This window comes from Paractinoplanes durhamensis (assembly GCF_016862175.1).
Lineage (GTDB): Bacteria > Actinomycetota > Actinomycetes > Mycobacteriales > Micromonosporaceae > Actinoplanes > Actinoplanes durhamensis.
Map to the genome: position 1 here is coordinate 56751 of NZ_BOML01000058.1, position 57671 is coordinate 114421.

The window sequence follows — 57671 nt, forward strand, 5'->3', positions numbered from 1 at the left end:
TCGTCACAGACCTTGTAGGCGGCGGCGGCTCCGGCCGACCCTTCTGCGGGCGGCGATTCGGCATCGGCGGCGGGCGATTCATAGGTGCCGACATAAACGGTCTCGGTCCGGTGCCGAAGCGTGCAGTCGATCTCGTCATAGGTGGCCCGGGCCCCGACGACGGCGAAATTCGCGCCGTGACAGGTGCCGGTCGACGGTTCGAATGCGGTGGCCGGCGCCATCGCACCCCACCCATTCGTGAGATCGCCGTCAACACCACCCGGCGTAGCGCACCCGGCAATCGCCATCACCAGGGCAGCCGTTATCCCCAGCCGGAGGCCCACCCGGTGTCGCATAGCCGCCAGTCCCCCATCTCATTCGGAATTCCGATGATATGGGGGATTTAAATAATGAAGGACCAAAACCCCTTTTTCCGTACGCGGCAGTGCTCCCCGCCCCATCTGGCCGCCCCCGCCTGCTCAGCGCCACCACCTGCCACGAAAGGCCGCAGCGCGGCCTTCGCGTGTGGCGGGGGTCAGCGTGGGGGCGGTTCCAGCCGGAGCGCGACGTTGTCGATCAGCCGGGTAGTGCCGACCTTCGCGGCGACCAGCATCCGGGCCGGGCCCTCGGCCGGGACCGCACCCAGGTCGGGAGCCGTCAGCGCCAGATAGTCGACCCGGACGTCCGGCTCCTCCTCGAGGATCTTGGTGGCGGCCGCGAGCGCCGCGTCGGCGTCGGTCTGCTCGGCGCCCAGGCGCAGCGCGCGGGACAGGGCCAGCGCGGCCCGTCGCTGGTCCGCCGACAGGTAGCGGTTGCGGCTCGACATGGCCAGGCCGTCCGGCTCGCGCACGGTCGGCACGCCGACGATGTCCACGTCCAGCTCCAGGTCGCGGACCATCCGGCGGATCAGGGTCAGCTGCTGGTAGTCCTTCTCGCCGAAGAACGCCACGTCCGCCCGGGTCAGCATCAGCAGCTTCTGGACCACGGTCAGCATCCCGGCGAAGTGCCCCGGCCGGCTCGCGCCCTCGAGGAGGTCACCGATCGGGCCGGCCTGCATGGTGACCTGCGGCGCGCCGCCCGGGTACACCTCGTCGCGGCTCGGCGCGAAGACCACCGACACGCCCTCGGCCCGGCAGGCCTCGACGTCCGCGTCCAGCGTGCGCGGGTACTTCTCGAAGTCCTCGTTCGGCCCGAACTGCAGCGGGTTCACGAAGATCGTCACCAGCACGAACGCCGACCGCTCGCGGGCCACCCGCATCAGCGTGCGGTGCCCCTCGTGCAGCGCCCCCATGGTCATCACCACGGCGACCTCGCCCGGCACCGCGGCCAAGGCGGCCGCCAGCTCGGCCCGAGTGTGGATCACATCGGTCACGGCACGCTCCCGGATCAGCCGGGCCGGCCGGCCGGCGTGGCCGCGGTCGCCCGGGACAGCACGTCCATCAGCTGCGCCGCGTCCTGCGGGCGCAGCCGCCCGGAGGCGACCGCGCGGCCGGCGGTGCGGCGGGCCAGCGCCAGGTAGGTGCCGACCGCGTCGGCCGGCATCCGGTCCAGGTGCTTGGCCACGGTGCCGGCGTCGCCGCGGGAGACCGGGCCGGTCAGGGCCGCGTCGCCGAGCCGCAGCGCGTTGTCCAGCGCGGCCCGCAGCAGCGGCCCGAGCACCCGCTCGGCGTCCTCGACGCCGGCCGCACGGAGCAGGTCGGCGGCCTCGTTGACCAGCGTGACCAGGTGGTTCGCGCCGTGCGCGAGGGCCGCGTGGTAGAGCGGGCGGTTGTCCTCGGCGATCCACTCCGGGATCCCGCCCAGGTCGGCGACGAGCCGGGTGGCGAACGCCCGGTCGGCGGTGGTGACGCCCCAGGCGATGCCGGGCAGCCGGTCGAGGTCCGCGTCGGCGCCGGTGAAGGTCATCGCCGGATGCAGGGCCATACCCTGCACATCGCCCAGAACGGCCACGCCGTGAGCGCCGGAGGTGTGCGCCACGATCTGACCCGGGCGCAGCGCGCCGGTGGCGGCCAGGCCGGCCACCACGCCGCCCAGGGCGTCGTCCGGCACGGCCAGCAGCAGGAGATCATCGGCGGCGCGGGCCACCTCGTCGGCCGGGAGGATCGCGGCCGCCGGAAGCAACCGGGCCGCGCGGTCGCGGGAGGCGGCGGAAACGGCCGCCGCGGCCACGACCCGATGGCCGGCCGCGTTCAGGGCGGCGCCGACCACGGCGCCTACTCGCCCGGCGCCGACGACGCCGACGGTCAGGGTGCGCTTCATATCCGGATCCAGTCCTCGTGTGGGGTACCGGTCGAGGGAAAGTATGCCTACCCGTAACACGCACGTGACAACCACGTGTGAACAACTGCACCGCCGGTGGGGGCCTATGGTGTGCGTGTGACGGGATGGCGCGCGGCGATGGCCGCCGGGCTGTACGGGCCGGCCGGATTCTTCAAGCGCGCGAGCACCGGCCCGGCCGAACATTTCCGGACCAGCGTGCACGCGTCGCCGCTGTTCGCCGGGGCGCTGCTGCGGCTCGTCGAGCGGGTCGACACCGCCCTCGGCCACCCCAAGGTCTTCGACCTCGTCGACGTCGGTGCCGGTCGCGGCGAGCTGCTCAGCACGCTGCGGGACCTGCTGCCGGCCGGGCTCGCCGAGCGTGCCCGGCTCACCGCCGTCGAGGTCGTGCCCCGGCCGGCCGGGCTCGACCCGGCGATCGGCTGGCACCCCGACATCCCCGGCAATATCGTCGGGCTTCTCATCGCCACCGAGTGGCTGGACAACGTGCCGCTCGACGTCGCCGACGTCGACGATCACGGCCGGCTCCGCAAGGTGCTGGTCGACCCGGTCACCGGCACCGAGACGCTCGGCGGGCCGATCGACGCGGCCGACCTGTTCTGGTTGAGCCGCTGGTGGCCGCAGCCCGGCCGGGCCGAGATCGGCTGGCCCCGGGACGCCGCCTGGGCCGACGCGGTCGGGCAGATCCGCCGCGGGTGCGCGCTCGCCGTCGACTACGGGCATCGGCGCGATCGGCGGCCGGCGCTGGGCACGCTCACCGGCTACCGCGGCGGGCGGCAGGTGGTGCCGATGCCGGACGGCAGTTGCGACGTCACGGCGCACGTCGCGATGGACGCGGTGGCGGCCGCGGCCGGAACCCCGTACGCCATAAGCACCCAGCGGGAAGCGCTGAAAGCGCTCGGTGTCGACGGCGCCCGACCGTCTCTTGATCTTGCCCATAGTGATCCGGGTGGATATGTTCGGGCGCTGGCCGCGGCCGGTGCCGCCGCCGAGCTGATCGAGCCGGCTGGCCTCGGCGGACACTGGTGGCTGCTGCACTCGGTCGGCCTCGAGGCGCGTGGGAGCATGCTTCCGTGACCGATTCGCTGCGGGAGATGACGGTCGGGACCGGTGCCGGCCTCGACACCGCCGACATGGTGCTGAACATCGGGCCGCAGCATCCGTCCACACACGGCGTGCTGCGACTCAAGCTCACCCTCGACGGCGAGCGGGTGATGGCCTGCGAGCCGATCGTCGGTTACATGCACCGCGGCGCCGAGAAGCTGTTCGAGGTGCGCGACTACCGGCAGATCATCATGCTGGCCAACCGGCACGACTGGCTGTCCGCGTTCGCCAACGAGCTGGGCGTCGCGCTCGCCGTCGAACGGCTCATGGGCATCGAGGTGCCGGAGCGCGCGATCTGGCTGCGGACCGCGATGGCCGAGCTCAACCGGGTGCTCAACCACCTGATGTTCCTCGGCTCGTACCCGCTGGAGATCGGCGCGATCACGCCGATGTTCTACGCGTTCCGGGAGCGGGAGACGCTGCAGGCCGTGCTCGAAGAGGCCACCGGCGGGCGGATGCACTACATGTTCAATCGGGTCGGCGGCCTCAAGGAAGAGGTGCCGGCCGGGTGGACCACGCGGGCCCGGCAGGCCATCAAGACGGTCCGTAAGCGGCTGCCCGACCTCGACAACCTGATCCGGAACAACGACATCTTCCTGGCCCGTACGGTCGGGGTCGGGGTGCTGACCGCCGCCCAGGCCGCCGCCTACGGTGCGTCCGGGCCGGTGGCGCGGGCGTCCGGGCTCGACTTCGACCTGCGGCGGGACGAGCCCTACCTGGCCTACGACCAGTTGGACGTCCGGGTGGTCACCAAGAAGTCCGGCGACTGCCACGCCCGCTTCGAGATGCTGCTCGACCAGGCGTACGTGTCTCTCGACCTGGCCGAGGAATGCCTTGATCGAGTCGACAAGATCTCCGGCCCGGTCAACGTGCGACTGCCCAAGGTGGTCAAGGCCCCCGAGGGCCACACGTACGCGTGGACCGAGAACCCACTGGGCGTCAACGGCTATTACCTGGTCTCGCGCGGCGAGAAGACCCCGTGGCGCCTGAAACTACGAACCGCGTCCTACGCGAACGTGCAGGCCCTGGCCACCCTGATCCCCGGCTGCCTGGTCCCCGACCTGATCGCCATCCTGGGCTCGATGTTCTTCGTGGTCGGCGACATCGACAAGTAGCGCCCACCGCGACCGACCTGCTCCAGCGATGGCCGGGCCGGGTCAGCGGCGGCCAAGCCGCGCTGTTTCAGCGGTGGCCGTAACCCTGGACGTAGCGCTCGTCCGGCTGCGCGTAACGCTCGTCCGGCTGGGCATATCGCTCATCCGGCTGCGCGTAGCGCTCGTCCTGCCAGCCGCCGTATTCGGCGAAATCGGCCATCGTGCCGATGTTGGTGTCGTTGGCCGAGGGACGGTGCCGGCGCGCGCGGTAGTTGGGGTCTCCGCCGACCTGCGGGCCGTCGTAACCGCCGTCCAAGCCGTAGCCGTCCGCGTCGAGATCACCGTGATCCGGGCCGCCGTGATCCGGGCCGCCGTAGAAGCCGCCATCCGGCCCGAAGCCGTTCGCCGCCGGGCCGTATCCACCGGGGCCTCCGCCCGGCGGGTTGGCGCCCTGGATCTGCCCGTTGGGCCGCGGGCTCTGCCCGTTGGGCCGTTGGGCCTGCGCGCCGGGGGCCTGGATCTGCCCGCTGCGCGCCTGGCCCTGCCCGCTGGGAACCTGACCCCGCCCGCTGGGAGCCTGGGCGAAGCCGTGGGGAACCTGGGCACTCCCGTTGGGAGCCTGGGCATTGCCGTTGGCGGCCTGGGCGAAGCCGTTGCCGGCCGGGCCGTAGGCGTAGTCCTCGCCGGCCGGGCCGTAGCCGTTCGCTCCGCCGTAGCCGTAGTCGGCGCCGTAGGCATCGCCGGCACCGTAGGTGGTCCCCTGGCCATAACCGTCGTCGTGCGCGACATAGCCGCCGTCGTGACCGTCATATCCACCGGCCGCGTCGTCATAACCGGCGTCGGCGCCCGGATAGGCGGAACCGTCCGGGCCCGCGTACGAAGAATCGTTGTAGCCGGGGCCGCCGCCGTAGCCGTTGGCTTGCGGCGCGCCGTAGGTGCCGCCGGGCTGGGCCGGATACCCGCCGGAGTCGGCGACGACGTCGGCATAGCCGTTGCTGGCGCCGAAGTCCCCGTCGAGGCTCTCCGGGCGGCCGTACTGCGTGCTGCCGGGGCGGACCGAAGCCGAAGCGCGCGCCGGTTGCGCCACCGGCACGACCGGCGGCACCGGCACCGAAGCGGCACCGCGCTGGCGCGGGATGGCGGCCGAAGCCGCGGCCGCGACCGGGCGACTGCCGCTGGTCATGCCGGGCTCGCGCCGATCACCGGTGGACATACCCGGCTCGGGCCGATCGCTCGTGGACATTCCGGGCTCGCGGCGCCCGTTGGGCCCGAAGCCCGGACCACCGGGCCCGAACCCGCCCGAACTCCCATCGCCGGGGCCGAAGCCGCCGGGGCCGGGGCTGACGGCGGCGGAGGATGCGGGGCGGACCGTGGCGACCGCGGCCGCGGCGGGGGCCGGGACGCTTGCGCGGCCGCCGCCGGCGAAGGCCTGGTCGGGGCGGCGTGGTGGTGGGCCGGCCGGGAACGGGTCGTCCTCGGCGGACATCGGGGCGTCCTGGAAGAAGCTGGAATGCTCGGCGGCGGAGGGTGCCGCGAAGGCGGGGCGCTCGGCGCCGGGAGCCGCGGGGAAGCCCGCACGCTCGGCGGCGGGGGCCGCGGCGGGCCGACCGAACTCGGCGCGCAGCTGCGCGCGCAAGGACCTGACCTCTTCGGCCACCCGGTCCTCGACGTCGCCTCGCTGCAGGACCGGGTCGCTGCGGATCAGCACCGAGGAACCGATCAGGACGACGCTCACGGCGATCAATAGCACGGCGAAGCGCACCGAGTTGGAGCTTTGGCCGAGCAGCACGACGATCGCGGCCAGCGGAGCGAGCAGAACGCCCGCCCAGATCAGGCCGCGGAGCAGTCGTGAGCTATGTCCCGCCCCAGGGTCCCTCTCCGGCATGGGCGCCCATGCTACCGAGAGTGGGCCTGGGACGAAATGGGCGAACGCCGGGCTTCAGGTGAATGAAACCCGGCGTTGTCCCGTCAGATTGTCAACGGACCGGATGGTCAGCCGGCTGATCGAGCCGAGCCGCGGCCAGAACCTGATCGACGGCGAGAACATCCTCAAGCGGGACGCGGTCGAGCTGCGCCGGCACATCGGTACGTGATCCAGGACGTCGGGCTGTTCCCGCACCAGAACATCCGCACCAACATCGGCACCGTGCCGCGCCTGCTCGGCTGGGACCGGGCCCGGACCAACGCGCGCGCCGACGAGCTGCTCAGCCGGCCCGACTCGACCGCGGTGGCCGACGGCCGGCCGTGGACGCCGGCGGCACGCTCTACGACGCACTCGCGGCGATGCTCGCGGCCGACGCGGCCGAGGTGGTGGCGGTCGAAGACGGGAAGCCGGTGGGTCTGGTGACGCGGGCCGCCGTTTTCGACGTACCCAAGAAGGAAGCGGAAGCGAAAGTCTGAACGCGGGGGCCGAGGGTTGTCCCCTCGGCCCGCGCGTCACCTGGTGCCGCGATAACCGCCGAGCGTGGCCAGGCCGACGATCCAGCCGACGAACAGGCCGTAGGCGGCGCCGCTGCCGGCCGAGTTGAAGGCGCCGAGGAGCGACGGGTTCGCCAGGAAGAGCGTGGTGAACAGCGCGGCGAAGCCGCCCGCGAAGATGTACGACGCCCAGCCGGCGAAGAACTGGCTGATCGTTCCGCGCGCCCGGGCCAGCTGTGAGCCGGGCAGCAGGTACAGGAAGAGTGCGGTCAGGATGACCAGCAGGATCGCCTTGAGGTCGCCGACGATGATCTCGCGCAGCGAGTCGTTGGAGTTGAACGTCCAGTGCGGCCAGGCGAGCAGGCGCAGCCACCAGCCGCCGGCCGTGTTCGCGTTGGTGTTCTCGGTCACCCAGTCCAAATACCACGGACTGCCGAACACGAGAACCAGGATGAAGGCGGCCAGGGTGCCCGCACCCGGCGCTGACTTGTACTTGTTACCGAGAGCCATGCGCCGCTATTTCCCAGCGCAGGCTCCCTTTCAAACGACCGCCGTAAATACCCTTGATCAGTGCTTTTGCACGTAATCCAGGAAAGCTGCCCGGAGCAGGGCCTCCTGCTCGCCGTAGCCGTGCTCCTCGTAACCGCCCTTGCCGGTCAATTCCCGCCAGAGCGCGACGTACTCGTCGATGGTCGGCCCGATCGAGTTGGGCGCGCCGTCGAGCTCGGCGGCGTCGTCCGCGTCCGGCAGGTGCTTGATGACCGACCAGATGAACTTGACGTCGTGGTTCTTACGGGCCAGGGCGAAGGCGCGCTCACGCAGCTCCTCGGTGGTCAACGCGTCCAGCTCGGCGAAGCTCGGAGAGGTCATGTCGGCAAGCATAGGGCGACCGCTTCGGTCACCTGGCGGATCCCCATGGTCCTTCGTCCCAGCGGTCGGTGCGGCTGGCCGTGGTGGCCGGGGTCCAGCTCTCCAGGTCGGGCGTCCAGTTCTGCGCGGCGGTGGTCGGCGCGGCGTTCCACTCGTCGCCGTTGGCCGGCAGCAACGGCCGACCGAACGACTCGACCAGCCGGGTCACGATCAGGCCGCCGCCGAGCACCGCGGCCGCGGTGGCGAACAGCGCGATCTCCAGGTTCTTCCGGTTGGACCAGTCGAGGTAGAGCGTGAACGCGATGACCGCGAAGAGCGTGCCGAACATGCCGCCGCGCCGGCCGTAGGCGCTGGTGCCGGCGAGCAGGGCGAGGCCGACGGCGATGCCGGTCCACTCCAGGCCGGTGCCGGGCACGATCGGGCCCTTCGACTGGGCGGCGATGAGGATGCCGGCGCCGACCGCGAAGACCGACGAGAGCAGCAGCGAGCCGATCACCGGCACGGCCACCCCGACGCCGCGCCGGCGGGCCGGGTCACCGCCCGGGCGGAGGCTGCCCAGCCAGCGGCGCACCGGCGACACCGTGCCCAGCGCACCACCCAGCACGGCCAGCAGCGCGAACCCGCCGAACAGGAAGAACGCCTGATCGGTCGGGTCGTAACCGCCCTGGACCGCGACCGGAGCCACCCGCAGCTGGTCGTAGACGATCACGCCGAGCGCGGCGGCCAGGGTGGCGACCCAGCCGGGCACGTGCAGCACGACGACGAGCGTGCCGACCGCGAGCGCGCCCGCCGTCGCGATGATCAGCGCCGGGATCACCGCCTTGAGCAGGCCGAGGTCACCCTGCTCGGCGTAGTGCAGGGAGGCGGCGAGCGCGATCGGGCCGATCGCGAGGTTGGGCACGCCGGCCCGCAGGGTCAGCCCGGCCCCGAGGGTGAGCAGGCCGATCGCGGCGCCGGTGATGAGCAGGCCGTCCAGCGCGGGACGCTGGAACGCGTTCGCGTCGAGCCGCCAGAGCAGGAAGCCGAAGGCGCCCGCCGCGAGCAGCAGCACCACTTCCCAGCCGAGGTGGATGCCGAGCCGGTCCCGGCCGTCGTCGTCCCGGACGTCGACGGTGGCCTCCGCGCTCTCCATCTCCTCGGCGCGGCGGCGCTGATCCGCCGCGGCCAGGGTGTTCGCCCGGTACGCGGCCGGGTCGGTCGGCTGCTCCTCGGGGCGACGGTACGTCGTCTCGTCGTACGCCATCGCGCGCCTCCTCGTGTGCGTCTCCCGTGCGGCCCAGACGCACGCCGATACCCGCCGGGCACTCGGCCCCGCGCCCAGAGCATACGGATACGAGTTGGTCTCAGTTCAAGGCCGAAATGGTGCCTTTATCGACGCGGCTCGGCCTCGTCCTCATCCTTGCTGTCCGGCTTCTCCGGGATCCGGCACGAACGCTCCAGCCAGAGCGCCATGCCGATCAGCGCGGCCGCCCCGACCAGACCGGTGCCGGTCGGCAGCAGGTCGTTGTGCGCGGCCTCGGTGGGCTCCATCGCGAGCCAGGCCAGCAGGCCCGCCGAGAAGCCCGCGGAGAGCGCGCCGACCAGCGACGACGCCTTGGCCAGCGCGGCGTAGCGGGCCACCGCGAGCGGGTCGACCGGCAGGGTGCCGGGCTTGCGCTGGATGCGGGCGCCGGTGTTCTGCGCGAGCAGGCCCTCGGCGATGGCCAGCACGAACAGCACGACCACCGGCGACCAGGGCAGCTCGGGCAGCGACTGATAGGTGAAGCTCAGCAGCAGCCAGCCCAGCGCGGCGGCACCGAGGCCGGCCACGATCAGCACCGAGGTGCTCGTCGGCCGTAGGGAGGGGTCCGACTTGGGCGCGCTCACAGTGTCACCTTCGTTCGCGACTGCGGGGCTCGCAAACCCGGCTCACTCCTCACGCTCACAGAGTCGACTCTAGTGGCAGATCCCGCCGCGGGGTCATCCCGGCAAGGTCGTCGGCGAGGGCCGGGTCGTTCAGCAGGTCGGTCAGCCACCCGTGCCCGGGCAGCTGCCCGTACGGCTGGATGTCGATCCACGGGCGCAGCACGAACGCCCGCTGGTGGGCGCGCGGGTGCGGCAGGGTCAGCTCCGGGTCGTCGCTGAGCACCGGCTGGTCGTCGGCGTCCCAGACGGCGATCACGTCGACGTCGAGGGTGCGCGGGCCGAACCGGCGTTCCGGATCGCGGACCCGGCCCGCCGCGGCCTCGCACGCACGTGCGCGGTCCAGCCAGTCGCGCGGCGTCGCCGCCCGGTCGACGGCGAGGAGTACGGCGTTCAGGTACGAGGGCTGATCGGTGTCGCCCCACGGCGGGGTCTCGTAGATCCCGGAGACCACCGCGACGCTGTCGCCGAGCGCCCGGACCGCTTCCTCCAGGTGCCGGTGGCGGTTGCCGAGGTTGCTGCCGAGCGACAGCACGGCCCGGCTCACAACCGGCTCCGGCGCAGGGTGACCGCCACGTCGGCGAAGTCGTGCGGGATGGGCGCCTGCGGCTTGTGGACCGTCACCTCGGCCGTCTCGACCCGCTCGTCGGCCAGGCAGACGGTGAGCAGCCGGTCGGCCAGCGTCTCGATCAGGTTGACCGGCTCGCCGGTGAGCACCCCGACCAGCGCGGTGGCCAGCTCGCCGTAGTGGACGGTGTCGGCCACGTCGTCGCTGACTGCCGCCCGGCTGAGGTCCAACTCGAGCACCACGTCGACGACGAAGTCCTGGCCGTCGGCGCGCTCGAAGTCGTACACGCCGTGGTGCCCCTTGGCCCGCAGGCCGCGGAGCGATATTCGACCGTTCACCTTCACTTCTCCAGTCTCGGGCGGCCGGACGCCCGCCAGACGGCCAGCGCGTCCGCCGTGTCGCGGACATCGTGGACGCGGACCCCCCAGGCGCCCGCCGCGACCGCGAGCACCGAGGTGGCCAGCGTGGCCGCCTCGCGCCGGTCCACCGCGCGCGGGGTGCCGTCGGCGGCCGCCAGCAGGCGGCCCAGGTAGGTCTTGCGGCTGGCCGCGAAGAGGACCGGGAAGCCCAGCTCGACGATCGCGTCCAGGTGGCGGGTGAGCAGCCAGTTGTGCTCGGCGTTCTTGGCGAAGCCCAGACCCGGGTCGAGGATGATCTGGCCGGGGTCGACGCCGGCCGCGACCGCCGCGTCCACCCGCTCCAGCAGCTCGGCCCGCACCTCGGCGACCACGTCCTGGTAGACCGCCAGCTGGGCCATCTCGCGGGAGTGGCCACGCCAGTGCATCAGGATCCAGGCGCAGCCGGCGTCCCGGGCCACCGCCGCCATGCCGGGATCGGCCAGACCACCGGAGACGTCGTTGATGACGGTCGCCCCGGCCTCCAGAGCGGCCGCGGCGACCGCGGCCCGGGTGGTGTCGATACTCATCGGCACGCCGGCCGTGGCCAGCCCTGTGATTACCGGAACTACGCGCTTGATTTCGGTGGCGGCATCCACTCGCTCGGCGCCCGGACGGGTCGACTCGCCCCCGATGTCCACGATGTCCGCCCCATCGACGACCAAGGTCGTGCCATGTTCCACAGCGGCGGCCACATCGGCGTACCGGCCTCCGTCCGAGAAGGAATCCGGGGTGACGTTCAGGATTCCCATCACGACCGGGTGATCTTGGCGGATTCGCTCGACGCCCGTGAGCTGCGCATCCCTCGGTTCAGTCGACACAGCGAAAGCGTAGGCCGGGCGGGTTGTAGCACGTGTGTACGATGCCTGGTGACTCATTTTCATGCACGCGTTTACCTTGAGTAACGTTTCAGGCGCTTGTAGCCAAGAAGTACGAGCCGTACTCTTCGGGTCTGGGCATCATGAAGGAACCGTAAGAGAGCAGACGAGCATGGCAGTGCCCGAACGGCTCACTCGACGCGGTGGGCTGGAAGTAGCACGATATGGGCATCGACGTGCGGCTTCACAACTGCAGCGTGTCCGGATCCCCCTAACCGGACACGGGGAGGTTTATCTATGATCGCCACAGAGCTCGCCACGCAGGTGGTGACGGCCTTCCAGCAAACCACGCTGGCCGCCGACCCCAAGGGCATCGACACCCAAGGCATCGTCAAGTTCTTCGCCAGCAACATCGCGCCGATCCTGCTCGCGGTGCTTGGCGTGATCTTCATCGGACGAGCCAGCCGCGGTGAGATCTCCAAGGTGCTGACGAGTTCGGCCATCGCGATCGTGGGCCTGGCCTTCATCGCGGGAGCAGCGACGCTCTTCTTCGTCGGCGACTACATCATCAACCTGATCTTCAACTGAGATGCGGCTTCGTACCGACGACGACATTTACCGGGCGCGCTTGGTCTATCTGGGTCCGCCCGGATACACGCTGCCCATCCACCTGCCGTACGCGCAGTACGGCATGTTCGTCGCGCTCGTGCCGCTCTACATGCTGCTGCACTACCTGATCACGTTCGACTTCGACGCGTTCCCGGCGTGGGAGATCGCCCTCGCCATGGTCAGCACGTCCTACGTGTTCCGGCATGTCGACCCGGACCGACCGGCCCGGCTCGTCATCAAGACCGCGCTCACCGACTGGCGCCGCACCCGCGAGCCTGCCGTCGAGCAACGCGATCCGAGACTTGTCGCCACTCGCATCCGGGTTCGGGAGGAGTTGGTATGACCAGTTTTGCCGTACGCTCCCTCGGGGTTGGCGCATGACCGGATCCTCACCGCACGGGCATCCCCGCGCGGACGCCACCACGCCGGGCAGGCAGAGTAACGGTATGCGTTCGGACCACTACTCTTCGCCGGATTCGCCGGAGGCGACCCCGGAAGAGTTCGTCGCCACGCCGGGTCATGGCGCGGTCGGCGTGTTCCAGGCACCTCAGCCGGTGCGACCGCGCGGCGGCGCCGTCGACACCACTCTGGACATCGACTCGCCCTTCCTCGACCTCTTCGGCGGGGCGGCGCCGCCGGTGTCGGCGCCGGTCTCCGCCGCCCCGGCCGCCGAGCCCGACCCGGACTTCGATTTCGACTTCGACGCCCCGACGCCGCCGGCCCTACCGACCGTCTCGGCACCGCCCGCGCCGGCCCCCGCCATCCCGCCGCCACCACCGGTGGACAACGGGCCGTACAACCGGGCCCCGGCCGGCCCACGGGCCGATTTCTATCCGGAGAGCAACGGCGACTGGCCCGACCTCGAGGAATGGCCGGCCGGCCCGCAGGCTCCCGCACCACGGCCCGCCCCCGCACCACGGCCGGTCTCCGGGCCGCCGGTGCCGGCACCCCCGTTGTGGCAGACCGTCGGCACTCAGGGCGCGGCCGTTCAGCCGTACGCTCCAGCGCCGCAGGCCGAGCCGGAGACCGCCCTGCCCGTACCGGCCGAACCGGCGCAGCCGCCCGCCAAGCGCAAGGAGAAGTCGCCGGCCCGGAAGAAGGAAAATCTTCCGGCGCAGCCGAAAAGGCCGAAAGAAGTCAAGGCCGCGCCGCTGCGGCCTAACAAGATCAAGTTCGGCGACCGCGATCCCGCGATGGAGCTCGCGATCAGCGAGATCGCCGGGCACCTGACCTTCACCCAGAGCACGGTGACGGCCTGGTATTCCCTGCCCGAGGTGCGGTGGGCCTTCCGGCCCGATGCCGAGCGCGAGGCGCTGCTGTCGGCCATCTCCGAGCAGTACGCGGGCCTCGCCGGTTTCCGCCTGCACCTGCGCCGCACCAACCGGCCCTTCCCGGCCGACGAATGGGCCCGCACGGTCGACTCCTTCACCGCAAAACCCCTGCCTGACGTACGCGGTGGGACCTCCTGGTCGGATCACCTCGTCGCCGCCCAGCGGCACCTGCTGTCGGTCAACCACGCCGAAGGCCAGACCTACCTGGGCGTGACGTTCGCCCGGCGCTCGCTCGGCGACACCTTCGCCGAGCGGGTCATGCGGGTCTTCGGGCGCGGCACCACCGACGGCGAACGGCGCAAGCTCGGCCGCACCGTCGAACAGTTCGACGAGGTGCTCAACGCGTTCGGCATGCGTGGCCGCCGGGTCACCCCGGCCGAGCTGGAGTGGCTGCTCTACCGCTCGGTCGCGCTCGGCATGGCACCGCCCACCATGCTCTCGCCGATCACCAACGGCCAGTGGGAGACCGGCGACCTGCTGGCCCTCACCGAACAGGTCGAGCGCTACCGCACGCCGTACGGCTCCACGGTCAAGCTCGTCAACCGGATGACCGGCGAGGAACGGCACGTCGCCGTCCTCTCCGTCGGGCGGATGGAACCGCTCGAGATCCCCGAGAAGCACGAGCCCTGGCTGCACTTCCACGAGCGGCTGCCATGGCCGATGGAGATCTCCTCACGGATCGACATCCTCGGCTCCAACAGCTCGTTCAAGAACCTCGAGCACCGGCTCCGGATGATCCGCTCGCAGCAGCTCGACTACGCCGAGCACGGCATCGACGCGCCGCCCGAGCTGGAACGCCTCGCCAAGCGCGCCCTGGTAATCGGCGACGAGATGACCACCGGCCTGCCGGTCGAGTCGGCCCGCGCGCACGGTTGGCACCGGATAGCGGTCAGCGGCGCCACCCGCGAGGAATGCCTCGAACGCGCCCGCCGGCTCATTCAGCTCTACTCCCGCGAGCTGCGGATCTCCCTGCAGCACCCGAAGAACCAGGACCAGCTGGCCCGCGAGTTCATCCCCGGCGAGCCGATCGCCAACACCGGCTACGTCCGGCGGATGCCGGTCAAGCTGCTGGCCGCGGCGGTCCCGCAGGCGGCCTCCACCGTCGGCGACCGGCGGGGAGACCTCATCGGGCGGACATCCGGGACCTGCCGCCGGCCCGTCTTCCTCGACCTGCACTTCCCGATGGAGGTCCGGGAGCGTTCCGGCCTCGGCGTCTTCGTGGCCGAGCCCGGCGGTGGCAAGTCGACCCTGATGGGTGCGCTCGGCTACCTGAACGCCCGCCGCGGCGTCCAGGTCACCCTCCTCGACCCGTCCGGCCCGCTCGCCCGGCTGTGCTCGATGCCCGAGCTCAAACCGTACTCGCGGGTGCTCAACCTGACCGGTTCCGAACAGGGCACCCTCGCGCCGTACGCGCTGATCCCCACCCCCGTCCGCTCCGAGTTCCCGACCGGCCCCGGCGGCGACCGCGAGTTCGAGATCGCCATCTCCAACGCCCGCGCCGAACGCCGCATGCTCGTCCAGGACATCTGCTCGATGCTGGTGCCGCCGCAGGTCGCCAAGGAGGCCTCCACCGCGACCCTGCTCCGGCACGCCGTCCGGCAGGTGCCCGCCGAGGAGACCTCCACCCTCGACGACGTGGTCCGCACCCTCCAAGGCCTGAACGACGAAGAGGGCAAGGAACTCGCCAACCTGCTCCTCGACACCGCCGAGATGCCGCTGGCGCTGCTGTTCTTCGGCTCGCCGCCGCAACACCTCCTCGGCGCCGACGCGGCCCTCACCGTCATCACGATGGCCGGCCTCCGACTCCCCGACCTCAAGATCGAGCGCGAGTACTGGTCGGCCGAGGAATCACTGGCCCTGCCCATGCTCCACACGGCTCACCGCCTGGCGGTCCGGCGCTGCTACGGCGGCTCGATGTCGTCCCGCAAGATGGTCGGCCTGGACGAGGCACACTTCATGGAGGGCTGGCGCTCCGGGCGGTCCTTCCTGGTCCGGTTGGCCCGCGACTCCCGGAAGTGGAACCTGGCGGCCCTGGTCGCCTCGCAGAACCCACGCGACATCCTCGGCCTGGACGTGCAAAACCTGGTCTCGACAGTCTTCGTCGGCCGCATCGCCGAAGACCAGGAGATCGCCTCCGAAGCACTACGCCTCCTGCGGGTCCCGGTCCACGACGGATACGAGGCGACGCTGGCCTCGCTCTCCCAGGTGGACACGTCGTCGTCGAGCCGGCTCGGCTTCCGAGAGTTCGTGATGCGCGACGTCGACGGCCGCGTCCAGAAGGTACGTGTGGACGTGTCGTACGTTGAAGGTCTGTTGGAGCACCTGGATACGACGCCCTCGGCGGCCAAGGCGGCGCCTACGGCGATTCCGATGTCTGCGTCCGACCTGGAGGCTTGAGATGGTGCGGCGGGCGTTGGCGCTGGCCATGACGATGTTCGTCACGGTGGTGGCGTCGATCGTTTGGGCCGTGGCGGCGCCCGCGCCGGCCGGGGCCGCAGTGGGTGGCGGGGTACTGCGAGCGCCAGGCGGCGCATGCAGCACCGAGGAGTGGCAACAGGACTTCAAGGCCTGCGTAAGCCGCCTGGCAGACGTAAGCGCAAGCCGCGCCCAGTGCCTATTGCCACCCACCCCTAGCGCCCCTGACTCGGGACTTGCCGGCTGGTTTGCTGAGCGGCCTGCGTCCTCTACCCCCAAGGATAGTTTTCCCGGCCTCTATAGTGATTACGGATACGCGGGATACGCCTACACAACATACGACCTCGATAGCGGCTGCGCGTCGACCCTCATAGACCCCGATTACAAGTTTGAAACAACGGTAGCGAACGGCGAACTAATGATCGCCACCGCCGTAATCGGAGCCTCGAACGCTCTTCGCGAGCGGGCTTGGGACCCACAAACACTGTGGGGTTGGGCAGACCCACTGGTCGATCAAGCAACCAAGGCCGTGTACGAAAAAGTATTCAGCGTCTTCGGCGTCCTCACCTTGGCCATTGTTGGCCTTTACCTGCTTTGGCGATCCAGGCAGGCCGACATGGGTGCGGCGACGACAACCGCCGGATGGGCAATCCTCGTCATGGTCGCGGTAACGGCGATCGCCGCATGGCCGGTACGCTCGGCCAATCTCGCTGACCAGACACTGATCACCACTTTGGGCGTTGTCCACGACGCTGTTGGCCCTCGCGCAGAGAACCCACCTCAGGGATGCGCACTCGGCGGCAACGCGTGCGAGGACAATCGTCCTCCCGCTGTTCGCGCGAGCGATACTGCAACCGAGACCATGCTCTACCGCAACTGGTTGCGTGGGCTTTTGGGATCAGCTGACAGCGAGACTGCCAAAAAATACGGCATGGCCCTCTATGACGCACGCTCCCTAAGTTGGGACGAAGCCCAGCGAATTCGCGAGAATCCCGCCACTCGCGACGGCGTCCTCGACGGCAAGAAAGAGCAATGGGAGAAGGTCGCCGAGCAGATAAAGCAGGAGGATCCGGAGGCGTACGAATACCTGCAAGGCATTAATGGGATGGACCGAATCGGATCAGGCTTCATTGCCATGCTGGCTGCGGTCATGTTTGCAATGTTCGACCTCACGGCCTCGATTCTGGTTCTACTCGGCTTTTTGATCTTCCGATGGGCAGTTATCGCAGCTCCAATCCTTGGCACGGTCGGCCTCTTGCGACCGGCAAGCGCTGGAATTCGGCGCCTCGGTAACGCCGTAGTCGCAGCGATCTTCAACATCGCGATCTTCGGTACTGGTGCTGCGATCTACCTCTTCGCAGTCGATTTGATCATGAATACTGCCAGCCTCCCAGGCTGGCTACAGGTCGTACTCGTGTGGCTCTGCGGCGTCGTCGGCTGGCTCCTGCTTCGTCCATACCGGCGCATCACTCAATTGGGCGGCAAGGACGGCACGCGGGCCATCGTCTCGGCCGGCTCCTGGCATCGGCGGTTCTTCCGGGACATGCGGGAGGCAGCAAAGCTCGACATCGCCGACAGCGGAGGCACCCGCGAACCGACCATGGGTAGGAACGGCCGGACAGTTTTCGCGGATCAAACCAACCTCCGCCCGGAGGCACGCCTCGAGGATCCGGCGCATTCTGCCAATCGCAGGGAACTCGAACCGTCGCGGACCGGTGGCCGGGAAATCGTCCCTGCGCAGAGCCGGCCGGACGGCAGCGAGTCGGCATACGACGTGCCGGCGACGACCGGCGACGCGCGCCGGAATCCCACAAGGCCTGCCCGTCCGCGGCGCGGCACCGGCTGGACCGAACCTGACGTGGCCGAACAACCGGCGTCATATGCGATCTACCGGCCGGAAACTGGGAGCACCACCCGGGAGCCGGCTACGCCTCGGGTGCGTACCGAGGCTAAGTGATCGGCATGCCCCGAATAGTCGAGCTCGGCCTCAACCGAATTTTCCGCTCCCGCTGGGGCGTGGCTTTGATCATCCTCGCGATCATCGCGGCCGTGATCGGCATCGGCCGGCTTTTCGCGGACGGCGAGTCGAACGTGCCGTCGCTAGGCGCCGGCTCGCCGGCCCCGGCAATCAGCGTCGATCCGAGCGAGGACGACAGCGTGATCGACTCGGATCCGCCGCCGAGCCCCTCGACAAGCCCAGGTCGGGCGCAGCCCGAGACAGTGGCCTACGCATTCGCCTCGGCATGGTCCAATCACAAGGGCGTCACACCCAAGGCCTGGCGTGATCGGCTGCTGCCCAACGCGACCAAAAATCTCGCGAACGAGTTGGACGGTGTCGACCCGGCCGGCGTGCCCGCCGACCGGGTGGTCGGCAAACCCAGCCTTGTGCCGGTGGGCGCGACCGTGGTCAACGCGGTCGTCACCATGGACTCCGGCAAGCTCAATCTGCGCTTGGTCGCGCCCGACGGACATTGGCTCGTCGACGGCATCGACTGGGACGGGTCATGAGTCTTCCGCGGCCGCGACGAGTAGTAGTTCTCGTCGCGCTGGTCGCGACGCTGGCCTTACTTTGCTGCGGTGGCGGCGTCACCGCCGTCCTGCTCGGTGGACTCACGGATGACGGATCCAACAAGGTCAACGCCTCCCTCGGCTGCGGTAAAGGCGGCCCGGTGGATCCCGATTCCAAACTGCCCCGGGTTCGCTCCTACGGCGCCGCCCAGATCCGCAATGCAGCGATCATCATCAACACTGGCGCCGATCTGAAGATGCCGCCGCGAGCCTGGGTAATCGCGGTGGCGACAGCGATGCAGGAGTCTCGGCTCACCAACCTCGGCAACCTGGGTTCGCGCAACGATCATGACTCACTCGGCCTATTCCAGCAGCGGCCCAGCGCCGGCTGGGGTACGCCTGCTCAGGTCATGGATCCGGTCTACGCGAGCACGAAGTTCTACGACAAGCTCAAAACGGTCGAGGGGTGGGAGACCCTGTCACTGACCGAGGCCGCGCAACGCGTACAGATCAGCGCATATCCTGATGCCTACGCCAAGCATGAGCCGGTGGCCACCCAGATCGTGAACATGCTCGCGGATGGCGCGGCTGCTGCGGTGGGAAGTTCGATCAGCATGGTCTGCGCGGCATCTGGAGAGATCGCCGCCTCCGGATGGACTTTGCCGGTAGAGGCGGGAGTCGGCTCCGGTTTCCGCACCGCCAGCCGACCCACCCATCAGGGTGTCGACCTGATCGCCAGTCGCTACACGCCAATCCGCGCCGCCGCGAGCGGCATCGTCTCCAAGGTGAAGTGCGATGAGGACCACAGCGGGCGACAGACCTGCAATGTCGATGGCTACCCCGGTAAAGGCGGCTGCGGATGGATGGTGGAGATCCAGCACGCCGGTAACATCATGACGCGGTATTGCCACATGGTGCAGCGGCCGTTCGTCAAGGAGGGCCAAGAGGTTACCGCGGGCGAGGTTCTCGGCCGGGTCGGGACGAGTGGCAACTCCTCCGGTCCACACCTGCACTTCGAGGTACATCTGAACAACGATCGTTCCAGCGCAGGCGCCATTGACCCGGTGCCATTCATGCGGGAACAAGGCGCACCGTTGGGAGGCGACGGATGACGGGCGAATCGATACCTGATCCCTTCGCCGGGCACCCGGACTGGGCGTTGGATCCGCCGCGACCGATCGTTCCCACGCCGGCCACCATGGTCGGCCAACTACGCGGTAAGCGTGCCATCGTCGGCCTTCCCGGTCTCGGCTGGCGCTCGGATCTACGAACCGATGAGAAGGTCGTTCAGGGCAGCCGAACCTACATACCTGTCATGTCTGAGGGTGAGTGGTACCGAGCTGAGGCCGAACAGACCGAAGTCTTCGCCCCACTAGTGCCGGTTGAGCGAGTATGGATCGAGGAGCTTGGAGTCACGGGAGCGTCCACACCCTCGAACGACCTGACGTCACGCCTCGTTTCGCTTGACGAACCGCCTCGCCGCACTCCTGTTGCGGCACTCGACGCCGATGCGCTTACCGGGCGAAGGGTGATCCGACTACTTGACGATGGCGGAGAGCAACGCGATCTTCGCGCCGTGACCGAGCTTCACACAAACAGCGAAGGCGACATCTGCGCGCGAGTTTCTGAAGAGCTGGAATGGTATCGATGGGGATGGAGTGGACGGACGCCCAAAACGCTCGAGGTCGCAGTTCATCTGCTTTGGGTTGAATGATCTCAAGACAGTGGCGAACCGCCACACACCCGCCAGCCATCGTCGTCAACGACATTGAACTGCCATGAGTTGCTCAGTCGGCCCGACTGATCGGAGGCAGTCTTGATCAAGTCCGTGGTGACGACACCGGTCTTCCCGTTCGTATTGACGGTAAAGGTCGACCAAGTGACCCGAATTCCGACGGAATACTGACGCTCGCGGCTCACTATGTCGTTTCGGTAGTCCAAGATTTGGGCGAAGTCACCGCCAGACTTGCACTGGTATAGCGATGCTCTCTGGTCATCGCGGTTGACCAGATAGGCACGTAAGAAGTTGTCCACGACTGCATCCGGCTCGCTGCGTTTGATCTCGGTTGCCTCGTCGTAAAGGGAGACGAACACGCCCACCCCGCCGAGGCAAAGCAGTCCGATGACGCCTGCTGCCATTGCCAGGATCAGGCGGCCCCGTCGGCTGCGTGGCTTTCCTAGCCCGCCGCCCCCCGCCGGCGGCACCCCCGGGGGGCCGCCCGGGACCGGCAGCGGGCCGCGCGCCTGCGGCGGCTGCGGTACGGGTCCGGTTACGGGCTCCTGCGGCTGCACACATACGACAGTAGTGCCTCCCGTCGCCCTAACCCTCCCACACCACCCAAGACCGTGAATGAACGCGGCGCGCAAGCTGCTGGCCCCCGGGAACGCGATCCCAGGGCCGGTCTGGGATAGGTTTTATCCGCACACAGGAGGTGAGGGCGGTGGCGGATTCGGGTTTGCGGGTCCAGCAGGCTGCTGCCCTGCACCGGCAGGCGGTCGCCACGGTCGAGGCGGCGGGCGCCGCGCTGGAAGGTGAGGCGGCTCCGGCTGCTGACCCGCTGGAGCAGCATTCGCTGGCCGAGCAGTTGCGGGCGGCCGCGTCGGAGCTGGCGCCGGGCTGGCTGGGCTCGCCGTTGGATGCCCAGTCGGCCAACACTCCGCTGGGTGGTGTCTATCCGCCGCAGTTCGTGCGGCTGGGTGTCGCGCAGCCGTTGGACGATGCGCGTTTCCCGGCGATCATCCCGTTGCTGGGCACGGGGCATCTGACCATCGATGCGAGCGCCACCGATTCGCGGGTGTTCGGTCTGTTGCGTTGCCTGTTGTTGCGGCTGCTGGCGGCCGCGCCGCCCGGGTCGCTGCTGGTCCGGGCCGTGGACGGCGTGGGTGGTGGGGCGGTGTTCGCGCCGTTCGCCGATCTCGCCGATGCGGGGTTGATGTCGCCGCCGGCCACCGACCGGCAAGGGCTGCGGGATGTGCTGGCCGAGGCGGACAAGTGGCTGCGCCCGGGCCGTGGGGCGCCGCCGCGGCGTAGTCGGCGGGACCGGATGATGCTGGTCGTCATCGCGAGTTTGCCGGAGCTGACCGAGGGCGAGGAGTTGCGCCGGATCGCGGCGCTCGCGCAGCAGGGGCCGGATTCGGGTCTGCACCTGATTGTCGCGGGCTGGCCACCGCCGCCGTTGACGGCGGAGACCACGCAGCCACCGCTGCCGCGCACGACGAGAGTGTCGGTCCGTAATCCGTATGCGGTGATCGGCGACCCGCCGGGGGCGACGTTCGGTTCGCAGCCGGAGGCGCAGTGGCTGAATGCTCGAGTGTTCCTCGACGACGATCCGCCACCGCATCTGGTCGACGCGGTGTGCCGCGAGCTGGCCGCGCATTCGTCGGCGGCCTCGCAGGTGAGCCTGTCCGATTTGTTGCCGGAGCCGGATGAGATCAACCGGGGGGACGCGGCCGAGGGCCTGGGCACGATCGTGGGCCATGACGGGGACACCCCGCTGGTGCTGCGGTTCAACGACCTGACGCCGCACTGGCTGGTGGGTGGCCGGTCGGGTGCGGGCAAGACGGCGTTCCTGATCAATGTGCTGTATGGGTTGGGCGCTCGGTACAGTCCGGCCGAGATGGCGCTCTACCTCCTGGATTTCAAGGAGGGCGTCTCGTTCGCCGAGTTCGTGCCGACGCGACGAGACCGTACGTGGTTGCCGCATGCGCGCGCGGTGGGTGTCGAGTCCGACCGGGAGTACGGTCTGGCGGTCCTGCGCGAGCTGGATGCGGAGATGACCCGCCGCTCGGTGGCGTACAAGAGGGCGGGCGTGACCCGGTTCGCCGACCTGCGGCAGGTGGCGGCGGAGGAGGGGCAGCGCAAGCCGATGCCGCGGATCCTCTGTGTCATCGACGAGTTCCAGGTGCTGCTGGCCGGCAACGACCCGATCGCCACCGAGGCGGTGGGCCTGCTGGAGTCGCTGGCGCGCAAGGGCCGGTCGTACGGCATTCATCTGATCCTGGCCAGCCAGACGGTGCTGGGCGTCGAGGCTCTTTACGCGAAACGTGACTCGATCTTCGGCCAGTTCCCGGTTCGGATCGCCCTGCCGGGCGGCGGCGACGTGCTGGAGCCGACGAACGACGCGGCCGCCGGACTGCCGCTGGGCACCGCGGTGGTGAACACGGCGGGTGGCCTGGGCGGTCCGCGCGGTGCGACCCGCGGCCACGAACGGGTGGTGCGGTTCCCCGATCCGCATGCCGACCGTGAGGTGCTCAGCGCCCTGCGGCACAAGTTGTGGGGTCTGCGCGATCCGGAGGCGGTGCCGCCGCGCATCTTCGCGGGTTACGCGCACCAGCATCTGTCCGACGACCCGACCTACCGGGCCGCGCTGGCCGGCCGGTCGGCCCGCCCGGCCGCGCTGGTGGGCCGGGTGATCGACGTGAACCTGTCGACGGCCGCGTTCCCGCTGGATTCGTCGCCCGGCCGCCATTTGGCGATCTTCGGGTCGCAGGCGTCGGGGTCGGAGGTGCTGGACGCGGCGGCCCGCAGTGTGGCCGCGTTCCATCCGCCGCGTACGACCCGGTTCGTGATCTCGTCGCTGGTGGCCGAGGGCGACCATCTGGCCGAGCGGCTGGCCGCCGAGATCGCGCCCCGGCAGGATGTGGTGCTGGTCGACGCGGCCGGGCTGGCCGCCGAGCTCGACCTGGAGCGTCCGGGCTACCGGGTGGTGTTCGGGATGGACGCGGCGAGTCCGGGCAGTCTGCCGGGCCTGCGTCAGCTGCTGCGGGAGGGCCCGGGCCGCGGGGTGCATCTGCTGTCCTGGTGGCGGGGTCTGCGCCGGTTCAGCGAGGAGACGGGCGGCAGCGCCGGCCGGGAGGATGTGGCCGGTCTGCTCTTCCTGAACGTGCCGCAGTCCGATGTGGCGTTGATGCTGGGCCGCCCGATCGACTGGCATCCGCGGCCGAACCGCGCGCTGCTGCACGACCGCCACGCCGATCGCACGGTCACCGTCGTGCCGTTCTTGCAACCGGAGAGCGACGAGCTATGACCGATCAGCAGCAGGAGCAGGAGACCACCGGCGGCATTCCGGTGCAGACGACGCCGGCCGCGCCGGGCCCCTGGTCGGATTATCTGGCGGCGACTCAGCGCCTGGATGCGGTGCGCCGGGCCGCGAGCGCGGCGGCGGGCGAGCAGCAGGCGGCGGTCACGGCCGCACGGCAGGAGCTTTCGGCGGTACGCGCCCGGCTGGCGCCCCAAGCCGCGCGGATGGTGCGCGACTTCGGCGTACCGGAAACGGAACTCACGCCGCGCCCCGCTGAGCTGGAGGCGGCGATGCGGGCCGTGACCGGCGGACCGGCCGCGGTGCTGGCGGCGCTGCAGCAGGCGCGACAGACCGCGGACGCCGCGGATGCCACCATCATCGGTCCGGCGCTGGCCGGTCCGCTGCGGCCGTGGGTTCGCAACCTGCTGGTCTATGGCCCGTTCGCGGCCGCGGTGCTGATCGTGCAGATCGTTCTCTACCTGGTGGCGCCGTCGGGTTCGGTGCCGACCTACGCGCTGTTGTGCGGGCTGAGCATGCCGGTGCTGGCGTTCGGCCTGGGCTGGGTGACGATCGGTTTCGTCTACGGCGGGGGCCCGGCCCCGGTCGACCGCACGCCGATCCTGGGCGCCGTCACGTGCCTCACGCCGGTGCTGCTGACCTGCATGGGTGTGGGTCTGCTGGCGTTCTTCCGATAGAAAGGATCATCGGAATGGCGAATGTCGAAGAGGTCAAGGCGCACGTGGCCGCCTCGGTGGACGGTGCGGGCCGGGCGGCGAACAGCATTCAGCAGGTGAACGACCAGCTGGAGGATGCGCTGGCGCTGTTGCGGATGACCGCGGTGGGTTCGTTCCACCCGTCGGTGGCGTCGGCGATCGTGCAGCTCGAGCAGGCCCGGATGCGACTGGACGAGGCGGCTCAGCTGACCCGGGCGGCGATGCACGACGCCGACATGTTCCGCACGATCATCTAGTCCGCCAACACCGCGGTCAGGTCGATCTCGACCAGCTGGCCGCCATAGCCGAGCGCGGTCACCCCGAGCAGGGTGCTGGCGGTGGTGAAGGCGGCGGCGAGCGGCGACGCGTTGAGCCGGTCCCAGACCGCGGCGAGCACCGCACTGTCCGCACTGACCACGTAGATGATCGAGCGGACCACCGCGTCGGGCTTGGCGCCGGCCGCCGCGAGCACGGCCAGGCAGTTGGCGATGACCTGGTCGGTCTGCGCGTCGTAATCACCCGGCTCGCCGACGACGCTGCCGCCGAGGTCGAGCGGGCACTGCCCGGCGAGGTGCGCGAGCCGCCCCGCGGTCGTGATGGTCACATGGCTGTAGCCGGCGGGATCGTGCACGCCGGGCGGGTTGAACTTCTGCAGCACGGCGCCCAATTTATCCGAACCAGCCGGGGACATCGACCGGATATCCCACGGCCGGGATTACCGTACGCAACGACGACTCGACCAACCGCACTCGGTCGGCCCCCAGCTGCTCGACCCACCCGGCCCGCAGCCGCTCGAAGATCTCCGCCGACAGGCGCAGCGATTCGAGGCCGCGCGGCGTGAGCCGGATCAGTTTGCTGCGGGCGTCGCGCGGATCGTCGACCCGTTCCACGTACCCCATCGCGGTGAGCCGGTCGACGGTCTTACCGGCGGCCTGCTTGGAGACGCCGAGCCGCCGTCCGATCTCACTGGCGCTGGCTCCGTGGATCCCGACCGCCTGCATCGCGAAGCCATGCACCGGCCGCACGTCCGGATGCCCGCGAACGGCCAGCTCGGCGTGCAGTTGATCGATGAGGGTACGGAAGCCGGCGAACAGCAGCAGCGGCAGTTCCCAGCCGGGCGGGTCGGCGTCAGGCATTGGCAAACTCGACAACCTGGTTTACGGTTTGGACAACCACGTTGTCGATCCTAGAGGAGAAGATCGTGTTCATCCAGCACACCGCCGACACCGCGCCGGCCGGGTCCCGGCCGTTCCTGACCGGCCCGACGCACAAGGCCGTCGCCCTGCTCGCCGAGTCACCGGAGATGCTCGGCGGGTTCCTGCAGGCCAGCAAGCTCTTCGAGGCCAGCACGCTGGACCCGCTGAGCCGCGAGGTGGTGGTCATGACGATCGCCGTCCGCAACGGCTGCCAGGTCTGCGTCGCCATGCACACCGGAAAACTCAACAAGATCGACGGAGGTAAGGCGCTGATCCCCGCTCTGCGCGCTGGCGATCCCCTCCCCGACCCGCAGCGGGAAGCGCTCCGGCAGTTCGTGCAGAGGGTCCTCGCGACGGCCGGCGAAGTGCCAGAGGAGGAGATCGAGGAGTTCACGAGCGCGGGCTACACGAAGCGCAACGCACTGGAAGTGGTGCTCGGCATCGGCACCTACACGATGTCCACCCTGGCCAACCGCCTGGTGCGGGCTTAGGGCCTGTCCTGCCGATCGCGCGAGAGCGAGGCGAGGTCCAGGTGGTGGCTGGCGTCGGCCGCGAAGCGGTCGCATACCGGTGTTGTATTCGGCCGCTTCGCGGACGCCGTCAGGCGCCGCCTGGGCCACGCCGCAGCCACGCGTGATCGGCAGGACAGGCCCTAACGGGCGTTTATCAACGCCATCGCCTCGGCGCGGACCTTGCCGTCGGTCTGGAAGGCGCCGCGGACCGCGCTGGTCACCGTGCGGGCACCGACCTTGCGGATACCGCGCATCTCCATGCATAGGTGCTCGCACTCCAGCACCGCGATCACCCCGCGGGCGTCGAGCTTCGCCAGCAGCAGATCGGCTATCTGCGAGGTGAGCCGCTCCTGCACCTGCGGGCGGCGGGCGTAGACCTCGACGAGCCGGGCCAGCTTGGAGAGCCCGGTGATCCGGCCGTGCGTCCCCGGGATGTAACCGACGTGCGCGACACCCTTGAACGGCAGCAGGTGATGCTCGCACATGCTCATCACCTCGATGTCGCGGACCAGCACGAACTCCTCGTGGTCCGCCTCGAACGTAGTGGTGAGCACCTTTGCCGGGTCGACCCGCAGGCCGGCGAAGAGCTCCGCATAGGCGCGGGCGACGCGGGCCGGGGTGCGCTGCAGACCGTCGCGGTCCGGGTCCTCACCGATCGCGATGAGGATCTCCCGGACCGCTTTCTCGATCCGAGCCAGGTCGACGGCCTGCTCCACCGGAGAACCGGTGAGCTTGCCGTCGACCAGGCGGGCGGCGAGATAGTCGAGCTCGTCGTCGTCGGAGATCAGTTGCTGCCTTCCACCGAGCCGTTCGCGTTGGGGCCGACCGCGATCTGCCCGTCCGCCTCGGCCTGAGCCTTCAGCTTCTCCCGCTCGGCGGGGGTGACGACCGGCGGTGCCTCGGAGGGCAGCCGCTTGCCGAACCCGTTGAACGGCGACATCGGCGGGCGCTTGGCCACACGCCCGCAGATCCGGTCCATGTCCTCGCGGGTGATGGTTTCCTTCTCCATCAGCTCGAGGACCATGGTGTCGAGCACGTCGCGGTACTCGACAAGGATCTCCCACGCCTCGTCGTGCGCCAGCTCGATGAGCGCGCGCACCTCGGCGTCGATGTCGGCGGCCACCGAGTCGGAGTAGTCCCGCTCGTGACCCATGTTGCGACCCAGGAACGGCTCGTCACCGCTGGTCCCGTACTTGACGGCGCCGAGCTTGGAGCTCATGCCGTACTGCGTGACCATGGCGCGGGCCAGGCCGGACGCCTTCTCGATGTCGTTGCCGGCGCCGGTGGTGGGCTCGTGGAAGACGAGTTCCTCGGCGGCCCGGCCACCCAGCGCGTACGCCAAGGTGTCGATCATCTCGGCCCGGGTCTGGGTGTACTTGTCCTCGGTCGGCAGGACCAGCGTGTGGCCGAGCGAGCGACCGCGCGGAAGGATCGTCACCTTGTGCACCGGCGCCGAGTGCGGCAATGCGTACGCCACCAGGGCGTGGCCGCCCTCGTGGTAGGCGGTGATCTTCTTCTCGTTGTCGCTCATCGCCCGGGTCTTGCGCTCCGGACCGGCGATGACCCGGTCGATCGACTCCTCGAGGAACTCGTTGGAGATCGCCCGCTTCTCGTTACGCGCGGTCAGCAGCGCGGACTCGTTGATCACGTTGGCCAGGTCGGCGCCCGAGAAACCGGGCGTCCGGCGAGCCACCGAGTCGAGGTCGACGTCCGGCGTGAACGGCTTGCCCTTGGCGTGCACCCGCAGGATGGCCTTGCGACCCTCCATGTCCGGGTTGTCCACCGGGATCTGCCGGTCGAAGCGGCCCGGGCGCAGCAGCGCCGGGTCGAGGATGTCGGGCCGGTTGGTGGCCGCGATCAGGATCACGCCGCCCTTGGTGTCGAAGCCGTCCATCTCGACGAGCAGCTGGTTGAGCGTCTGCTCGCGCTCGTCGTGGCCGCCACCCATGCCGGCCCCACGGTGCCGGCCGACCGCGTCGATCTCATCGACGAAGACGATCGCCGGAGCGTTCGACTTGGCCTGCTCGAACAGGTCGCGGACCCGGCTCGCACCGACACCGACGAACATCTCGACGAAGTCGGAACCGGAGATCGAGTAGAACGGCACCCCGGCCTCACCGGCGACCGCCCGGGCCAGCAGCGTCTTACCGGTTCCGGGCGGGCCGAACAGCAGCACGCCCTTCGGGATCTTGGCGCCGAGAGCCTGGTATTTCGCCGGGTTCTGCAGGAAGTCCTTGATCTCGTGGAGTTCCTCGACCGCCTCGTCGGCACCGGCCACGTCGGAGAACGTCGTCTTCGGCGTGTCCTTGGTGATCATCTTCGCCTTGGACTTGCCGAAGTTGAGCACCCGCGAGCCGCCACCCTGCATCTGCGACATGAACAGCAGCAGCAGGATCACCAGAATGGCGATCGGCAGCAGGTTGATCAGCAGGCTGAAGAGGATGTTGTCGCCGGAGACCGTGGTGTCGTAGTTCCCGGTGATCCGGCCGGCGGCCTTGGCATCCTTGACGTCGTCCAGGATGTCGGTCGTCGACCCGTACGGGTACTGAGTCTCGATCTTGTCGGTGGTCTTGCCCTCGAACTTCTCCGGGCTCACCAAGTCGAGCTGGAGTACCTGCTCCTTGTCCTTGATGACTGCCTTTTTGATGCCGGGCTGATTGAGGCGCTCGAGCGCCTGCGAAGTATCAACGCGCTGGTAGCTCGGACCACTGGTGAAGAACGAGCTCAGCGCGATAACGCCGATGATCACCAGAATGATCCATACCACCGGGCGGCGGAAGAAACGCGTACGCTCCATGCTGTTGTCGGGCGGCGAGCGCCCCGACCCTCCTGATCGGCGTCCTGGTCACCTCAACGTCGCCGCCCATCGGCGGCCCCTCCAGCGCTAGTGACACTGCGCCCTTGGTGATTCGACCGTACACCGTGGGTGCTGCCTACGAACCCGTGAGCCCGGTGGCCGGACACCCCGGGTCGCCCGTCCGTTCAGCGTGCTTTCATGCCAAATCCACCCATAAAGACGAATTCTGTGAAGACGCTGAGAAAGCGGTTCAGCTACGGGCGTAGACCTCGGGCTTGAGGACCCCCACGTACGGCAGCTCCCGGTAGCGCTCGGCGAAGTCCAGGCCGTACCCGACCACGAACTCGTTCGGGATGTCGAAGCCGACGTACTTCACCGGAACCTGCACCTTGACCGCGTCCGGCTTACGGAACAGCGCGACCACCTCGACGCTGGCCGGCTGCCGCGACTGCAGGTATTTCATCAGCCAGGAGAGCGTCAGGCCGGAGTCGACGATGTCCTCGATGATGACCACGTGCCGGCCGGTGATGTCCCGGTCCAGGTCCTTGAGGATGCGCACCACCCCGGACGAGCTGGTCCCCTGCCCGTAGGAGGAGACCGCCATGAACTCCATCTCGGTCGACGGGCCGTGGTGGCCCAGCGCCCGGGCGAAGTCGGCCATGAACATGACCGCGCCCTTCAGCACGCAGACCAGAAGGATGCCGCCGTCGGCATCGGTGTGGTCGGCCGAGACCTGCTTCGCCAGCTCGGCGGTCTTTTCCCTGATCTGCTCCTCAGAGATGATCACGTGGTCGATGTCGGCGTCGTACCAGGTGCCCTCAGCCATGGGGGTAAGACTGCCGCATGAAGGTTGCCGTCCGTCACACGGGGCCGCGCTCAACGGCCGCCCAACCCGCGGAAAACTGCCCGTTCCACCCCCGATGCCTGGCGAATCGGACACTCGTAGTGACAGTTCTCACAGGTCAGTCGGGCACCCGAACGAGTTGCCCGCGCACCCGAGCCACCCGAATCCCCCCGGGAAGGTGCACCGCCCCCTGCCCGTGCCAGTCGACGACGAGCGCATCGAGCGCCACCACATGCCGATGCGAGAGCGCCGACCCCGAGGCACCGAGGACTTTGGCCCACGCATGCAGAACCCGAGTCCGAATAGCAGCCGAAAAACCCGATAGTTCGGAAACATCCAAGGCCGCTTCCGCGGCAAGACCAGGAGCAGAACCAGAGCTTGCGGCGTACGCCTGAAGCAGCGCCCCCTCAGCCAGAGCATCCAGCGCCGCACTGTCCGCCGCGATCCGCTCCGCCGACCGCGCCAGATTGGCCACCACGGCCGGCCCGAGCGCCTCGACCAGGGCCGGAAGGGCCGCCCCCCGAACCCGGGACCGGGCAAACGCCGGATCGACGTTGTGCGGGTCCTCCCAGGGAACCAGCCCCAGCGCCGCACAGGCCTTCCGAGTGTCCGCCCGCCCGACACCAAGTAGCGGCCGCCGGAAAATCCCCTTTGTCCGAGGCATCCCGGAGAGCCCCCGCGGCCCGGCCCCCCGGGCCAGGGCGAGAAGGACGGTCTCCGCCTGATCGTCGCGGGTGTGCCCGAGCAGAATCGCGGCCGCCCCCACCCGGGTGGCGACCAGGGACAGCGCCGCATATCGAGCCGACCGAGCGGCCGCCTCCGGCCCACCCGGCAGCCCCGCAACGGACACGGTCGCGACCTCGACCGGCGCGAACCCGGCCTCCCGGGCCCACGACGCCACGTCGAGAGCCCGCCGATCCGACCCGTCCTGGAGCCCATGATCAACGGTCACGAGCCCGACGTCCGACCCGACGAACCGCGCCGCGGCCGCCAGCGCCAGCGAATCCGCACCGCCCGAGCAGGCGACAAGCACGAGGCCCGGCGGAAGATCCCGCCGGACGGCCTGCCGCACCGCCGCGACCGACGGCGGGATCCGCGCCACCTACCCGCCGATCGCCGGCTGCGGCCCGTGCACCCGCCGGACCCAGGCATCCGGGTCGCCCAGCTCGTCGAGGCGCGGCAGGGTCAGCGGCGAGTCGAAGACCTTGTTGAAGCCCTCCATGCCGACCCGCTCGACCACGCCGTGCACGAACTTGCGGCCCTCGGCGTACTGCCGCATCTTGACCTCGATGCCGAGCAGCCGCCGGATCGCCTTCTCCAGGGGGTTGCCGCTCTCGCGGCGGCGGTTGAACTTGGACCGGATCGACTCGACCGAGGGGATCACCTCGGGGCCAACCCCGTCCATCACGAACTCGGCGTGCCCTTCGAGCAGCGTCATCAGCGCGGTGAGCCGGTCGAGCACGGCCTTCTGCCCCGGGGTCTGCACGATGTCGATGACCGAGGCCCGGCTCTCCGGGTCACGCAGCACGTCGGACATGGTGGCGACACCACGGCGCAGCCGCTCGAGGATGTGCTCGCCGCTCTGCGACGCGTCGACGAAGGCCTGCACCTCGCCGAGGAAATAGCCCCGCATCCACGGCACGGCGGTGAACTGGACCCGGTGGGTGACCTCGTGCAGGCAGACCCACAGCCGGAAGTCGCGCGGGTCGGCGCCGAGCTTGCGCTCGACCTCGACGATGTTGGGCGCGTTCAGCAGCAGCTGGCCCGGGTTGCCGGAGAAGACCTCGTATTGCCCGAGGACGCGGCCGGACATGTAGGCCAGGATCGTGCCGGCCTGCACCCCGGTGACCCGGGAGCCGATCGCGTCGCCGAGGCCGCCCGACGGCTTGTCCCCGGTGAGCCGGCTGACCAGCGGGATGATCACCTGTTTGAGGCCGCTGATGTTGACGGCGGCCCAGTCCTTGCGGTCCACCACCCGCACCGGCGGCACCTCGACCTGCGGACTCAGCCCGGTGTAGTCGGTCACGTGCCCGGCTGCCTCGTCGGTGAGCGCCCGCAGCTCGGACACCACCTGCATCGCATCGTCGTAGGACACCGCGGGGCCGGATTTCGACAGCGCGCCCGCGGTGGCGGCGGCCAGATCCCAATCAACGAACTGCGCCATGCACCCACCGTACCCGCGGAAATCCAGCCCGAACTCCGGAGAAACCCTGACTCAGCAACCGCACAGAACCAGCCGCGCGGGGACCCGGTCGAGCGCCGCCTTGGCGGTATAAGCGCTGGCCGATCCGCTCGCCATGATCGCGAAGACGAGCAGCCGCCCGTCCTTGGTGACCAGCTGCCCGGCCATCGTGTTGACCCCGCTGAGCGTGCCGGTCTTGGCCCGCACCACCCCGCGCGCGATCTGGTTGGGCGTGGGTGTGGCGAACCGTTCCTCGAGCGTCCCCGACCAGCCGGCCACCGGCAGCCCGCCGAAGATCCCGGTGATGGCCGGCTGCTGCCCGCTCGCGGCGAGCGCCAGCAGCTGGGTGAGCAGGGCCGGACTGATCCCGTTGTGCCGGGAGAGCCCACTCCCGTCGTACAGATCAGCCTCGTCGCCGGGCAGGCCCATCTCCCGCAGCTTGGCGATGATCGCGTCGGTGGCGCCGTCGAAGGTCGCCGGCTTGCCGGCGGCGATGGCCACCTGCCGCGCCAGCACGTCGGCGATGGTGTTGTCGCTCTGGGTGAGCATCCAGTCGGTGATCTGCACGAGCGCCGGCGACTGCACCGCCCCGAGCTCCTTGCCGTCCACCGGCGCTTGCCCCCGGGCGACCGCCGCGACGCCGAGCATCTTGGCGAACGCCTTGCCGGTCGCCAGCGCCGGATCCGAATACCGAGGGTCACCACCGTGCTCGTTGTGCACCGGCTTGACCCGCCCGGCGTTGGTCATCAGCGGCTGGATCCGGGCCACCTGCCCGAGCGGCGCGATGTCGTCGGAGGCCCACCCGTCAGCCGTCTCCGGACCACTGAACAGCGACGTGTCGACCAGAACCTTGCTCGGCGCCACCCCACCGAGAGCGGTCTTGACCTGCGCCGCAAGCTGATCGAGCCGAGCCGCCCCCGGAAAAAGCGCCTTGGCGTTCACGGACAGCGTCGGATCCCCACCCCCGACCAGAACAACCTCCCCGGCGCTCCCGGCCACGACCCGAGTGGTCAGCCGATAGGCCGGTCCACGCGCCGCCAGCACGGTGGCCGCGGTGAGCAGCTTGGTGGTCGAAGCGGGCGTCGCCGGAACATCCGCACCCCGCTCATAAAGCACTTTCCCGGCGGCAACGTCGATGACCGACACATGCACTTCGTTCCCGAGCGCCGCCGAATTCACCAACGGATCAAGCGCAACCTTGACCATCCCCGCATCCGGCGCCGTCCCCGCACTCGACGCGGCCGCCAGCACCGCGGACGGAGTCGGATCCGGCGTGCGACTGACCGCCGCCGAAGTGGGCGCGGCACTGCCGCCGAGAAGCCGATCAACCGGCCCGGGCCGCACCACCGCGACAAGCCCCAGCCCCAAGATCAAAACCACGCCCATCGAGACCAGGGCGATCAGCTTCCGCCTTTTTTGAGTACGGCTTTGACCAACACCCCCCGCCTGCTCAGGGCGACCTTGATCAGTGGTCCCAGCCGTTGCGCCCGCACGTCCGGGCTGCGAATCCCGCACCCCGGAAGCCGCCAAGGCGGCCCCCACCGAAGAACCCTCCACCGCCCCCGAAGCCGGCGCTCGACCGAAGGTGCCGCTCGGCAGTGAGCCCGGGGGCGAGCTCCACGGGCCGCCGGCCGGTCGGCTTCCGTCCGGAAACCCCGGTGCGGCGCCGGGCACCTGGACCCGGCCAACACCCTCCGACCGCGGCTGTCCGGTTTCCGACCCGGCCTGCTCCGGCCCAGGGCGCTCCGGCACTCGGGCTCGGCCGGTCAGGCCGGGTCGTTGCGCATCGTCGCCGGGGTTCTGGGGTTGCATTTGTTGATCTTCCGCCCGTTTCAGCGCATCGCGTTGTTCTTGCGAGGAATTCTCCAGCCGGACCCGCCCCGGCCACGACGGCTCATCCCAGCATCCGGGGACCGGCCAGGCCAAGCGCGCAGCCCACCATTCAGCCCATCCGCACGGCGCCGATCGCGACGGCCGGTCGGCCCGGAATGCCGACCCGGCGGCCGATGCCGGGCCCCGGAAGATGCGGAAGGGTCACTCGGGCGGCGGGTGGGTGCGTTACCGTTTTGCCGGAGGCATGATGCGGCTCAGGCGCGTCGTCAAGAACGGACGCGTTGTGTGAATCTTGCCTCCCCACGCGCCCCTCCTCTTCCGCCGCGCGAGACTTAGGGGAGACTAGCGACATCCGGCACATCGTTGCGCGCGGATCCGGTAGGCATTGATTTCCTGCCGCGGTTCCCCGCCGTAGTGACCGGCATTTTTCGGTGGGCGAGTCAAGGGAGCTAACTATGGATTTCGACGTTCTGGTTGAGATCCCCAAGGGCCAGCGCAACAAGTACGAGGTCGACCACAAGACCGGCCGGATCCGGCTCGACCGGACCCTCTTCACGGCGACGCAGTACCCGGCCGACTACGGCTTCATCGAGGGCACCCTCGGTCAGGACGGCGACCCGCTCGACGCCCTGGTCCTGGTGCAGGAGCCGACGTTCCCGGGCTGCCTGATCCGGGCCCGCGCGATCGGCATGTTCCGGATGAGCGACGAAAAGGGCCGCGACGACAAGGTCCTGTGCGTCCCCTACGAGGACCCCCGCCAGGAGCACCTGCGGGACATTCACCACCTGGGCGAGTTCGACCGGATGGAGATCCAGCACTTCTTCACGGTCTACAAGGACCTCGAGCCGGGCAAGTCGGTCGAGGGCGCGACCTGGACGGGTCGTGTCGAGGCCGAGGAGGAGATCCGGGCGTCGTTCAAGCGCGCCGAGGCCCTCGAGGATCACGACCACTGACACCCGCCCCGGTCGCTTCCCCTTCTTGATGCGGCCGGATCAAGTGCCGCGGTGTGATCCACCGGAGGCCGGGTCCGGCTGTTTCTTCCCCCGCCGATGCGAATCGAACGCGGGCGGCCATTGGCCGCCCGCGTTTTCGTTCTTGGGAGCGATCCCGAGATCGAAAGAGCCATTTCGATCTCGGGCCACGATCGTTTCGGCACAATGACCGGAAACCGGCCGATCGACCAATGAGGACGGCCGTCAGATGCTGCCGACCGCGTCGTAGAGGCCGACCACCGCACACGCCACCGGGATCACCGACACCACGACCAGGGTGTCGACGATGTCGGCGGCCCGCCCGAGGTAGGGCGACGGCGGCTTGCGGGAGTAGGTGGCGCCGCCCGCGACGGTGACGACGGCCAGCGCCAGCGCCACCGCGACCAGCGTGATCAGAACCGTGCCGTTCGCGCTCAGCAGCAGGTTGACGCCGAGGCAGAAGATGCCGATCAGGCCGCCGATCACCAGCGGCACCCGCTGCCGCAGGGTGACGAAGAGCCGGGACCGGAGCAGCAGCGACGCCGCCGCGACGCCGGCCAGGATGCGCGCCGACAGCGAGCTGGACGTGGCGAGCGTCAGGAACGCGAAGCCGGCCAGCACCGCGTGGCCGAGCAGCATGCCGGCCAGCAACTCCTCGGTGCGGGTCACGGCCGCGAAGACGGTCGCCCGGTCGGGCCGCTCGCGGGCCGCGTCCAGGCTCGAGCCGGCCGCGGTGAAACCGGCCGACGCGTCGGTGCCGGTCGGCAGGGTGACCGGCGGGGTGGGCATCTTGCCGAACCGGATGGACAGCAGCGGCAGCACGCCGATCCCGCAGACCAGCACGGAGAGCAGCACCGCGGCGGCACCGGCGGCCGAGGTGATCATGCTCACCAGGGCGGTGAGCGCACCCAGCAGGCCGACCACCGAACCGGCGGTGAACAGGCGCAGCGAGGCGGCCACGCCGACCCCGCCGAGCGCGGCCACGATCAGCAGCGCCACCGAGCCGGCCAGCAGCTCGGAGTCGCCGAGCCAGGGCACCAGCGGCACCACCCCGACCCGGTCGGTCGAGCCGACCAGAACGGCGGCACCGGCGAACGCGAACGGCATCGCGTAGGCGCCGAGGGCCGAACCGGCGCGGGCATCGCCGTACGCCCGGGACGCGGTGACCCCGGCCAGCGCGAGGATCACCGCGACGGTGAGACCGGCGATGGCGCCGGCATTCCAGGCCGGGCCGGCGAGCAGCACCGCGATCAGGCCGAGCAGGAGCAGCACACCGGCGCCGGCCAGGGTGGCGGTGCGGGTGGAGGCCGGGGTCCAGGAGCTGCCACGACGGCGGGCACCCTCGGCGATCGCCTCGACGACATCGTCGTACTCCAGCTCGGGCCACTCGTTGTGGGCCGGCACGAGGTGGAGCACTTCCCCATCCCGTACACCCTGGGGGAAAAGACCTTGGGACGTGCTCAGCGCGGCGCCGTCGGTGCGCCGCAGCACCCACCCACCGTGTTTCTCGCCGTCGTCGGCGAGTCCCTCGCCGGCGTGGCGGAGCACTTCGGGCAGCAGCTCGGCCAGCGCGACGTGCTCGGGAAGAGCGACGTCGACGCGGCGGTGCGGAGCGCTGATGGTGACCCTCGCCAGACCGACGCTCACGCGTTCACCACCGATGTCGGGACCGCGGGAAGACCCTTGAGCCGGATCATTCGCTCTCTCCTATGGCTCATGACTCTTTTCCCATCGATGGCTACGAGGCTGCGGAACTGCTCGCACTTTACCTACCATGGGCGCGAAGCGATGTCCGGTAACGGCGTCGCGGACGGGGGGTGACCACACACCCTTGTGGACGAAAGGGATATTCCAGGCATGAGCACGGTGGTGATCAAACGGGCGGCGCGCCGTCCGTCCCCGGAGATTCCAACCGGAGAGATCGCTGTCGAGCCGCCTCCGGAGATCCCGCAGAGCGCGGGCGGACGCTGGCAGCAGGCGATGATGGCGCTGCCGATGCTGGGCGGCTCGGTGGCGATGGCGATGATGATGGGCCAGGGTCGCAGCGGTCCATATTCCTACGTGATCGGTGGCCTCTTCGGCGTCTCGTCGATCGCCATGCTGACCACCAGTTTCGGCTCCTCCGGCTCGCCGAAGAAGGCGGAGATGATGGCCGCCCGCCGGGAGTATCTGCGGCATCTGTCCGGCCTGCGCCGCCGGGTCCGGGAGACCGCGACCAAGCAGCGGGTCGGCCTGCTCTACCGGCATCCCGAGCCGACCCAGCTCTGGTCCACGGCCGGCAGCCACCGGGTCTGGGAGCGCCGCCCGGTCGACCCCGACTTCGGTGTGGTGCGCCTCGCCGTCGGCCCGCAGACCCTGGCCACCCCGCTGATCCCGCCGGTGACCCGCCCGCTCGACGAGCTCGAGCCGATGACCGCCGGTGCGCTGCGCCGCTTCCTGGATGCCTATTCGGTGGTCCCCGACCTGCCGGTGGCGGCGTCGCTGCGCGGCTTCGCCCGGGTCTTCCTCCGCGGCGCCGGGCCGGGCGGCGAGGCGGACGCGCGCGCCCTGACCCGGGCCGTGATCTGCCAGCTCGCCACGTTCCACGCGCCCGACGACATGATCGTGGCGATCTGCGCCGGGCCGGACCGCCGGGCCGAGTGGGAATGGGTGAAGTGGCTGCCGCACAACCTTCATCCGTCCCGCACCGACGCGCTCGGGCACGTCCGGCTGGTCGCGAGCACCGGTCCGGACCTGGAGAAGCTGCTCGAAGACGTGATCGGCAACCGGCCGCGGTTCAACCCGGCCGGGGCCGGCAACAGCTCACCGCACGTGGTGATCGTGCTGGACGGCATCAACCTCAAGGGCGCCACCCAGCTCGACGACGGCATCGACGGCGTGACCGTGCTCGACCTCGACGAGCAGCCACCGCGCCTGCTGGACCGGTCGCTGCTGGTGCTCGAGGTGCAGCACGCGCACGGCCGCCGGGTGCTGAACACCTACGCGATGGACCACGAGGCCGAGGTGGGCACGCCCGACCGGCTCAGCGTGCCGCAGGCCGAGGCGGTGGCCCGCCGGTTGTCCCCGCTGCGGCTGGGCGCCATGTCCAAGTCGTCGGACACTCCGCTGTCCACCGAGATGGGCCTGGCCGAGCTGCTCGGGCTCGGCGATCCGGAGCTGTTCAGCGTCGCGCAGAGCTGGGCGCCCCGGCCCAACCGCGACAAGCTGAGGGTGCCGATCGGACTGGGCGCCGACGGCAGTGCGATCGAGCTCGACCTCAAGGAGTCCGCCCAGGACGGCATGGGCCCGCACGGCCTGCTGATCGGCGCCACCGGTTCCGGTAAGTCGGAGCTGCTGCGCACGCTGGTGATGGCGCTGGCCGCGACCCACTCGTCCGAGACGCTGAACTTCGTGCTGATCGACTTCAAGGGCGGCGCGACCTTCTCCTCGCTCGACCGCCTGCCGCACACCGCCGCCGTGATCACCAACCTCGCCGACGAGCTGGTGCTGGTCGACCGCATGGTGGATGCGATCGACGGCGAGCTGGTCCGCCGGCAGGAGGTGCTGCGCAAGGCGGGCAACTACGCTTCGCTGCGCGATTATGAGAAGGCCCGGGCCGGCGGCGCCGCGCTGCCACCGCTGCCGTCGCTGCTGGTGATCTGCGACGAGTTCTCCGAGCTGCTCAGCGCCAAGCCCGACTTCATCGACCTGTTCGTCCAGATCGGACGGCTCGGCCGCTCGCTCGGCGTGCACCTGCTGCTCGCCAGCCAGCGGCTCGAGGAGGGCCGGCTGCGCGGTCTCGACACCCACCTGTCCTACCGGGTCGGCCTGCGGACCTTCTCGGCCCTGGAGTCGCGGGCCGTGCTGGGCGTGCCGGATGCGTACGAGTTGCCGCGCTCCCCCGGTCACGGCTACCTGAAGTTCGGCACCGAGCCGCTGCTGCGCTTCAAGGCGGCGTATGTGTCGGGGCCGATGCGCAAGGCCGCCCGGGCCGCGGCCGGTGGCGCCGGCGCGGTGCCGCAGGTCCTGGAATATTCGACCCGCTACGTCCCGGTGCCCAAGCCGGCCAAGCCGGTGCAGGCGCAGCCCGAGGAGCTCCCGGCCGGCGAGAGCGTGCTCGACGTGCTGGTCGACCGGCTCAACGGCCAGGGCCCGCCCGCGCACCAGGTGTGGCTGCCGCCGCTCAACCAGTCGTCGGCCCTCGACGAGCTGCTCGGCCCGGTGGTCGCCGACCCGACCCGCGGCCTGGCCTTCGCCAACCCCGAGCTGCACGGCGCCCTGCAGGTGCCGATCGCGCTGGTCGACAAGCCGCGCGAGCAGCTGCGCGACGTGATGTGGCTGCAGCTGGCCGGCGCGGCCGGCCACGTGGCGGTGGTCGGGTCCACGTTGTCCGGTAAGTCGACCGCGCTGCGGTCGATGGTCTGCGGGCTCGCCCTGACCCACACCCCGGCCGAGGTGCAGGTCTACTGCCTCGACTTCGGCGGCGGCTCGCTCGGCACGCTGCGCGACCTGCCGCACGTCGGCGGTGTCTCCGGCCGGCTCGACACGGTCGGCGTGCGGCGTACGGTCGGCGAGATCTCCACGCTGCTCAGCGAGCGCGAGGCGCGGTTCGCGACGATGGCGATCGACTCGATGGCGTCCTACCGGCGGCGCCGGGCGAACGCGGCCGACCTCGGCGGCGCGGCCGACACCGACCCGTTCGGCGACGTGTTCCTGGTGGTCGACGGCTGGTCGACGCTGCGCAAGGAATACGAGGAGCTCGAGTCGGTGATCACCGACATCGCCACCCGCGGTCTGTCCTACGGCATCCACGTGGTGGCCTCGACGTCGCGCTGGATGGACTTCCGGCCGGCGATCCGCGACCTGTTCGGCTCCCGGGTGGAGCTGCGGCTGGGCGACCCGAGCGACTCGGCAATCAACCGGCGGGCCGCGATGACCGTGCCGGAGAAGGCCGGCCGCGGCATCGCCGAGCACCCGACCGACAAGAACAAGTTCCTGCACCTGCTCACCGTGCGTCCCGAGCTGAGCACGATGGCCGACACCAACGCCCTGGTGAAGGCGATCGCCACCAACTGGCACGGCCCGCTCGCCCCGCGGGTGCGGATGCTGCCCGCCTCGGTGCCGTACGCCGAGATGGACCTCAACCGCAGCACCGCGCTGCGGCTGCCGATCGGCATCTCCGAGGCCGACCTGCAGCAGGTCGAGATCGACTTCGCGTCCGATCCGCACTTCCTGCTCTTCGGTGACGCCGAGTGCGGCAAGAGCTCGTTCCTGCGCTCGCTCGCCACCTCGGTGATCCGGCGGTTCTCGCCGGAGGAGGCCCGGCTCATCCTGGTCGACTACCGGCGCAGCCTGATGGACCTGCCCGAGTCGGAACACCGCATCGGCTACGGCATCCAGGCGGCGAAGACGCTCGAGCTGATGCAGTCGGTGGCCGGCTACATGGAGCGCCGTCTGCCCGGCCCCGACGTCACCGCCCAGCAGCTGCGCGATCGGTCATGGTGGACCGGCCCGGAGCTGTTCGTGCTCGTCGACGACTACGACCTGGTCGCGGCCGGCCCGACCAACCCGTTGACCCCGCTGCTCGAATACCTTCCGCAGGCCCGCGATGTCGGCCTGCACCTGGTGCTCACCCGGCGGGCCGGCGGTGCGAGCCGATCGCTGTTCGAGCCGGTCATCCAGCGGCTGCGGGAATTGTCGGCGCCGGGCATGGTCATGTCCGGTCCGTCCGATGAGGGCGCCCTGATCGGAAATGTCCGGCCGACCCTGCTACCACCAGGCCGTGGCCGATTGCTCACCCGTCGTGAGGGGATTCGGCTCGTGCAGCTGGCTCATCTCCCGCCGTACGCGTAGGGCCGGAAAATTAACAGACTCCCGGTGCGATATGGACCGACCGGCCACACCTATAACGCGAGCTTTCGGAGTAATCTGCATCGACCGTCCGGGATTGGATTATCGATGCGACCGAAGGCTGCGAGCGTGATTCCCCGGCCCGCCAGGGCGCGATGGCGCGCACCCGTCGGCGGTGGTCCTTGCTGAGCCCACGCCGTCTTGTGGCCGCCGCGCTCGCCGGTTTCGTCGGGCTGGGCGCACCGGCCGCCCCGGCCCTCGCGACGCCCGCCCCGGTTGCCGAGCCGTCCAACCCACTGGTCGGCGACCCGGTCCGCGACGATCAGTGGTATCTGAAGACGCTCGGCGTCCCCGAGGCGTGGACGTATGCGAGCGGCGCCGGCGTCACCGTCGCCGTCATCGACTCGGGCGTCGACTCCACCCATCCCGACCTGCAGGGCCAGGTTCTGCCCGGCCTCGACCTGGTCGACCCGAAGGGCGACGGCGACACCGACCTGGTCGGCCACGGCACCACGGTCTCGGCGATCATCGCGGGCCGCGGCGACGACACCGCCGGCGTCATCGGCATGGCGCCCCAGGCGAAGATCCTGCCGGTGCGCGTCCTCGACGAGGAAAACCGCTACAACGACGCGATCGTGGTGGCCAAGGGCGTCCGCTGGGCGGTCGACAACGGCGCCAAGGTGATCAACCTGTCGCTCGGCGGCAGCGGCAGCAGCGCGACCCTGGCCGCGGCCATCGACTACGCGTTCGCCAAGGACGTCGTCGTGGTGGCCTGCACCGGCAATACGAGCGCGTCGTCCGACACCGAGGTTTGGTATCCGGCACGCGAGCCCGGCGTGATCGCGGTGGCCGGCATGGAGAAGGACAACGCCGCCCTCTGGTCCGGCTCGATCACCGGCAAGGAGACCGTGGTGACCGCCCCGGCCACGCAGCTGGTCGGCGCCCGCAACGGCGGCGACTACTGGCGGGTGCAGGGCACCAGCTTCGCGTCGCCGATGGTCGCCGGCACGGTCGCGCTGATCCGGTCCCGCTGGCCCACGATGCCGGCCGGCGAAGTGATCAACCGGATCATCCACACCGCCAAGGACCAGGGCCCGGCCGGCCGCGACGCCACCTACGGCTTCGGCGAGATCAACCCGACCGGCGCACTGACCGCCGACGTCCCCGCCATCTTCGAGAACCCGCTGGACACGTCGCCGTCACCGGGCGTCGCCCGCTTCGGCAGCGCCCCGGCCTCCGGCCAGGCCCAGTCGGCCCCCGACGGCGCCACCACCGGCGGCCCCACCGCACCGAACGCGGCCGCCGCCGGCCAGGCCGCCTCCCCCGCCACGGTCACGCCTCCGTCACCGCAGCGAGCATGGTGGCTGGCAGGCTTGCTGTTCCTGATCTCCGCACTAGCGGCAACCCTGACCGTCCGCCGCTTCGCCCACACGACCTGACGCCGCGCCACCCGCCTCGCGCCGCCCCGCGCCACCTGCCCCGCGCCGCCCCGCGCCGCCCTGGCCGGATTACGAAGCAAGGCAGGCGACTGCTCCGCTGTGCGCAGCACGAGGCCCGACCAGGTGTTTCGCGCCCTTTGCTCTGCACACATAGACGCGCTGCTCTGCGCACATAGACGCGCTGCTCTGCGCACCTTCAGGGGCGAGCAGAGCAGCGCGTAATGGTGCGCAGAGCGACGAGGTGCGAAGTCCGGGTGGGGCCGGGTCCGCCGGGCGGATCGAGAACGACGATCGTCAAATGCCCGCCGGCTCGCCTCATCAGCGCGACATGAAAGGGCAAGGCCCCCGGTCGCCCGGCGGCTTGGGGGGTCAGGCGCAGTCGGAGGTGGAGACTCCGCGGGTGCGGTTGATGCCGGCCTGGGCGACCGGGGCCGCCTCGTTGGCGGTCAGGGCGAAGCCGGTGTATTTGTCGTCGGCCGCGGCCGCGAAGATCACGCCGAGCACCTGGCCGGTCGGGGAGATCAGTGGGCCGCCCGAGTTGCCGCTGCGGACCAGCGCCCGAATCGTGTAGATCTCCCGGGTGACGTCGCCGGAGTCGTAGATGTCCGGGCCGGTGATGTTGCCGACGTCGGCGACCCGGGCGGACTGGGCGTCGTAGGGCCCGTCCTGCGGATAGCCGAGGACGATCGCGCCGGCGCCGGAAGCGGCCTGCTTGGACAGGAACGGCATGATCGGCGCCTTCAGCCCGGGCACGTAGATCACCGCAAGGTCGCGCTCGGGGTCGTAGACGACCACCTTGCCGTCGAGGCGGTCGCCGTCCTCCTCGACCACGTCGACCTCGCGGGTGCCGGCCACCACGTGCGCGTTGGTCATCACGCGTTCGTTGGCGTAGACGAAGCCGGAGCCCTCGATCCGCCGCGAGCAGCTCGGCGCGGTGCCCAGCACCTTGATCACCGAACTCTGCGACTTCTGGACGATCTGCGAGCCCTTGAGCTTCGGGTCCGGCTCGGCCACCTCTTTGGTGTTGGTCGGCGCGAGGCCGCCGAACACGTCGGGGAAGCCGCTGGTGTCGAGGGTGTCCCGCAACGCCTTGGAGAGAGCCTGGGCTTCCTGCGGCATCACGCTGTTGATGCCGGTGAGGATCGAGCTGTTGCGCACCGCCGCGTTGAGCCCCTGGAACGGGGTGGAGGCGAGCGGCACCGCGATCAGCCAGGCCACGAGCAGCACGGCGACCAGCGAGATGAACGCGCCACCGGCATCGTCGAGCTGCTGCAGCGGCTTGCTGGAGATCGCCCGCCGCAGGTGGGTGCCGAGCCAGCCGGCCAGGGTCTGGCCGAGCACCGCCAGCGCGAAGATGCAGCCGAGCGAGACGACCAGCCGGGCGGTCGCGTCGGTGAACCGGTCGGCGAGCAGCGGGCCGAGTTGCAACCCGATGAGCACACCACTGAAGAAACCGCCGAAGGACAGGGCTCCGATGACAAACCCCTGGCGATAACCGCTGATCGCGAAGACCAGCATGAGCAGGATCAGGATGCCATCGACCACGAACACTCACTCAGCGTAGAGGCAGCGGGCCAGTGCACGATCATGGCAGAACCTCGTCGGGTGCGCCGCCCCGGGCGGCCGGCACCGGTGCGGACGCGTCCGGTAACTCCACTATGCGACCCGGCTGCCACGATCGCGACCAGCCACCCATGTCGAGCAATGCCGAGATCACCCCTGCCGTGAAGCCCCAGACCAGCAACCCGCGGACCTGGAACGCCGGTCCGACCCAGCCGCTGGGATGTCGCACCCGGATACGGTTCTCCGGGTCGACGAGTTCACTGATCGGCAGCCGTGCGACGTGCGCGACCTCGGCGGGCTGGCGCGGGCTCACCGGGTGCGGGTGGCGCCACCAGGCCAGGACCGGGGTCACCACGAACGAGCTGACCGGGATGTAGAGGTCGGGCAGCAGGGCCAGGGCCTCGGCACCGGCCGGGTCGAGGCCGACCTCCTCCTGTGCCTCGCGCATCGCGGTGGCGACCGCGTCGGCATCCTCCGGGTCGGTGCCGCCACCGGGGAAGGCCGGTTGGCCGGCATGGTTGCGCATGGTGGCCGCACGCTGGAGCACCAGAAGGTCCGGCCCCTCCGCCTCCGTCTCGCCAAGGAGAACCAGGACGGCGCTCGGGCGACCGCCGCCGACCGGCGCGCGCAGGGCGGTGAAGTCTTCGGTGCGGCAGGTGCCGACCCGGGTCAGCAACGGCTCGAACCAGGACGGCAGGCCGTCCGGCCGCGCCAGCAGCCGCCCGCGGCTCATAGCGTCACCGCCACACCGGTGTGCTCCTTGACCATCGCGACCAGCTTGGCCGCGTCGAGCGGGAGGAGGTTGACGTAGGTCTTGCCGGCGGCGTCGAGGAAGACAGTCACCGGCAGGTTGATGCCGCCGACCGCGTTGACCAGCTTCTTGTCCTCGTCGAACAGGGTCGGCATGGTCACGCCCTTGTCGGCGGCGAACGAGGCACCCGCCTCCCGCCCGTCGCCGGTGTCGACGCCGAGCACGGTGAGCCGGTCACCGGCGGTGTCGGCCAGCTGCTGCATGACCGGCAGCTCGCGGCGGCACGGCTCGCACCAGGACGCCCAGAGGTTGATGACCGCGGGCCCGCGCAGCGAGCGCAGGGTGACCCGCTCCTTGCCGGTGAAGCAGGGCAGCTCAAGGTCGGGCAGCGCGTTGGGGGTGGCGGCGGCGGAGCCGGTCAGCGCCGTGCAGGCGGCGAACGGCGCGGGGGTGTCGGTCGACTTGGCCTCGGCGGTGCAGGCACCCAGCAACAACAGGGGCAGGACCGTGGTGACGGAGAAGAGCCGTCTCACGGCGCCTCCGGCACGGTCACCGCGGCCGCCGGGACCAGGTCGGGGTCGACTCCGGCGGCGATCGCCAGCTCCCGGGCGCGCGGGCCCTTGAGCAGCTTGGCCGAGGCGGCCGCCTCGGTCGGGCCGGTGCCGTAGGACGGGCACATCGGGGCCAGCGTGCAGGCACCGCAGGCGGGCTTGCGCGCGTGGCAGACCCGCCGGCCGTGGAAGATCACCCGGTGCGACAGCATGGTCCAGTCGCGCTTCTCGATCAGGTCGGCGACCAGGAACTCGATCTTGACCGGGTCTTCCTCCTGCACCCAGCCGAAGCGGTTGGTCAGCCGGCGGAAGTGGGTGTCGACCGTGATGCCGGGGACGCCGAACGCGTTGCCGAGGACCACGTTGGCCGTCTTGCGGCCGATGCCCGGCAGAGCGACCAGCTGGTCGAGCTTGGCCGGCAGCACGCCGTCGTACTTCTCGACCAGGGTGTGCCCCAGCTTGATCAGCGAGTCGGTCTTGGCCCGGAAGAAGCCGGTCGGGCGCAGCAGCTCTTCCATCTCGGCACGGTCGGCCGAGGCGTAGTCGGCGGCCGTCAGATAGCGCTTGAACAACGCCGGCGTCACCAGGTTGACCCGGACATCGGTGGTCTGCGCGGACAGGATGGTGGCGACCGCGAGCTCGAGCGGGGTGGTGAAGTCGAGCTCGCAATGCGCGTCCGGATGCGTCTCGGCGAGGACCTTGGCCATCTTGCGGGCACGTCGCTTACGCCCGATCGGCGTCTCCCCCGCGAATCGCTTCGCCGACCGCACCTCCTGAGTCACCGGTAAAGAGTACGTCGTGGGTACGACAGGTTTGCCTACGCCGACGCCCGGATCGAGCCGTCCTTACCGATCACCGCCGCGGTGTCCCCGAAATCCTCGTCGCTGAGCTGCGCCACCAGCTTGCGGCCCATCTCCTGGGACGAGTCGCGGGTCGGGAGGCCGACAGAGTTCATGTACGTCGAAAGGAACTGCCCACCGGCGTACGTCCCGTCCTCGGCCAGATCGACGCGCAGGATGCCGCCGTACTTCAGCACGCCGGAGCTGGAGAGCGTCTTCCCGCCGCCGGCGAAGTTCCCGAGGCTGTAGGCGATCAGCTTGCCCTTGTAGAACTCCATGCCGCGCAGCACGTGCGGGCTGTGCCCGACGACCAGGTCGGCCCCGGCGTCGATGACCGCGTGGCTGAACTTGATCGGGTCGCCCCGGTTCTCCCCGTGGAAGATCTCGCTGCCCGGCTTCACGTGCTGCATGCCGGCCCCCTCGGCGCCCATGTGCACCTGCACGACGACCAGGTCGGCCTGCTCCTTGGCCGCCTTGATGACGGTCCGCGAGTGGTCGAGGTCGTTGAGGTTGTTGGCTCCCGCGTACCCGGAGAAGCCGACCACCGCGACCTTGATGCCCTTGACCTCCACCACGGTGATCTCGTCCTGGTTGCCGGTGTACTTGAGGCCGGCGTCGTCGAGGGCGGCCCGGGTGTTCTTGGCGCCCTGGACCCCGAAGTCCTTGGTGTGGTTGTTGGCGAGGTTCATCAGCTGGAACCCGGCGTCCTTGAGGTGGCCGGCGTAGGACGGCGGCGACCGGAAGGCGAAGCAGTTGGGCTCCGGCGGCGAGCCACACTTGGAAGCGCCCGTGTCGTCGGAGAGCGGCTGCTCGAGGTTGCCCATCACGAGGTCGGACTTCAGGCCGGATTTCACCGAGTCGAAGAACCCGTCGCCATTGTCCGGCGGCATCCGGCTGGGCGCGTTGCTCATCATGATGTCGCCGGTGGCGGACAGCGTGATCGTGTCGACCTGCGCCGATTCCGTTTTAGCCGGTTTTGCGGAATTCGCGGCTTTTGCAGGAGTGGCGTCGGGCTGTTGCCATTGCGGCCCCGGAGCCGTTTCCCTATTCGCAAAAGCGACACTTCCGGCACCTATACCGGCCAGCGCCGCCAGCACAATCGTGATAGTAAGGACAGGGCGCCCAAAAAGGCCCGGCCGCGGTGGCGAGGGGTGGGAATTCATCGACGGCGACGATACCTTCAGGTGGCAACGCGGACGACCCGACGAAAGGCCTGTCGTATTCCATCTGGAGCGACGAAAAACACGGCCCGTCACGGTCGGATTGGTTACCCTGCGGTATCTGGATCAAGGGGTGCCTGCCCGATTCCCGCCCGCGTGCGCCTAGACTGATCGAGCGCAGGCGTTGCGCGTGTTCGGAGGTGCGGCAGATGGATGAGGTGCTGGCGCGGAGCGGGATCTTCCAGGGCGTAGACCCGGAAGCCGCCGAGGCGCTCGCCAAGGAGATGGACACGGTCGAGGTCCGCAAGGGCGACGTCCTGTTCAACGAGGGCGAGGCCGGTGACAGTCTGTACATCGTGCTGTCCGGCAAGATCAAGCTGGGTCGCCGCGCGGCGGACGGCCGGCAGAATCTTGTTTCGATCATGGGCCCGTCCGACATGGTCGGCGAGCTGTCCCTCTTCGACCCGGGCCCGCGCACGGCCACCGCGACCGCGGTGACCGATGCCCGGCTGGCCCGGCTCAAGAAGACGTCGCTGCGCCCCTGGCTCAACAACCGGCCGGAAATCGCCGAGCAGTTGCTGCGGGTGCTCGCCCGCCGCTTGCGTCGCACCAACGACGCACTCGCCGACCTGATCTTCACCGACGTGCCCGGCCGGGTCGCGAAAAACCTGCTGCAGATGGCCGGTCGCTTCGGCACCCGCGACGGCGGTGTGTTGCGCGTCACTCACGACCTCACCCAGGAGGAGCTGGCCCAGCTCGTCGGCGCCTCGCGCGAGACGGTGAACAAGGCGCTGGCCGACTTCGCCTCGCGCGCCTGGCTGCGGCTGGACGGCAAGAGCGTGATCATCCTGGATCCTGAGCGCTTGGCCCGCCGCGCTCGCGTCTGACCGATCGAGGGCGTTTGCGGGGGCGGCCCCGCAAACGCCTTGATTACGCCTGAAAAGGCGACAAAGCCGCCGCATTCAGATCCGTGTCGCACCTGCTCGGCCGCTCGTTACGGAGGTGGTCGAGAGTCGAGGGCGAACACGAGAGGGCGCGGCTTTGAACACAGGGGGCGTACAGCGCGGCGGGGTCCCGACGTGACCGTGCTCGACACGGCGATCGACCCGCGTACCCCTGCCTACCTGGAGAGCCGCGGCGTCGCCCTGGAACGGCTCGGCAAGCTCGAGGCAGCGCTCGACGAGGCGCGGGCCGGTGGCGGCGAGAAGGCCGTGACCCGGCACCACGCCCGCGGCAAGCTGCTGCCCCGGGAACGCGTCGAGATGCTGCTCGACCAGGACAGTCCGTTCCTCGAGCTGTCGCCGGCCGCGGCCTGGGGCACCGAGTTCAAGATCGGCGCGGGCGTGGTCACCGGCGTCGGCGTGGTCGAGGGCGTCGAGTGCGTGATCATCGCGACCGACCCGACGGTGCCCGGCAACCCGCTCGACCCGTACCCGGTCGAGAAGATCCGCCGGGCCGCCCGGATCGCCGCGACCAACCGCCTCCCCCTGGTCAACCTGGTCGAGTCGGCCGTCGAATCGGCGGCGGGCGGGCCCCCACCGGGTGCCGGACTGGCCCGCGACCTGGGCCGGCTCACCGTCGACCGGGTGCCCACGTTCTGCGTCGTCTTCGGGCCGACCAGCGGCGACGCCGCCTACCTGCCCGAGCTCTCCGACTACACGATCATGGTGCGCGGGCACGCGCGGACGCTGACCGTCGCGCCGCAGCCGGCCGTCAACGGGAGCGCGCCCACCATGATGCCCGCCCCGGCCGACCAGCTGGCCGAGGACGAGCGGGACGGCCTGCGCCTGGCCCGGCAGTGCGTCCGCCGGCTCAACTGGCGCAAGTGCGGCCCGCTGCCGCGGACGTTCCCGCCGGCCCCGCCCAAATACGACCCCGACGACCTGCTCTCGGTCGCCGGGGCGGAGAAGAAGAACGACCTCGACCCGCGCGAGATCCTCGCCCGGATCCTGGACGGCAGCGACTTCGACGAGTTCAAGCCCACCCTGGGCACCGCACTGGTGGCGGGTTGGGGCGAGCTGCACGGTTACCCGATCGGGGTACTGGCCGGCACCGGCGTCCCGCACTCCGCGGCCGAGGCGCAGAAGGCCGTCCACTTCATCCAGCTCGCCAACGCCACCGACACCACCCTGGTGTTCCTCACCACCCAGTTCGGCCCGACCGAGATCGAGGCGCTGGCGCACTCCGCCGTGCCGCACCTCGCCATCGACACCGGCCGGGCCGGCGATCCTCGCTTCGTCTTCAGCTGGCCGGCCGATCAACCGGCCGGTCGTGATGACGACGGTGTCATCGACCCTCGTGACACCCGTACCGTCCTCGGCCTCTGCCTCTCCGCCGTGCACAGCGCGGTCGTCGAGGGCGCTGGGCACGTCGGCGTGTTCCGTTCCGGAAAGGTAGACCAGTGATCCGACGTTTGTTGGTGGCAGACCGTGGGGAGATCGCCCGCCGGGTGTTCGCCACCTGCCGCCTGGTCGGCATCGAGACGGTCGCCGTCTATTCCGACGCCGATTCTGACGCGCCGCATGTCGGCGAGGCGGACTACGCGGTTCGGCTGGACGGCGGCACCCCCGCCGCCGCATACCTGCGCGGCGACCTGATCATCACGGCCGCGCAGCGGACCGGGGCGAACGCCGTCCACCCCGGCAACGGCCTGCTGGCCGAGGATCCCGACTTCGCGGCCGCGGTCGTCGACGCCGGGATGATCTGGGTGGGTGCGCCCGCCAAGACGCTCGGCACACTACGCAGCAAGAGCGAGACGAAGGCGCTCGTCGCCGAGGCCCGGGTGCCGGTGCTGCCGACCTACAAGGACCCGGCGAAGGTGCCCGAGTTCCCGGTGCTGATCAAGCCGGATGCCGGCATCGGCGGCGCCGGGATGCGGGTGGTCCGGGACGCGGCGACGCTCGCCGAGGCGGTCGCCTCGACCCGGCGCGAGGTGGGCTGCGACGTCTACTGCGAGCCGTACGTCGAGGACGTCCGGCACATCGAGATCCCGATCCTGGCCGACGAGCACGGTTCGGTCGTGCCGTTCGGCGAGCGGGAGTGCTCGGTGCAGCGCCGCTACCAGCAGATCATCGAGGAGACGCCGTCCCCGGCCGTCGATCCGGGGCTGCGCGAGGAGATGTGCCGCGCGGCGATCGTCGCGGTCCGGGCGCTCGGCTACGTCGGCGCCGGTGCCGTCGAGTTCCTGCTCGACCCCCAGGGCGACTTCTGGTTCCTGGAGCTGACCCCGACCCTGCAGGCCGAGCACGCGGTCACCGAGTGCGTCTCCGGCTACGACCTGGTCCGGTTGCAGTTCCTGGTCGCCGAGGGCGGCGTGCTGCCGTTGCCGGGGCCGCCGCCGATCCGGGGGCACGCCATCGAGGTGCGGATCTGCGCCGAGGACCCGGCGTACGCCTGGCTTCCCGCCTCCGGCACCCTGCACCGCTTCGCCGTGCCCGACGTGGCCGGCGTGTTCCGCCCGCTCCCGGCACCCGGGTTGCGCCTGGACGCCGGGGTCGAGGACGGCTCGGTGGTCGGCGTGCACCCGGACCCGACGCTGGCCAAGCTGATCGCCTGGGCGCCGACCCGGCAGGAGGCGGCCCGGATGCTCGCCTCCGCGCTGACCCGCACCCAGCTGCACGGGGTGGCGACCAACCGCGACCTGCTGGTGCGGGTGCTGCGGCACCACTCGTTCCGCACCGGCGACCTGGACACCAACTTCCTCGACCGGCGACCCGAGGTCTTCGCACCCCTGTTGTCCGCCGTCGACGCCGTACGCATCTCGTGCCTTGCCGCCGCCCTGGCCGGAGCCGCCCGACGGCGCGCGACCGCCGCCGTGCTCGGCTCGCTGCCGTCCGGCTGGCGCAACGTGCCGTCGGGCTCGCAGACCGCGGTGTACGAGGGCCCGGCCGGCCCGGTCGAGGTCGGCTACCGGATGGACCGGCATGGCGAGCTGGCCGGCTGGTGGGTGCGCGCGGTCGACCCCGAGGAGCTGGACCTGGCCGGGCTGGGTCAGGCGCCGGTGGTGGACGACCACCCGCGGACCGTGGTGATCGAGGCCGACAACGAGCGGGTGGTGCTGGACGTCAACGGCATCCGGCTGACCTTCAACGTGCACCGGGTCGGCGTGGTGTCGTATGTGGACAGCCCGGAGGGTTCGGTCGCACTGCGCGAGCTGTCCCGCTTCCCGCTGCCCGCCCCGGAGGCGGCCGAGGGCTCGCTGATCGCCCCGCTGCCGGGCGCGGTCCGCCGCGTGCTGGTGGTGCCCGGCCAGCGGGTGCGGGCGGGCGAGCTGCTGCTCACCCTGGAGGCGATGAAGCTGGAGCACCCGGTGCACGCGCCGAGTGCGGGCGTGGTCGCCTCGCTGCCGGTGCACCCGGGCGCCGAGGTCGACACCGGTGAGCTGCTAGCGGTGCTCGATCCCGAGTAGCCCGAGGAACCACCGCTTCTTCGACTGCTTGAGCTGGTGGCGAACGGTCGGGGTGTCGTCGCTGCCGCCGTAGCGCGGCGGCGGCACGTACGGCCGTGTGGTGCCCTCGACGTCGACCTTGGTGAGCAGGTCGCGCAGCTGCTCGGCGGTCGGCCGGGCGGCCGGGTCGTTGTCCATGCCGTAGCGCAGCACCTGGGTGAGCTCGCGCGGCACCCCGGGGATGTCCGGGATCGGCTCGCTGAAGAGGTTCATCAGGGTGATCAGGCTCGGGCTGTGGCCGCTGCCCCAGCGCGGCGGCCGGCCGTGCATCACCGCGTAGAGGGTGGCGCACAGCGCATAGACGTCGACGGCGCCGGTCGGGCTGTCGTGCCGGAACGACTCGGGCGGCGCGTAGGCCGGGGTGAGCACCTCGAGGTTGACCGAGGAGTCGCGCATCTCGCCGAGGACGGCCAGGCCGAAGTCGGCGAGGACGGCCGAGTTGAAGTGCGAGTAGAGGATGTTGGCCGGCTTCACATCGCGGTGCAGGACGCCGTTGGCGTGCGAGTGCACCAGCGCATCGGCGATCTTGATGCCGAGGTCGGACGCTTCGGTGGCGGCCAGCGGGGAACGGCGCATGCGCTCCAGGTACGACCCGTCGCACAGTTCCATGATCAGGTAGGGGTGCTGGTCGACGGTGACGCCCACGTCGAACAGGTCGACCACGTGCGGATGCGACGACATCTTGCCGGCCGCCCGCGCCTCGCGCAGGAAGCGGACCTGGTCGCGATCGCTTTCCAGGCGCCGGTTTTCCATCTTGATGGCGACCTCGCGGCCGACCGAATCCTGGGTCGCGCGGTAGACGGTCGCGTGGCCGCCCCGCGCCATGACCGACAAACCTGACATCCCTGGCACATAGGGGGTCGGCAGTCGTCCTGGCGGGGTATCCGTCATGCCACAGAACTTACGCCAGGTGGAACGCGGTTCATCCCGGCACGTCGGACGCGTACGCGACAGTTTCCGGTGGCGAGGCTTCGATCTTCGCCGCCGCCAGCGTCGCCCGCAGCTCCTCGGCCGCCACCCGCTCGCTCGCCTGCTCGGTCGAGTAGGCCAGGAGCACCGCTTCCTCGGCCGCCCGGCTCGCCTCTTCGCACTGGTCGGCCGCGGCCAGCACCCGAGCGTGCACCATGGCGCACAGCACGCCGCTGCGCACGTCCTCGGCCGGCACCGCGCGGGCCCGCTCGATCCAGGTCGTGGCCGCGTCCACCCGGCCGTCGGCGAGCAGCGCCGACGCGTACGCCGCCAGGGCGTGCCGCCGGGAGAAGAGCAGCGACGGCGCGCCGGTGTCGCTGGCGATCGGCGCGAGCAGCCCGATCGCGGTGGCCGCGTCGCCCGAGCGGGTCCGCGCCTCGGCGAGCAGCACCCGCGGTCCGACCTGAGCCGGTGCGAGGGGGTTGTGCGGCTCGACCGCGGCGATCACCCGGCGGGCGTCCTCCTCGGCCAGGCTCAGGTCGCCGCGGTGCAGCGAGACGAACCCGCGCAGCGTGCCGGCCATCCCGAGCAGCAGCGGGTGCCCGGTCCGGTCGGCGTAGCCCACGGCGTCGGTGAGCAGGTCGAAGGCGTGATCGAACTCGCCCAGCCCGCGGGCGATCGCGCCGCGCACGACGAGCGCCAGCCCGCGGCCCCAGTCGTCGCCGACCGCGTTGAAGTCCCGGTACGCCCGGCGGGCCTCACCGTCCGCCTCACCCAGCTCGCCGAGCTCACTCGACGCGTACGCCTCGACGGCACGCAGCGTGCCCACCGCCCAGGCTTCGCCGACCCGGTCGCCGAAGGGCAGAAAAACGCGCGCCAGCCGGCGCGACTCCTGCAGGCGCCCGGCCAGCAGCCGGGCGAACGCCGTGGTGCCGCGCAGCCAGGACCGGCCGACCGGGTCGCCGAGCTCGGCGAAGAGCCGCGCCGCCCGGCCGAGCACCGCATCGGTGCCGGCGAAGTCCCCGCGGGTGGTGGTCACCCAGGCCAGGTTTTGCAGGGCCCAGGCCTGGCCGTGCCGGTCACCGGCGGCCAGCGTCACCTGGTAGGCCGCCGCGAACCGGCTGCTCGCCTGGCTGAGCCGGCCGGCCAGGAAGTCGGCCATGCCGAGCCGGCGCATCGCGTTGGCCCGCTCCGGCAGCAGCTCGGCCTCGGTGGCCACGTCGAGCGCCTCCTGCCAGGCGGTCACGGCCAGCGCGGTGTCGCCCATCGCCTCCTGCGCCCGGCCGACCACCAGCAGGGCCTCGGCCCGGCAGACCGGCTCGTCGGTCGAGTTCTCGGCGATCTTCTCGCCGTACGCGAGGGCCTCCTCGGCGCGGCCCAGGCGCAGCAGCGCACGGGCGTGCACCAGCTGGTCGGGCAGCGGCAGGGGCTCCTTGGCCAGGACGGCCGCGCGTTCCGCGTACTCGATCGAAGCGGCCGGCTCGATGTTGGCCAGGGCTCGCCGGGCCAGCCGGGCCAGCGCCGCGACGCCGAGCGGAGCCACGTCGCGGACCGCCGCGTCCGGCCGCAGGCGCACCTGGTCGGCCAGCTCGACCGAGCATTCGGCGTGGGTGGCCACGAAGGCGTCCCGCTCGTTCTCGGCGAGGCTGAGCCGGCTCGCGCCGTCGTAGCCGAGCCGGGTGATCGTCTCGGGGGCCGCCCAGTTCGCCAGGTAGGCGTGCCGGTCGGCCAGGTCGGCCTTGCCGATGCCGGCGTAGGCCGCCTCGCGCATCAGCGGGGTGGTGAAGGCGTAGCCGCCGCGGGCCCGGTGCAGCATGCGGCGCTGCAGCAGCTCGTCGATCGAGCGTTCCAGCTCGACCGCGGCCACCGCACCCGGCCGCGCGTCGCTGGCCGCCCGCCGCTCACGCAGCGCCTCGATCACCCCGGTCGGCACGGTGTCGCCGACCACGGCCGCGTCGCGCAGCACCGCGCGCGGCTCGGCGGGCAGCGCGTCGATCCGGGCGGCCAGCACCGCGGCCAGGTCGCGGGAGAGCAGTTGGCTGCCGAGCGAACCGGCCGCGAGCTGCCACTTGCGAGCCGCGTTGGCTCCGACCGCCGGCGTGAGCGCACCCCGCTCCATCAGCAGGGTGACCATCTCGGCCAGGTAGAACGGGTTGCCCTGGGCGGTGGCCAGCAGCCGGTCGGTGTCCTGCTGCGGCAGCTTGCCGCCGTTGAGATAGGAGGTGAGCAGCCGACCGGCGTCGGCGCCGCGCAGCGGGGGCAGCGCGTGCACCTCGGCGTCGGCGAGCCGGGTCAGCGCCCCGGCCGTCCGCACCAGCTCGGGCCGGCCCAGCAGCAGCACCACGACCGGGCCCTCGATCAGCGAGAGGGTGCGGCCGAGTGCGTCCACCGTCGAGGCGGTCGCGTCGTGCAGGTCGTCCACGATGACCACCAGCGGCGCCTCCGAGGCCAGCGCGGTGAGCAGGTCGGCGACGGCCGCGGAGACGGCGTCGGCGTCGATCCGCTTCGCGGTGGGCTGCCAGTCGGCGGCGGCGGCCGGACCGACCGGATTGATCGGGGCCTCGCCGTAGCCGAGCAGCCCGAGCAGCCGGTCGTTGTCGAGCTTGACCGGCCCGAGCCGGTTGGCCAGCTTGCGCAGCCGCTCCTCGACCACCGCGCGGCCGACCGTGGACACCACGTCCTTGGGCAGGCCGACCGACTTGCGGACCAGGTCGGCCAGCGGTGCGAACCGGCGCCGCTCGCCGAACGCGCGGCAGCGCACCCGCAGCACCCGGGCGCCGGTATGTGCCGCGTAGCGTCCGCCGACGGCCACGTCGTACCCCGCAGCAAGGCGTTTGACCTCGCCCGCGAAGCGGGATTTTCCGATGCCGGCTTCGGCCGTCATCACCATGACCCGCGGCGTGTTCGAGTCGATCGCCTCGGCGAGCCGGCCGGAGACCCGGCCCAGCTCGCTCTCCCGGCCCACGAACGGTGCCTCGTCGCCGAGACCCGACCGGGTGCCGGGCGCATCGTGCAGGCCGAGCAACTCGAACGCCGGCACCGGTTCACGCTTGCCCTTGAGCCGCAGCGGGCGCAGCTGCCGCCAGGAGGCGACGTGCCGAGTGCCACCGCCGGTGCGCGCACCGGCGTAGACGGCGCCGACCGCGGCCGCGTCGGCGAACCGGGCGGCGGTGTTCACCGTGTCGCCGATGACCGTGTATTCGATGCCCGCCTGGATGCCGGCCACCACGTCGCCGGTGTTGAGGCCGACCCGCAGGCCGAGCGGGGCGCCGCCGCCCCGCTCGTCGTCCAGCACGCGGCGAACCGCGCGTTGCATGCTCAACGCGGCCCGCACCGCCCGCTCGGCGTCGTCCTCATGGGCGACCGGGGCGCCGAAGACCGCCATGATGCCGTCACCGGTCAGCTTGTCGACATGCCCGCCGAAGGTCTTCACCGCGCCGGCCAGGGCGGCCAGCACGCGGTCGGTCACCGCGCCGACCCGTTCCGGGTCGAGGTCCTCGGACCAGGAGGTGAAGTCGGAGAGGTCGCCGAAGAGCACGGTCACGATGCGCCGCTCGGCGGCGGGCAGGGTGGCCGCGGCCGGCAGGGCGGCGCCGCAGTTGTGGCAGAAGCGGGCGCCGGGCACGGCGACGGTTCCACACACCGGACAGGTCACAGCCGATCCAACCCCTCGGCCTCTGTTCCCCATTCCCGATTTTTGTGATGGAGGTAATCGAGCTGCGCCTTGGCCGAGAAGATCGCCGCAAAGCGGATGGCCTGATCAATATCCGGATATACGAGATCAACTACCTGTTCCGGGGTCTCGGCTCCGGCCGCCAGGGCGGCCTCCACCTGCGCAAGTCGCTCCTGGCGATGCGCCAGATAACCCCGTGCGAGCACGGCCACGTCGTCCTGCGCCGGGCCATGCCCGGGCAACATCAAGACGCTTGGGTACGCCGTGAGCACCTCGAGACTGCTCAGGTACGAGCCGAGGTCGCCGTCCGGGGCCGCCACGACGGTCGAGCCACGGCCGAGAATCGTGTCTCCGGTGAACATTGCCCGGATATTCCCGTGATCCACCAGAAAACACACGGAATCGGCAGTATGCCCCGGCGTCGAGAGCATTTTTACGTCGAAGCCGTCGTTGACACCGAGATTTCCGTCGAACGGCTCGCCGTGCTCGTCGTCGGCCGCCAGCACCGGCGTCCCGCCGAGCAGCCGAGACAGCCGCGCGGCCCCCTCGACGTGGTCATGGTGACCGTGCGTAATGAGGATGGCGCGGAACGGGCCGTGCTCGGCGATCCGGGTGAGGTGCGATTCGTCCAGCGGGCCGGGATCGATCACCAGCCCGAGCGACTCACCGGGCGCCCGCAGCACCCACGTGTTGGTGCCGTCCAGCGTCATAGGACCCGGGTTCGGGGCACGCAGCAGCGTCACCCAGCCCGGCAGGCCGTCGACAGCTGCACCCCCCATGCACGAAATCGTACGTCGTGCATGGGGGGTGAGCCGAGGACCGGATGTGCGATCTCAGCGGCCACTCAGGTCACGCAGAGCGACCGGAACGGCTGAGCCTGATCACCAGGCCGCCTGACCTCATTGAACTTCGGCGATGACCTCGACCTCGACCGGGGCGCCGAGCGGCAATTCGGCCACGCCGACCGCACTGCGGGCGTGCGTGCCCTGCTCGCCGAAAACGTCGCCGAAGAGCTGGGAGGCACCATTGATCACGGCCGGCTGGCCGGTGAAGCCCGGCGCCGACGCGACGAACCCGGTCACCTTGACGATCTTGACGACCTCACCCAGGCCGACCAGCGACTCGATCGCGGCGAGCGCGTTCAGCGCGCAGATCCGGGCCAGCTCGGCGCCCTGCTCGGCGGTCACCTCGGCGCCGACCTTGCCGGTCGCCGCGAGCTTGCCCGCCACCATCGGGAGCTGCCCGGACACGTACACATGGTTGCCCGATTGCACCGCCGGCAGATAGGCCGCCACCGGCGGCACCACCTGCGGCAGGGTGAGACCGAGCTCGGTCAGCCGGGCGTACGCGTCGACGCCGCCCTCCCCGCTGATCGGAACGGTCACGACTTCGGCCGCTTCATGTAGGCGACCAACTGCTCCGGGTTCGGGCCGGGCACGACCTGAACCAGCTCCCAGCCGTCCTCTCCCCAGTTGTCGAGGATCTGCTTGGTCGCGTGGACCAGCAGGGGCACGGTCACGTACTCCCACTTCTGCATCGCCGGCAAACTCCCTAATCGTCGGGGTAACCGGGTCAGCTTAGGGCCCGCGCGGGGGTCCGCTTGGTTAGGCTGAGTCACACCGAGTGAGATCACGGAGGGCGATATGACGCACGCGCAGGGCGGCTGGCCGGGACACCCGGAGCCCGCACCCGTGCCGTCGCCCGATCCGGAGCCGCCGCAGCCCATCCCGCCGGCCGATCCGATCCCGGCGCCGGAGCCCCCGCACGCCTGGGCCCCGTACTCAGGCTCGGACTTCATCGATGCTCCGCCCGATCCGGCGGCGATGTCCTGGCCGCCGCCGGGCACATACCCGGACGAGGCGCCGACCGACACCTCCATGCCGGTCGTCCCGGCCGACCACACCCAGGTGATTCCGGCGGTCGCGCCGTGGCACGCCCAGCACGAGGCGCCCGGCCAGTGGCACACCCAGCCACCCGAGCACCCGGCCTGGGAGCACCACCAGCCCGCCGCGCCGGAGCCCGAGCCGATCTGGTCCGGCCCGCAGCAGCCCTGGCAGATGCCGCCCACCCCGGTCGTGGCCGGCGGTAGGAAGGGAAAGCGCGGCGCGGTCTGGGTGTCGCTCGCGCTCGCCGCCACCGTCATGCTCTGCGCC

52 protein-coding genes (2 of these 52 cut by a window edge) are annotated in these 57671 nt (G+C 70.4%); 21 read left to right on the forward strand and 31 right to left on the reverse strand.

Translation table 11 applies throughout. The annotated features are described in order from the left end of the window. The 3 genes from Adu01nite_RS35675 to Adu01nite_RS35685 all read right to left on the reverse strand — a co-directional run. A protein-coding gene (locus Adu01nite_RS35675) for a septum formation family protein (protein WP_239132941.1) crosses the window boundary here: on the reverse strand, positions 1-221 show its 5' portion. It extends 577 nt beyond the left edge of the window; 221 of the gene's 798 nt are visible here — the first part of the coding sequence; the start codon lies at positions 219-221; the stop codon falls past the left edge of the window. 293 nt (positions 222-514) lie between these two features. Beyond that, positions 515-1351: a pantoate--beta-alanine ligase gene (gene panC, locus Adu01nite_RS35680; protein ID WP_203733719.1), complete on the reverse strand. Its 837-nt coding sequence runs from the start codon at positions 1349-1351 to the stop codon at positions 515-517. Positions 1352-1365: 14 nt separating this feature from the next. Next, positions 1366-2238, reverse strand: a complete 873-nt coding sequence (locus Adu01nite_RS35685; protein WP_203733720.1) for a Rossmann-like and DUF2520 domain-containing protein — start codon at positions 2236-2238, stop codon at positions 1366-1368. A gap of 138 nt (positions 2239-2376) precedes the next feature. On the opposite strand from Adu01nite_RS35685, the gene Adu01nite_RS35690 reads away from it, so the two are divergent. Both Adu01nite_RS35690 and Adu01nite_RS35695 read left to right on the forward strand, forming a co-directional pair. Continuing rightward, positions 2377-3333, forward strand: a complete 957-nt coding sequence (locus tag Adu01nite_RS35690; RefSeq protein ID WP_203733876.1) for an SAM-dependent methyltransferase — start codon at positions 2377-2379, stop codon at positions 3331-3333. A 17-nt stretch (positions 3334-3350) separates the two neighbouring features. Beyond that, a complete protein-coding gene (locus Adu01nite_RS35695) occupies positions 3351-4475 on the forward strand; it encodes an NADH-quinone oxidoreductase subunit D (RefSeq protein WP_203733877.1) in 1125 nt (374 codons plus the stop codon). A 67-nt stretch (positions 4476-4542) separates the two neighbouring features. On the opposite strand, the gene Adu01nite_RS35700 is transcribed toward Adu01nite_RS35695, so the two are convergent. Next, the gene (locus tag Adu01nite_RS35700; protein WP_203733721.1) at positions 4543-6339 is read right to left on the reverse strand and encodes a hypothetical protein; all 1797 of its coding nucleotides are present in this window, start codon (positions 6337-6339) and stop codon (positions 4543-4545) included. 359 nt (positions 6340-6698) lie between these two features. Between Adu01nite_RS35700 and Adu01nite_RS35705 the strand changes: the two genes are divergently transcribed. Further along, positions 6699-6854: a hypothetical protein gene (locus Adu01nite_RS35705; RefSeq protein ID WP_203733722.1), complete on the forward strand. Its 156-nt coding sequence runs from the start codon at positions 6699-6701 to the stop codon at positions 6852-6854. A gap of 36 nt (positions 6855-6890) precedes the next feature. Here Adu01nite_RS35705 and Adu01nite_RS35710 read toward each other — a convergent pair whose 3' ends face one another. From Adu01nite_RS35710 to folP, 7 genes are all read right to left on the reverse strand, one after another. Further along, positions 6891-7382: a hypothetical protein gene (locus Adu01nite_RS35710; RefSeq protein ID WP_203733723.1), complete on the reverse strand. Its 492-nt coding sequence runs from the start codon at positions 7380-7382 to the stop codon at positions 6891-6893. Positions 7383-7439: 57 nt separating this feature from the next. Next, on the reverse strand, positions 7440-7742 hold the full coding sequence (locus Adu01nite_RS35715; RefSeq protein WP_239132942.1) for a hypothetical protein: 303 nt from the start codon (positions 7740-7742) through the stop codon (positions 7440-7442). Between the two features lie 28 nt (positions 7743-7770). Continuing rightward, positions 7771-8985: an ABC transporter permease gene (locus tag Adu01nite_RS35720; protein WP_203733725.1), complete on the reverse strand. Its 1215-nt coding sequence runs from the start codon at positions 8983-8985 to the stop codon at positions 7771-7773. 125 nt (positions 8986-9110) lie between these two features. Beyond that, positions 9111-9608: a DUF3180 domain-containing protein gene (locus Adu01nite_RS35725; protein ID WP_203733726.1), complete on the reverse strand. Its 498-nt coding sequence runs from the start codon at positions 9606-9608 to the stop codon at positions 9111-9113. A 55-nt stretch (positions 9609-9663) separates the two neighbouring features. Beyond that, positions 9664-10191 (reverse strand): 2-amino-4-hydroxy-6-hydroxymethyldihydropteridine diphosphokinase, encoded by a 528-nt coding sequence (folK, locus tag Adu01nite_RS35730; RefSeq protein WP_203733727.1) that lies wholly within the window; start codon positions 10189-10191, stop codon positions 9664-9666. Beyond that, complete coding sequence (folB, locus tag Adu01nite_RS35735; protein WP_203733728.1) at positions 10188-10550, reverse strand: dihydroneopterin aldolase; 363 nt, start codon at positions 10548-10550, stop codon at positions 10188-10190. The genes folK and folB overlap by 4 nt, the downstream gene beginning before the upstream one ends. A 2-nt stretch (positions 10551-10552) precedes the next feature. After that, positions 10553-11359, reverse strand: coding sequence for a dihydropteroate synthase (folP, locus tag Adu01nite_RS35740; protein WP_203733878.1), 807 nt, complete (start codon positions 11357-11359; stop codon positions 10553-10555). A gap of 363 nt (positions 11360-11722) precedes the next feature. On the opposite strand from folP, the gene Adu01nite_RS35745 reads away from it, so the two are divergent. The 7 genes from Adu01nite_RS35745 to Adu01nite_RS35775 all read left to right on the forward strand — a co-directional run bounded on the left by Adu01nite_RS35745 (position 11723) and on the right by Adu01nite_RS35775 (position 20002). Then, the gene (locus tag Adu01nite_RS35745; RefSeq protein WP_203733729.1) at positions 11723-12013 is read left to right on the forward strand and encodes a PIN domain-containing protein; all 291 of its coding nucleotides are present in this window, start codon (positions 11723-11725) and stop codon (positions 12011-12013) included. 1 nt (position 12014) lies between these two features. Further along, on the forward strand, positions 12015-12377 hold the full coding sequence (locus tag Adu01nite_RS35750; RefSeq protein ID WP_203733730.1) for a hypothetical protein: 363 nt from the start codon (positions 12015-12017) through the stop codon (positions 12375-12377). Between the two features lie 34 nt (positions 12378-12411). Then, positions 12412-15762 (forward strand): ATP-binding protein, encoded by a 3351-nt coding sequence (locus tag Adu01nite_RS35755; protein ID WP_203733731.1) that lies wholly within the window; start codon positions 12412-12414, stop codon positions 15760-15762. A 1-nt stretch (position 15763) separates the two neighbouring features. Next, positions 15764-17737: an MFS transporter gene (locus Adu01nite_RS35760; RefSeq protein ID WP_203733732.1), complete on the forward strand. Its 1974-nt coding sequence runs from the start codon at positions 15764-15766 to the stop codon at positions 17735-17737. Positions 17738-17829: 92 nt separating this feature from the next. Further along, entirely contained in the window at positions 17830-18288 is a 459-nt protein-coding gene (locus Adu01nite_RS35765; protein ID WP_239132944.1) for a hypothetical protein, read from the forward strand. Next, positions 18285-19400, forward strand: coding sequence for a M23 family metallopeptidase (locus tag Adu01nite_RS35770; RefSeq protein WP_203733734.1), 1116 nt, complete (start codon positions 18285-18287; stop codon positions 19398-19400). Before Adu01nite_RS35765 ends, Adu01nite_RS35770 begins: the two co-directional genes overlap by 4 nt. Next, positions 19397-20002, forward strand: a complete 606-nt coding sequence (locus Adu01nite_RS35775; RefSeq protein WP_203733735.1) for a hypothetical protein — start codon at positions 19397-19399, stop codon at positions 20000-20002. Before Adu01nite_RS35770 ends, Adu01nite_RS35775 begins: the two co-directional genes overlap by 4 nt. A 2-nt stretch (positions 20003-20004) precedes the next feature. On the opposite strand, the gene Adu01nite_RS35780 is transcribed toward Adu01nite_RS35775, so the two are convergent. Next, the gene (locus tag Adu01nite_RS35780; RefSeq protein WP_203733736.1) at positions 20005-20427 is read right to left on the reverse strand and encodes a hypothetical protein; all 423 of its coding nucleotides are present in this window, start codon (positions 20425-20427) and stop codon (positions 20005-20007) included. Positions 20428-20729: 302 nt separating this feature from the next. On the opposite strand from Adu01nite_RS35780, the gene Adu01nite_RS35785 reads away from it, so the two are divergent. From Adu01nite_RS35785 to Adu01nite_RS35795, 3 genes are read left to right on the forward strand one after another with little or no spacing between them, the layout of a single operon-like run. Further along, on the forward strand, positions 20730-23315 hold the full coding sequence (locus Adu01nite_RS35785) for an FtsK/SpoIIIE domain-containing protein (protein WP_239132945.1): 2586 nt from the start codon (positions 20730-20732) through the stop codon (positions 23313-23315). After that, positions 23312-24004: a hypothetical protein gene (locus Adu01nite_RS35790; RefSeq protein ID WP_203733737.1), complete on the forward strand. Its 693-nt coding sequence runs from the start codon at positions 23312-23314 to the stop codon at positions 24002-24004. The genes Adu01nite_RS35785 and Adu01nite_RS35790 overlap by 4 nt, the downstream gene beginning before the upstream one ends. A gap of 14 nt (positions 24005-24018) precedes the next feature. Then, the gene (locus Adu01nite_RS35795) at positions 24019-24279 is read left to right on the forward strand and encodes a hypothetical protein (RefSeq protein WP_203733738.1); all 261 of its coding nucleotides are present in this window, start codon (positions 24019-24021) and stop codon (positions 24277-24279) included. On the opposite strand, the gene Adu01nite_RS35800 is transcribed toward Adu01nite_RS35795, so the two are convergent. Together Adu01nite_RS35800 and Adu01nite_RS35805 are read right to left on the reverse strand one after the other, a co-directional pair. Beyond that, complete coding sequence (locus tag Adu01nite_RS35800; protein WP_203733739.1) at positions 24276-24680, reverse strand: RidA family protein; 405 nt, start codon at positions 24678-24680, stop codon at positions 24276-24278. The genes Adu01nite_RS35795 and Adu01nite_RS35800 overlap by 4 nt on opposite strands. 10 nt (positions 24681-24690) lie before the next feature. Then, positions 24691-25158: a MarR family winged helix-turn-helix transcriptional regulator gene (locus tag Adu01nite_RS35805; RefSeq protein WP_203733740.1), complete on the reverse strand. Its 468-nt coding sequence runs from the start codon at positions 25156-25158 to the stop codon at positions 24691-24693. A gap of 65 nt (positions 25159-25223) precedes the next feature. Between Adu01nite_RS35805 and Adu01nite_RS35810 the strand changes: the two genes are divergently transcribed. Continuing rightward, positions 25224-25709 (forward strand): carboxymuconolactone decarboxylase family protein, encoded by a 486-nt coding sequence (locus tag Adu01nite_RS35810; RefSeq protein WP_239132946.1) that lies wholly within the window; start codon positions 25224-25226, stop codon positions 25707-25709. Between the two features lie 161 nt (positions 25710-25870). On the opposite strand, the gene folE is transcribed toward Adu01nite_RS35810, so the two are convergent. From folE to dacB, 6 genes are all read right to left on the reverse strand, one after another. Beyond that, a complete protein-coding gene (gene folE / locus Adu01nite_RS35815; protein WP_203733881.1) occupies positions 25871-26518 on the reverse strand; it encodes a GTP cyclohydrolase I FolE in 648 nt (215 codons plus the stop codon). Continuing rightward, complete coding sequence (gene ftsH / locus Adu01nite_RS35820) at positions 26515-28527, reverse strand: ATP-dependent zinc metalloprotease FtsH (protein ID WP_203733741.1); 2013 nt, start codon at positions 28525-28527, stop codon at positions 26515-26517. The genes folE and ftsH overlap by 4 nt, the downstream gene beginning before the upstream one ends. Before the next feature lie 250 nt (positions 28528-28777). Next, positions 28778-29353 carry a hypoxanthine phosphoribosyltransferase gene (hpt, locus tag Adu01nite_RS35825; protein ID WP_203733742.1) on the reverse strand — a complete coding sequence of 192 codons (576 nt, stop codon included), beginning with the start codon at positions 29351-29353 and terminating at the stop codon, positions 28778-28780. A 136-nt stretch (positions 29354-29489) separates the two neighbouring features. Then, entirely contained in the window at positions 29490-30473 is a 984-nt protein-coding gene (gene tilS / locus Adu01nite_RS35830) for a tRNA lysidine(34) synthetase TilS (RefSeq protein WP_203733743.1), read from the reverse strand. Beyond that, positions 30474-31535: a zinc-dependent metalloprotease gene (locus tag Adu01nite_RS35835; RefSeq protein ID WP_203733744.1), complete on the reverse strand. Its 1062-nt coding sequence runs from the start codon at positions 31533-31535 to the stop codon at positions 30474-30476. A 51-nt stretch (positions 31536-31586) separates the two neighbouring features. Continuing rightward, positions 31587-32927, reverse strand: coding sequence for a D-alanyl-D-alanine carboxypeptidase/D-alanyl-D-alanine endopeptidase (gene dacB, locus Adu01nite_RS35840; RefSeq protein ID WP_438871112.1), 1341 nt, complete (start codon positions 32925-32927; stop codon positions 31587-31589). Between the two features lie 914 nt (positions 32928-33841). On the opposite strand from dacB, the gene Adu01nite_RS35845 reads away from it, so the two are divergent. After that, positions 33842-34339, forward strand: a complete 498-nt coding sequence (locus Adu01nite_RS35845; RefSeq protein ID WP_203733746.1) for an inorganic diphosphatase — start codon at positions 33842-33844, stop codon at positions 34337-34339. 243 nt (positions 34340-34582) lie between these two features. Here Adu01nite_RS35845 and eccD read toward each other — a convergent pair whose 3' ends face one another. Next, the gene (gene eccD / locus Adu01nite_RS35850; RefSeq protein WP_203733747.1) at positions 34583-36004 is read right to left on the reverse strand and encodes a type VII secretion integral membrane protein EccD; all 1422 of its coding nucleotides are present in this window, start codon (positions 36002-36004) and stop codon (positions 34583-34585) included. 210 nt (positions 36005-36214) lie between these two features. Here eccD and eccCa point away from each other — a divergent pair, with 210 nt between their 5' ends. Then, on the forward strand, positions 36215-40189 hold the full coding sequence (eccCa, locus tag Adu01nite_RS35855; RefSeq protein WP_203733748.1) for a type VII secretion protein EccCa: 3975 nt from the start codon (positions 36215-36217) through the stop codon (positions 40187-40189). 179 nt (positions 40190-40368) lie between these two features. Next, positions 40369-41625: a type VII secretion-associated serine protease mycosin gene (gene mycP / locus Adu01nite_RS35860; RefSeq protein WP_239132948.1), complete on the forward strand. Its 1257-nt coding sequence runs from the start codon at positions 40369-40371 to the stop codon at positions 41623-41625. Positions 41626-41994: 369 nt separating this feature from the next. On the opposite strand, the gene Adu01nite_RS35865 is transcribed toward mycP, so the two are convergent. The 5 genes from Adu01nite_RS35865 to Adu01nite_RS35885 are packed head-to-tail and all read right to left on the reverse strand — an operon-like array spanning position 41995 to position 46492. Then, positions 41995-43176, reverse strand: a complete 1182-nt coding sequence (locus tag Adu01nite_RS35865; protein ID WP_203733750.1) for a MarP family serine protease — start codon at positions 43174-43176, stop codon at positions 41995-41997. 34 nt (positions 43177-43210) lie between these two features. Then, complete coding sequence (locus tag Adu01nite_RS35870) at positions 43211-43921, reverse strand: NUDIX hydrolase (protein ID WP_203733751.1); 711 nt, start codon at positions 43919-43921, stop codon at positions 43211-43213. Further along, positions 43918-44472 carry a TlpA family protein disulfide reductase gene (locus Adu01nite_RS35875; protein ID WP_203733752.1) on the reverse strand — a complete coding sequence of 185 codons (555 nt, stop codon included), beginning with the start codon at positions 44470-44472 and terminating at the stop codon, positions 43918-43920. The genes Adu01nite_RS35870 and Adu01nite_RS35875 overlap by 4 nt, the downstream gene beginning before the upstream one ends. Continuing rightward, positions 44469-45272 (reverse strand): endonuclease III, encoded by an 804-nt coding sequence (gene nth / locus Adu01nite_RS35880; RefSeq protein ID WP_203733753.1) that lies wholly within the window; start codon positions 45270-45272, stop codon positions 44469-44471. Before nth ends, Adu01nite_RS35875 begins: the two co-directional genes overlap by 4 nt. A gap of 35 nt (positions 45273-45307) precedes the next feature. Further along, positions 45308-46492: a CapA family protein gene (locus Adu01nite_RS35885; RefSeq protein ID WP_203733754.1), complete on the reverse strand. Its 1185-nt coding sequence runs from the start codon at positions 46490-46492 to the stop codon at positions 45308-45310. Positions 46493-46698: 206 nt separating this feature from the next. Between Adu01nite_RS35885 and Adu01nite_RS35890 the strand changes: the two genes are divergently transcribed. The 3 genes from Adu01nite_RS35890 to Adu01nite_RS35900 all read left to right on the forward strand — a co-directional run bounded on the left by Adu01nite_RS35890 (position 46699) and on the right by Adu01nite_RS35900 (position 50897). Next, positions 46699-47376, forward strand: coding sequence for a Crp/Fnr family transcriptional regulator (locus Adu01nite_RS35890; protein WP_020515203.1), 678 nt, complete (start codon positions 46699-46701; stop codon positions 47374-47376). 192 nt (positions 47377-47568) lie between these two features. Further along, on the forward strand, positions 47569-48894 hold the full coding sequence (locus tag Adu01nite_RS35895) for a carboxyl transferase domain-containing protein (RefSeq protein WP_203733755.1): 1326 nt from the start codon (positions 47569-47571) through the stop codon (positions 48892-48894). After that, entirely contained in the window at positions 48891-50897 is a 2007-nt protein-coding gene (locus tag Adu01nite_RS35900; RefSeq protein ID WP_203733756.1) for an ATP-binding protein, read from the forward strand. The genes Adu01nite_RS35895 and Adu01nite_RS35900 overlap by 4 nt, the downstream gene beginning before the upstream one ends. Here Adu01nite_RS35900 and Adu01nite_RS35905 read toward each other — a convergent pair. The 5 genes from Adu01nite_RS35905 to sp36 all read right to left on the reverse strand — a co-directional run bounded on the left by Adu01nite_RS35905 (position 50874) and on the right by sp36 (position 57055). After that, on the reverse strand, positions 50874-51827 hold the full coding sequence (locus tag Adu01nite_RS35905) for a serine/threonine-protein kinase (protein ID WP_203733757.1): 954 nt from the start codon (positions 51825-51827) through the stop codon (positions 50874-50876). The two genes, Adu01nite_RS35900 and Adu01nite_RS35905, sit on opposite strands and share 24 nt — an antisense overlap. Positions 51828-51858: 31 nt before the next feature. Then, complete coding sequence (locus Adu01nite_RS35910; RefSeq protein ID WP_203733758.1) at positions 51859-55500, reverse strand: adenylate/guanylate cyclase domain-containing protein; 3642 nt, start codon at positions 55498-55500, stop codon at positions 51859-51861. Continuing rightward, on the reverse strand, positions 55497-56297 hold the full coding sequence (locus Adu01nite_RS35915; RefSeq protein ID WP_203733759.1) for an MBL fold metallo-hydrolase: 801 nt from the start codon (positions 56295-56297) through the stop codon (positions 55497-55499). Before Adu01nite_RS35915 ends, Adu01nite_RS35910 begins: the two co-directional genes overlap by 4 nt. Positions 56298-56417: 120 nt before the next feature. Then, a complete protein-coding gene (locus Adu01nite_RS35920; RefSeq protein ID WP_203733760.1) occupies positions 56418-56903 on the reverse strand; it encodes a RidA family protein in 486 nt (161 codons plus the stop codon). Then, positions 56900-57055, reverse strand: coding sequence for a Sp36 family protein (gene sp36, locus Adu01nite_RS35925; RefSeq protein WP_185038204.1), 156 nt, complete (start codon positions 57053-57055; stop codon positions 56900-56902). The genes Adu01nite_RS35920 and sp36 overlap by 4 nt, the downstream gene beginning before the upstream one ends. 106 nt (positions 57056-57161) lie before the next feature. Here sp36 and Adu01nite_RS35930 point away from each other — a divergent pair, with 106 nt between their 5' ends. After that, positions 57162-57671, forward strand: partial view of an Rv0361 family membrane protein gene (locus Adu01nite_RS35930; RefSeq protein WP_203733761.1) — the 5' portion only. The gene runs 381 nt beyond the window's last position; 510 of the gene's 891 nt are visible here — the first part of the coding sequence; it begins with the start codon at positions 57162-57164; its stop codon lies beyond the right edge, outside the window.

Coding starts and splice junctions, on each gene's coding strand:
- Adu01nite_RS35845 (WP_203733746.1), top strand. CDS start 33,842: ATGGATTTCGACGTTCTGGTTGAGATCCCCAAGGGCCAGCGCAACAAG.
- eccCa (WP_203733748.1), top strand. CDS start 36,215: ATGAGCACGGTGGTGATCAAACGGGCGGCGCGCCGTCCGTCCCCGGAG.
- Adu01nite_RS35905 (WP_203733757.1), bottom strand. CDS start 51,827: ATGACGGATACCCCGCCAGGACGACTGCCGACCCCCTATGTGCCAGGG.
- Adu01nite_RS35795 (WP_203733738.1), top strand. CDS start 24,019: ATGGCGAATGTCGAAGAGGTCAAGGCGCACGTGGCCGCCTCGGTGGAC.
- Adu01nite_RS35835 (WP_203733744.1), bottom strand. CDS start 31,535: ATGGCGCAGTTCGTTGATTGGGATCTGGCCGCCGCCACCGCGGGCGCG.
- Adu01nite_RS35805 (WP_203733740.1), bottom strand. CDS start 25,158: ATGCCTGACGCCGACCCGCCCGGCTGGGAACTGCCGCTGCTGCTGTTC.
- Adu01nite_RS35770 (WP_203733734.1), top strand. CDS start 18,285: ATGAGTCTTCCGCGGCCGCGACGAGTAGTAGTTCTCGTCGCGCTGGTC.
- Adu01nite_RS35780 (WP_203733736.1), bottom strand. CDS start 20,427: ATGGCAGCAGGCGTCATCGGACTGCTTTGCCTCGGCGGGGTGGGCGTG.
- Adu01nite_RS35760 (WP_203733732.1), top strand. CDS start 15,764: ATGGTGCGGCGGGCGTTGGCGCTGGCCATGACGATGTTCGTCACGGTG.
- Adu01nite_RS35700 (WP_203733721.1), bottom strand. CDS start 6,339: ATGCCGGAGAGGGACCCTGGGGCGGGACATAGCTCACGACTGCTCCGC.
- Adu01nite_RS35715 (WP_239132942.1), bottom strand. CDS start 7,742: ATGACCTCTCCGAGCTTCGCCGAGCTGGACGCGTTGACCACCGAGGAG.
- Adu01nite_RS35885 (WP_203733754.1), bottom strand. CDS start 46,492: ATGAATTCCCACCCCTCGCCACCGCGGCCGGGCCTTTTTGGGCGCCCT.
- Adu01nite_RS35720 (WP_203733725.1), bottom strand. CDS start 8,985: ATGGCGTACGACGAGACGACGTACCGTCGCCCCGAGGAGCAGCCGACC.
- Adu01nite_RS35790 (WP_203733737.1), top strand. CDS start 23,312: ATGACCGATCAGCAGCAGGAGCAGGAGACCACCGGCGGCATTCCGGTG.
- Adu01nite_RS35870 (WP_203733751.1), bottom strand. CDS start 43,921: ATGAGCCGCGGGCGGCTGCTGGCGCGGCCGGACGGCCTGCCGTCCTGG.
- Adu01nite_RS35750 (WP_203733730.1), top strand. CDS start 12,015: ATGCGGCTTCGTACCGACGACGACATTTACCGGGCGCGCTTGGTCTAT.
- Adu01nite_RS35775 (WP_203733735.1), top strand. CDS start 19,397: ATGACGGGCGAATCGATACCTGATCCCTTCGCCGGGCACCCGGACTGG.
- ftsH (WP_203733741.1), bottom strand. CDS start 28,527: ATGGAGCGTACGCGTTTCTTCCGCCGCCCGGTGGTATGGATCATTCTG.
- Adu01nite_RS35890 (WP_020515203.1), top strand. CDS start 46,699: ATGGATGAGGTGCTGGCGCGGAGCGGGATCTTCCAGGGCGTAGACCCG.
- Adu01nite_RS35755 (WP_203733731.1), top strand. CDS start 12,412: ATGACCGGATCCTCACCGCACGGGCATCCCCGCGCGGACGCCACCACG.
- Adu01nite_RS35745 (WP_203733729.1), top strand. CDS start 11,723: ATGATCGCCACAGAGCTCGCCACGCAGGTGGTGACGGCCTTCCAGCAA.
- Adu01nite_RS35695 (WP_203733877.1), top strand. CDS start 3,351: ATGACGGTCGGGACCGGTGCCGGCCTCGACACCGCCGACATGGTGCTG.
- folP (WP_203733878.1), bottom strand. CDS start 11,359: ATGGGAATCCTGAACGTCACCCCGGATTCCTTCTCGGACGGAGGCCGG.
- sp36 (WP_185038204.1), bottom strand. CDS start 57,055: ATGCAGAAGTGGGAGTACGTGACCGTGCCCCTGCTGGTCCACGCGACC.
- Adu01nite_RS35710 (WP_203733723.1), bottom strand. CDS start 7,382: ATGGCTCTCGGTAACAAGTACAAGTCAGCGCCGGGTGCGGGCACCCTG.
- Adu01nite_RS35915 (WP_203733759.1), bottom strand. CDS start 56,297: ATGGGGGGTGCAGCTGTCGACGGCCTGCCGGGCTGGGTGACGCTGCTG.
- Adu01nite_RS35685 (WP_203733720.1), bottom strand. CDS start 2,238: ATGAAGCGCACCCTGACCGTCGGCGTCGTCGGCGCCGGGCGAGTAGGC.
- hpt (WP_203733742.1), bottom strand. CDS start 29,353: ATGGCTGAGGGCACCTGGTACGACGCCGACATCGACCACGTGATCATC.
- Adu01nite_RS35690 (WP_203733876.1), top strand. CDS start 2,377: ATGGCCGCCGGGCTGTACGGGCCGGCCGGATTCTTCAAGCGCGCGAGC.